Annotated in this window: 55 protein-coding genes and 2 pseudogenes (1 of these 57 cut by a window edge); 40 read left to right on the top strand and 17 right to left on the bottom strand. The window is 63.1% G+C overall.

The window, feature by feature from the left end:
* The 3 genes and pseudogenes from CFR79_RS05390 to aroB all read right to left on the bottom strand — a co-directional run.
* Positions 1 to 126 (bottom strand): annotated as a pseudogene (locus CFR79_RS05390) (OmpA family protein); the annotation flags it as partial.
* Between the two features lie 411 nt (positions 127 to 537).
* Entirely contained in the window at positions 538 to 1758 is a 1221-nt protein-coding gene (locus CFR79_RS05385) for an OmpA family protein (RefSeq protein WP_110547153.1), read from the bottom strand.
* Positions 1759 to 2033: 275 nt separating this feature from the next.
* Positions 2034 to 3767 carry a 3-dehydroquinate synthase gene (gene aroB / locus CFR79_RS05380; protein WP_102324837.1) on the bottom strand — a complete coding sequence of 578 codons (1734 nt, stop codon included), beginning with the start codon at positions 3765 to 3767 and terminating at the stop codon, positions 2034 to 2036.
* A gap of 135 nt (positions 3768 to 3902) precedes the next feature.
* Here aroB and CFR79_RS05375 point away from each other — a divergent pair, with 135 nt between their 5' ends.
* The 3 genes from CFR79_RS05375 (at position 3903) to CFR79_RS05365 (ending at position 6080) form a co-directional block, all read left to right on the top strand.
* The gene (locus CFR79_RS05375) at positions 3903 to 4112 is read left to right on the top strand and encodes a hypothetical protein (protein ID WP_102324609.1); all 210 of its coding nucleotides are present in this window, start codon (positions 3903 to 3905) and stop codon (positions 4110 to 4112) included.
* A gap of 12 nt (positions 4113 to 4124) precedes the next feature.
* Entirely contained in the window at positions 4125 to 5048 is a 924-nt protein-coding gene (locus CFR79_RS05370) for a tyrosine recombinase (RefSeq protein ID WP_110547152.1), read from the top strand.
* Between the two features lie 75 nt (positions 5049 to 5123).
* Entirely contained in the window at positions 5124 to 6080 is a 957-nt protein-coding gene (locus CFR79_RS05365; RefSeq protein ID WP_102324836.1) for an acetyl-CoA carboxylase carboxyltransferase subunit alpha, read from the top strand.
* A 57-nt stretch (positions 6081 to 6137) separates the two neighbouring features.
* Here the strand turns inward: CFR79_RS05365 and CFR79_RS05360 are convergent, their stop codons facing one another.
* On the bottom strand, positions 6138 to 6896 hold the full coding sequence (locus CFR79_RS05360; RefSeq protein ID WP_110547162.1) for a competence/damage-inducible protein A: 759 nt from the start codon (positions 6894 to 6896) through the stop codon (positions 6138 to 6140).
* Positions 6897 to 6977: 81 nt separating this feature from the next.
* Here CFR79_RS05360 and CFR79_RS05355 point away from each other — a divergent pair, with 81 nt between their 5' ends.
* Complete coding sequence (locus tag CFR79_RS05355; protein ID WP_110547151.1) at positions 6978 to 7910, top strand: SMP-30/gluconolactonase/LRE family protein; 933 nt, start codon at positions 6978 to 6980, stop codon at positions 7908 to 7910.
* A 3-nt stretch (positions 7911 to 7913) separates the two neighbouring features.
* Here the strand turns inward: CFR79_RS05355 and mutT are convergent, their stop codons facing one another.
* The 3 genes from mutT to CFR79_RS05340 all read right to left on the bottom strand — a co-directional run bounded on the left by mutT (position 7914) and on the right by CFR79_RS05340 (position 11146).
* The gene (gene mutT / locus CFR79_RS16325) at positions 7914 to 8924 is read right to left on the bottom strand and encodes an 8-oxo-dGTP diphosphatase MutT (RefSeq protein ID WP_110547161.1); all 1011 of its coding nucleotides are present in this window, start codon (positions 8922 to 8924) and stop codon (positions 7914 to 7916) included.
* Positions 8917 to 10017 carry an aromatic ring-hydroxylating oxygenase subunit alpha gene (locus CFR79_RS05345; protein WP_102324832.1) on the bottom strand — a complete coding sequence of 367 codons (1101 nt, stop codon included), beginning with the start codon at positions 10015 to 10017 and terminating at the stop codon, positions 8917 to 8919. The genes mutT and CFR79_RS05345 overlap by 8 nt, the downstream gene beginning before the upstream one ends.
* 256 nt (positions 10018 to 10273) lie before the next feature.
* Positions 10274 to 11146: an ATP-binding protein gene (locus CFR79_RS05340; RefSeq protein ID WP_102324607.1), complete on the bottom strand. Its 873-nt coding sequence runs from the start codon at positions 11144 to 11146 to the stop codon at positions 10274 to 10276.
* Between the two features lie 169 nt (positions 11147 to 11315).
* On the opposite strand from CFR79_RS05340, the gene yajC reads away from it, so the two are divergent.
* Positions 11316 to 11705 carry a preprotein translocase subunit YajC gene (gene yajC, locus CFR79_RS05335; protein ID WP_102324606.1) on the top strand — a complete coding sequence of 130 codons (390 nt, stop codon included), beginning with the start codon at positions 11316 to 11318 and terminating at the stop codon, positions 11703 to 11705.
* Between the two features lie 86 nt (positions 11706 to 11791).
* Positions 11792 to 13215, top strand: a pseudogene (locus CFR79_RS05330) (sugar porter family MFS transporter).
* Positions 13216 to 13302: 87 nt separating this feature from the next.
* On the opposite strand, the gene CFR79_RS05325 reads toward CFR79_RS05330, so the two are convergent.
* Positions 13303 to 13911: a superoxide dismutase gene (locus CFR79_RS05325; RefSeq protein WP_102324830.1), complete on the bottom strand. Its 609-nt coding sequence runs from the start codon at positions 13909 to 13911 to the stop codon at positions 13303 to 13305.
* Positions 13912 to 14040: 129 nt separating this feature from the next.
* Here CFR79_RS05325 and CFR79_RS05320 point away from each other — a divergent pair, with 129 nt between their 5' ends.
* Positions 14041 to 14898 (top strand): squalene/phytoene synthase family protein, encoded by an 858-nt coding sequence (locus CFR79_RS05320; protein ID WP_110547150.1) that lies wholly within the window; start codon positions 14041 to 14043, stop codon positions 14896 to 14898.
* Positions 14899 to 14942: 44 nt separating this feature from the next.
* On the opposite strand, the gene CFR79_RS05315 is transcribed toward CFR79_RS05320, so the two are convergent.
* Entirely contained in the window at positions 14943 to 15818 is an 876-nt protein-coding gene (locus tag CFR79_RS05315; RefSeq protein WP_110547149.1) for an NAD(P)-dependent oxidoreductase, read from the bottom strand.
* A gap of 192 nt (positions 15819 to 16010) precedes the next feature.
* Here CFR79_RS05315 and CFR79_RS05310 point away from each other — a divergent pair, with 192 nt between their 5' ends.
* Together CFR79_RS05310 and CFR79_RS05300 are read left to right on the top strand one after the other, a co-directional pair.
* Positions 16011 to 16964: a bifunctional enoyl-CoA hydratase/phosphate acetyltransferase gene (locus CFR79_RS05310; protein WP_102324603.1), complete on the top strand. Its 954-nt coding sequence runs from the start codon at positions 16011 to 16013 to the stop codon at positions 16962 to 16964.
* A 364-nt stretch (positions 16965 to 17328) separates the two neighbouring features.
* Positions 17329 to 18825 carry a malate:quinone oxidoreductase gene (locus CFR79_RS05300; RefSeq protein WP_102324602.1) on the top strand — a complete coding sequence of 499 codons (1497 nt, stop codon included), beginning with the start codon at positions 17329 to 17331 and terminating at the stop codon, positions 18823 to 18825.
* Positions 18826 to 18865: 40 nt separating this feature from the next.
* Here CFR79_RS05300 and CFR79_RS05295 read toward each other — a convergent pair whose 3' ends face one another.
* The gene (locus CFR79_RS05295; protein ID WP_102324601.1) at positions 18866 to 19474 is read right to left on the bottom strand and encodes a LabA-like NYN domain-containing protein; all 609 of its coding nucleotides are present in this window, start codon (positions 19472 to 19474) and stop codon (positions 18866 to 18868) included.
* A 194-nt stretch (positions 19475 to 19668) separates the two neighbouring features.
* Here CFR79_RS05295 and folK point away from each other — a divergent pair, with 194 nt between their 5' ends.
* The 20 genes from folK (at position 19669) to gloA (ending at position 38963) form a co-directional block, all read left to right on the top strand.
* Entirely contained in the window at positions 19669 to 20208 is a 540-nt protein-coding gene (gene folK, locus CFR79_RS05290) for a 2-amino-4-hydroxy-6-hydroxymethyldihydropteridine diphosphokinase (RefSeq protein ID WP_110547148.1), read from the top strand.
* Positions 20209 to 20289: 81 nt separating this feature from the next.
* Positions 20290 to 20682, top strand: coding sequence for a DNA-directed RNA polymerase subunit omega (rpoZ, locus tag CFR79_RS05285; RefSeq protein WP_102324599.1), 393 nt, complete (start codon positions 20290 to 20292; stop codon positions 20680 to 20682).
* A 60-nt stretch (positions 20683 to 20742) separates the two neighbouring features.
* Positions 20743 to 23028: a RelA/SpoT family protein gene (locus CFR79_RS05280; RefSeq protein WP_110547147.1), complete on the top strand. Its 2286-nt coding sequence runs from the start codon at positions 20743 to 20745 to the stop codon at positions 23026 to 23028.
* 3 nt (positions 23029 to 23031) lie between these two features.
* Entirely contained in the window at positions 23032 to 23445 is a 414-nt protein-coding gene (gene acpS, locus CFR79_RS05275; protein ID WP_102324597.1) for a holo-ACP synthase, read from the top strand.
* Between the two features lie 125 nt (positions 23446 to 23570).
* Positions 23571 to 24377 carry a signal peptidase I gene (gene lepB / locus CFR79_RS05270; RefSeq protein WP_102324596.1) on the top strand — a complete coding sequence of 269 codons (807 nt, stop codon included), beginning with the start codon at positions 23571 to 23573 and terminating at the stop codon, positions 24375 to 24377.
* 1 nt (position 24378) lies between these two features.
* Positions 24379 to 25152: a ribonuclease III gene (rnc, locus tag CFR79_RS05265; protein WP_102324595.1), complete on the top strand. Its 774-nt coding sequence runs from the start codon at positions 24379 to 24381 to the stop codon at positions 25150 to 25152.
* Positions 25152 to 26066 (top strand): GTPase Era, encoded by a 915-nt coding sequence (era, locus tag CFR79_RS05260; protein ID WP_102324594.1) that lies wholly within the window; start codon positions 25152 to 25154, stop codon positions 26064 to 26066. The genes rnc and era overlap by 1 nt, the downstream gene beginning before the upstream one ends.
* Positions 26067 to 26183: 117 nt before the next feature.
* Positions 26184 to 26924: a UMP kinase gene (gene pyrH / locus CFR79_RS05255; RefSeq protein WP_102324593.1), complete on the top strand. Its 741-nt coding sequence runs from the start codon at positions 26184 to 26186 to the stop codon at positions 26922 to 26924.
* A 69-nt stretch (positions 26925 to 26993) separates the two neighbouring features.
* Positions 26994 to 27560 (top strand): ribosome recycling factor, encoded by a 567-nt coding sequence (gene frr / locus CFR79_RS05250; protein ID WP_102324592.1) that lies wholly within the window; start codon positions 26994 to 26996, stop codon positions 27558 to 27560.
* Between the two features lie 128 nt (positions 27561 to 27688).
* Positions 27689 to 28369, top strand: coding sequence for a polyprenyl diphosphate synthase (gene uppS / locus CFR79_RS05245; protein ID WP_243705376.1), 681 nt, complete (start codon positions 27689 to 27691; stop codon positions 28367 to 28369).
* Positions 28332 to 29201: a phosphatidate cytidylyltransferase gene (locus tag CFR79_RS05240; RefSeq protein ID WP_181417361.1), complete on the top strand. Its 870-nt coding sequence runs from the start codon at positions 28332 to 28334 to the stop codon at positions 29199 to 29201. Before uppS ends, CFR79_RS05240 begins: the two co-directional genes overlap by 38 nt.
* A gap of 56 nt (positions 29202 to 29257) precedes the next feature.
* On the top strand, positions 29258 to 30415 hold the full coding sequence (gene dxr / locus CFR79_RS05235; RefSeq protein ID WP_110547145.1) for a 1-deoxy-D-xylulose-5-phosphate reductoisomerase: 1158 nt from the start codon (positions 29258 to 29260) through the stop codon (positions 30413 to 30415).
* Positions 30416 to 30463: 48 nt separating this feature from the next.
* The gene (gene rseP / locus CFR79_RS05230; RefSeq protein ID WP_110547144.1) at positions 30464 to 31573 is read left to right on the top strand and encodes an RIP metalloprotease RseP; all 1110 of its coding nucleotides are present in this window, start codon (positions 30464 to 30466) and stop codon (positions 31571 to 31573) included.
* 192 nt (positions 31574 to 31765) lie between these two features.
* Positions 31766 to 34180 carry an outer membrane protein assembly factor BamA gene (gene bamA / locus CFR79_RS05225; protein WP_102324828.1) on the top strand — a complete coding sequence of 805 codons (2415 nt, stop codon included), beginning with the start codon at positions 31766 to 31768 and terminating at the stop codon, positions 34178 to 34180.
* Positions 34181 to 34187: 7 nt separating this feature from the next.
* On the top strand, positions 34188 to 35045 hold the full coding sequence (locus CFR79_RS05220) for an OmpH family outer membrane protein (protein ID WP_102324829.1): 858 nt from the start codon (positions 34188 to 34190) through the stop codon (positions 35043 to 35045).
* A gap of 10 nt (positions 35046 to 35055) precedes the next feature.
* Positions 35056 to 36138 carry a UDP-3-O-(3-hydroxymyristoyl)glucosamine N-acyltransferase gene (lpxD, locus tag CFR79_RS05215; protein WP_110547143.1) on the top strand — a complete coding sequence of 361 codons (1083 nt, stop codon included), beginning with the start codon at positions 35056 to 35058 and terminating at the stop codon, positions 36136 to 36138.
* A 94-nt stretch (positions 36139 to 36232) separates the two neighbouring features.
* Positions 36233 to 36718: a 3-hydroxyacyl-ACP dehydratase FabZ gene (gene fabZ, locus CFR79_RS05210; RefSeq protein WP_102324827.1), complete on the top strand. Its 486-nt coding sequence runs from the start codon at positions 36233 to 36235 to the stop codon at positions 36716 to 36718.
* 130 nt (positions 36719 to 36848) lie between these two features.
* The gene (gene lpxA, locus CFR79_RS05205; RefSeq protein WP_102324586.1) at positions 36849 to 37700 is read left to right on the top strand and encodes an acyl-ACP--UDP-N-acetylglucosamine O-acyltransferase; all 852 of its coding nucleotides are present in this window, start codon (positions 36849 to 36851) and stop codon (positions 37698 to 37700) included.
* Complete coding sequence (locus CFR79_RS05200) at positions 37690 to 38559, top strand: LpxI family protein (protein WP_110547142.1); 870 nt, start codon at positions 37690 to 37692, stop codon at positions 38557 to 38559. Before lpxA ends, CFR79_RS05200 begins: the two co-directional genes overlap by 11 nt.
* A 14-nt stretch (positions 38560 to 38573) precedes the next feature.
* A complete protein-coding gene (gene gloA / locus CFR79_RS05195) occupies positions 38574 to 38963 on the top strand; it encodes a lactoylglutathione lyase (protein ID WP_102324584.1) in 390 nt (129 codons plus the stop codon).
* A gap of 23 nt (positions 38964 to 38986) precedes the next feature.
* Here gloA and CFR79_RS05190 read toward each other — a convergent pair whose 3' ends face one another.
* On the bottom strand, positions 38987 to 39214 hold the full coding sequence (locus CFR79_RS05190) for a hypothetical protein (protein ID WP_110547141.1): 228 nt from the start codon (positions 39212 to 39214) through the stop codon (positions 38987 to 38989).
* Positions 39215 to 39368: 154 nt separating this feature from the next.
* Between CFR79_RS05190 and rpmH the strand changes: the two genes are divergently transcribed.
* From rpmH to CFR79_RS05145, 9 genes are all read left to right on the top strand, one after another.
* A complete protein-coding gene (gene rpmH / locus CFR79_RS05185; RefSeq protein ID WP_007399178.1) occupies positions 39369 to 39503 on the top strand; it encodes a 50S ribosomal protein L34 in 135 nt (44 codons plus the stop codon).
* Positions 39504 to 39578: 75 nt separating this feature from the next.
* Positions 39579 to 39929, top strand: a complete 351-nt coding sequence (rnpA, locus tag CFR79_RS05180) for a ribonuclease P protein component (RefSeq protein WP_102324583.1) — start codon at positions 39579 to 39581, stop codon at positions 39927 to 39929.
* The gene (yidD, locus tag CFR79_RS05175; protein WP_110547140.1) at positions 39926 to 40222 is read left to right on the top strand and encodes a membrane protein insertion efficiency factor YidD; all 297 of its coding nucleotides are present in this window, start codon (positions 39926 to 39928) and stop codon (positions 40220 to 40222) included. The genes rnpA and yidD overlap by 4 nt, the downstream gene beginning before the upstream one ends.
* Entirely contained in the window at positions 40222 to 41973 is a 1752-nt protein-coding gene (yidC, locus tag CFR79_RS05170; RefSeq protein ID WP_110547139.1) for a membrane protein insertase YidC, read from the top strand. Before yidD ends, yidC begins: the two co-directional genes overlap by 1 nt.
* 14 nt (positions 41974 to 41987) lie before the next feature.
* Complete coding sequence (yihA, locus tag CFR79_RS05165; protein WP_110547138.1) at positions 41988 to 42665, top strand: ribosome biogenesis GTP-binding protein YihA/YsxC; 678 nt, start codon at positions 41988 to 41990, stop codon at positions 42663 to 42665.
* A 69-nt stretch (positions 42666 to 42734) separates the two neighbouring features.
* A complete protein-coding gene (argB, locus tag CFR79_RS05160; protein ID WP_102324579.1) occupies positions 42735 to 43640 on the top strand; it encodes an acetylglutamate kinase in 906 nt (301 codons plus the stop codon).
* Between the two features lie 132 nt (positions 43641 to 43772).
* Entirely contained in the window at positions 43773 to 44621 is an 849-nt protein-coding gene (gene dapD / locus CFR79_RS05155; protein WP_110547137.1) for a 2,3,4,5-tetrahydropyridine-2,6-dicarboxylate N-succinyltransferase, read from the top strand.
* A gap of 20 nt (positions 44622 to 44641) precedes the next feature.
* On the top strand, positions 44642 to 45796 hold the full coding sequence (gene dapE, locus CFR79_RS05150) for a succinyl-diaminopimelate desuccinylase (protein ID WP_110547160.1): 1155 nt from the start codon (positions 44642 to 44644) through the stop codon (positions 45794 to 45796).
* Positions 45796 to 46437 carry a hypothetical protein gene (locus tag CFR79_RS05145; protein ID WP_174234072.1) on the top strand — a complete coding sequence of 214 codons (642 nt, stop codon included), beginning with the start codon at positions 45796 to 45798 and terminating at the stop codon, positions 46435 to 46437. Before dapE ends, CFR79_RS05145 begins: the two co-directional genes overlap by 1 nt.
* A 534-nt stretch (positions 46438 to 46971) precedes the next feature.
* On the opposite strand, the gene truA is transcribed toward CFR79_RS05145, so the two are convergent.
* From truA to def, 3 genes are all read right to left on the bottom strand, one after another.
* Entirely contained in the window at positions 46972 to 47793 is an 822-nt protein-coding gene (truA, locus tag CFR79_RS05140) for a tRNA pseudouridine(38-40) synthase TruA (RefSeq protein ID WP_110547136.1), read from the bottom strand.
* Complete coding sequence (gene fmt, locus CFR79_RS05135; protein ID WP_110547135.1) at positions 47786 to 48721, bottom strand: methionyl-tRNA formyltransferase; 936 nt, start codon at positions 48719 to 48721, stop codon at positions 47786 to 47788. Before fmt ends, truA begins: the two co-directional genes overlap by 8 nt.
* Positions 48722 to 48809: 88 nt before the next feature.
* Positions 48810 to 49352 carry a peptide deformylase gene (gene def / locus CFR79_RS05130; RefSeq protein ID WP_102324573.1) on the bottom strand — a complete coding sequence of 181 codons (543 nt, stop codon included), beginning with the start codon at positions 49350 to 49352 and terminating at the stop codon, positions 48810 to 48812.
* 229 nt (positions 49353 to 49581) lie between these two features.
* Here def and CFR79_RS05125 point away from each other — a divergent pair, with 229 nt between their 5' ends.
* The gene (locus CFR79_RS05125) at positions 49582 to 50055 is read left to right on the top strand and encodes an Hsp20 family protein (protein ID WP_102324572.1); all 474 of its coding nucleotides are present in this window, start codon (positions 49582 to 49584) and stop codon (positions 50053 to 50055) included.
* 82 nt (positions 50056 to 50137) lie between these two features.
* Positions 50138 to 50401, top strand: coding sequence for a DUF1150 family protein (locus CFR79_RS05120; protein ID WP_102324571.1), 264 nt, complete (start codon positions 50138 to 50140; stop codon positions 50399 to 50401).
* A 130-nt stretch (positions 50402 to 50531) separates the two neighbouring features.
* Here the strand turns inward: CFR79_RS05120 and hpf are convergent, their stop codons facing one another.
* The 3 genes from hpf to CFR79_RS05105 all read right to left on the bottom strand — a co-directional run.
* Entirely contained in the window at positions 50532 to 51158 is a 627-nt protein-coding gene (hpf, locus tag CFR79_RS05115) for a ribosome hibernation-promoting factor, HPF/YfiA family (protein WP_110547134.1), read from the bottom strand.
* 277 nt (positions 51159 to 51435) lie between these two features.
* On the bottom strand, positions 51436 to 52212 hold the full coding sequence (gene lptB / locus CFR79_RS05110; protein ID WP_102324569.1) for an LPS export ABC transporter ATP-binding protein: 777 nt from the start codon (positions 52210 to 52212) through the stop codon (positions 51436 to 51438).
* Positions 52209 to 52953, bottom strand: the 3' portion of a protein-coding gene (locus CFR79_RS05105; protein ID WP_110547133.1) for a hypothetical protein. Its footprint extends 569 nt past the window's final position; the window shows 745 of its 1314 coding nt (coding positions 570–1314); its start codon lies beyond the right edge, outside the window; the stop codon is at positions 52209 to 52211. The genes lptB and CFR79_RS05105 overlap by 4 nt, the downstream gene beginning before the upstream one ends.

Here is a 52953-nt window from a genome sequence, read left to right as displayed (position 1 = left end):
CTGGGTCTGGGTCAGGTTGTAGCCACCGCCGATATCGACATACGGGCCGGTGATGGTCGTGGCCTTGGCTGCGAACGGTGTCGCTGCCAGCAGGCTGGTTGCCAGTAACGCTGCGCGAAGACGCATGTTTAAGTCCTTAAAGTCTATTGTTGCAGGGCGGGCCCTGTTCTTGTGGTCCGGGCAATGGTTTTGCCCCGATACAGGGCAGCCTGAGATTACCCGCAAGCTATGATGCGGGGCTTAGCGTGTCTGAAGCGGCTTGAGAATGGGCTAAATGGTGCAAGCCGGACGGGTGTGACCAAAAAAACACATATGTCACGGGTATCTTTGGTGATGCCAATCAAAAGACGTGAGTTTATAAGGGTTTTTCCGATATTGCCGATAGATCTCCTTATTTTGCATAGGTCATTATTATAAACGGAAGACCTCTGCTTTCTTCCGTTTCAGGCCCGGACGATTCGACAGGAAAGGGGGAATGCCGGTGCATTCCCCCTCTGCCTGATCAGGAATATCGTTTGCAGGCCGTTTCGGTTCCGATCAGTGCAGGATGATCTCGACACGACGGTTCTGGGGCTCACGGGTATCTGGACCTGTGGGCACCAGCGGGTGTGCTTCGCCGTAGCCATGGATGTCGATGGCATTGGCGGGCACGCCGTCACGGATCAGTTCCGCCTTCACGCTGTCAGCGCGACGCAGGGACAGACCCATGTTGTACTTCTCACCACGCGGGCCGGGATGGGCCGCGGAGTTGTCGGTGTAGCCGTTGACTTCGATGCGGGTGGTCTGGATGTGGGTGGAAGCCTGAGCGGCCTCTGCCACGATCTCACGCGCACGACCGGTCAGGGCGGAGCCGTCCCAGTCGAAGAATACCAGATAGGTGCGGGCTGCTGTCGGCGCGGGCGGCACGACGGCGGGGGTCGGCGGGGGTGGTGGCGGCGCAGTGTTGAAGGCGTAGCGGACGCCCACGATGAACTGGTGGTTGAAGCGCTGGTCATAACGGAGTCGGGTGCTGTCATGACCCAGCGGGCCGGAATAGGACTGCTGTATGAAGCCGTTATCGAAGGATTCGACCTGTCCGATCATGCGGTATTCGGTGGTCATCTGCAGCCCGGCAACTCCGGGGATGTCATAGGCGGCGCCCACGATACCCTGATAGGCGAAGCTGCCATTGGTGCCATGCTGGCTGATGGCGGTCTGCAGTGCGGTGGTGCTGTTCACGTTTTCCCACAGATAACCGGCACCGACACCGACGAAGGGGGTAACGGGCACGTCAATGTTGAACAGACGCTTGAGGTCAATGTCATACAGCACGTTGACGAAGCCGCCATAGGACCGGTCGCTGCCATTGGTCCTGCCATGCATGGGGTGCCCTTTCGGGTCGCCCGTGGTGGCGCTGATGCTGCTCAGGTCCGACCAGTTATAGACCCCTTCCACCTCGGCCCGCAGGCCATTGCCGAAGCCCCAGCCGAAGGCGGCGAAACCGGTCCATCCGGCACCATGGCGCACCTGTTCGCGTTCATGCAGGCCGGGGTCGATCCCTTTGTCAAAATCGCGGACGATGGCGGGCGACGCTCCGTTAAGGTAGGTGTTGTTTATGGCGTCACGCCGCTCCACATCGTAATTATGGACATGCTGGGTCTGGGTCAGGCTGTAGCCGCCCCCGATATCGACATAGGGACCCGTAATGGTCGTGGCCATGGCGGCAGCCGCCGGGGCCGCGATTATGGGAGTCGCCAGTAAAGCCGCGCGAAGACTCATGTTCCCATCCTTGAAGCTTGATCAGGCGGCTTCGTGTTGGTGGAAAATGGGGGCATGTTCCACATCGGCCTGATACAGGTTGACACAATCGGCCTTCGGGCCGTTATCGCTGTGCCGATGGGTCTGTGCGGGAAAGGGGAACTGGTCCTGTCCGCACAGGGGCCATGGCCCGATCGTTGTGCGGTGCAAGGATTGAAATAAGGTAAATGCCCCTTCCCGCTGTCAGGGGAAGGGGTAACGCGTTGTAAAAAAGTCACATGGCGGTGATGGGCGGATCAGGGTGTGCAGCCATCAGCGCGCAGGACCTCGATCACGGCGTCATCGGGTACGTCACGGCAGGTGAAGGCCCGGCCAATGCCGCGCACCAGAACAAAGGACAGGCGTCCGTCGCGCATTTTCTTGTCGCGCTGCATGTTGCGCACAAGTTGCGTGGCGGAGAAATTGCGCCCCGTATCGCTGATCCGCGCAGGCATGGACAGGCGTTCAAGGTGGGATGTCACGCGGTCCAGATCCGCCGCCGCGCAGTAGCCCAGCCGGACCGACAGCATGAAGGCCAGCCGCAGCCCGATGGATACGGCTTCCCCATGCAGCAGGCTGCCATTGTAGCCCATTTCCGCTTCCAGCGCGTGGCCGAAGGTATGGCCAAGATTGAGCAGCGCGCGGCCATCGGCCTTGCGCTCCTCGCGTTCATCATCGCTTACCACCCGTGCCTTGAACGCGCAGGCCATGCCGATGGCTTCGGCCTGGGCCGCAGGATCGCCCGACAGCACGCCCGCGCCATGGCGTTCGCACCAGTCGAACAGTCCCGCATCGCCCAGTAGCCCGGACTTGACGATTTCAGCATAGCCCGCGCGCAGTTCGCGCACCGGCAGGGTGGCAAGGGTGGATGTATCGGCCAGCACCGCGATGGGCTGGTGGAAGGCCCCCAGCAGGTTTTTGCCAAACGGCGTATTGATGCCGGTCTTGCCGCCAACCGACGAATCCACCTGCGAAAGCAGCGTGGTCGGGATCTGCACGAAAGGCAGGCCGCGCAGCGTGGTCGCGGCACAGAAACCCGCCAGATCGCCCACAACGCCGCCGCCCAGTGCGACGACCGTGGTGCCACGCTCCACATGCGCTTCCAGCAGGGCGTTGGTCACGCGCTCATACATGCTGATGGTTTTTGATCCCTCACCGGGGGGGATGGTGATGACCTCGGCGCGGATGCCGGTTTCCTCCAGCCCTTCCAGCAGACGGGGCAGGTGCAGGGGGGAAACGGTTTCGTCCGTCAGGATCATGACGCGCTTCTGCGGCAGAACCGGGGCCAGCAGCGCGCCTGCGCGGCGGATCACGTCCGGGCCGATCATGACATCGTAGCTGGCCCGTTCCAGCCGCACGGGCACGCGCAGGGGCTGCTGGTTGTGTTTCAGGGCCTGTATGACGCGCTCGGCGCTATGTTCCACGTTGTCGTCTCCACAATCCACGATGATGTCAGCCTCCGCATAGACGGGATGGCGTATGCGCATGAGATCTGCCAGCACCGCATGGGGCGGTGCGGCGTTGAGCAGCGGCCGGTGCGTACGTTCCGCCACGCGCTGCACCAGAACCGGTAGCGGGCAGCGCAGCCAGACGGAAACGGCATGCTCGCGTATACCTGCACGCGTCCGTGCGTCCATGAATGCCCCGCCCCCTGTCGCCAGCACCACCGGCGGTCCCGACAGCAGGCGGCGCAGGACAAGCCTTTCGCCCCGGCGGAATTCCGGTTCGCCATATCTGTGGAACAGGTCGGCAATGGTGCAGCCGGCGGCGCGTTCGATTTCCTCATCCGAATCGACAAAGGGCATGCCCAGCCGCGCGGACAGGATGCGCCCGATGGTCGTCTTGCCCGCCCCCATCAGCCCCACCAGCACGATGGTACGTCCGCTGCCTTCGCGCCACGGGGTGGTGGGACCAACGGCATTGAGGTCGAGGGGGATGGTGAGGGATGGGTCCTCCGGACTGGGCCGGTCGGGGGGAATCGGGCGTGACATGAACGGCAACCTAACATACAGCAGGACGGAACCGGTAGAGTCCGCGGTCAGGGGCGGCCCCGCATGGGGCGGGTGGGCGCTCCGCCAGCCCCGGCAGCGGAACACCGGCATCTGCAGGATATGGGAAGCGGTTGGATGGTCCGTATTTTTATTGCCGTGATCGGCGTCGTTGCGGTGTGCGGCGTGGGGGCATTTGTCTCGCTGGGTGCGTTTCCGCCCGCGCTGGTGGCGCATGACGTGCACAAGGATATCCCGATGGCGGCGGCCCCCGCCCCGGCTCCGATCGCCGCCCCGATGGGCGTGGCAAGCGCCCTGCCGGTCGCCCCGCTGGCCCCCGCGCACTAGGCTGCGGGCGATATGGGCATGGACGCCGTCGATGCCTTTCTGGAAATGCTGGCGGCTGAACGTGGCGCCGCGCTGAATACCATCCGCGCCTATGCCCGCGATCTGGCGGATATGGGGCGTGAACTGGCTGCGCGCGGGCTTACGCCGCTGGATGCGGGGGAAGGCGACCTGCGGGAATATCTGTCCGGTCTGGCCGGGCAGGGGCTGGCCCCGCGCACGCAGGCGCGCAGGCTGTCATGCCTGAAGCAGTATTTCCTGTTCCTTGCACGTGAGGGACTGCGACCGGACAACCCCGCCGCCCTGCTGGAGGCGCCCAGGCTGGATGCGCCGCTGCCGCGCTTCCTGTCGGAAGGGGAAGTCACGACCCTGCTTGCGGCGTGTGAACCGGATGCGGATGCAACGCCTGCGCGAAGGCGGCGGCGGCTTATGGCGCGTGCGGCGCTGGAAATGCTGTATGCGTCGGGCCTGCGCATATCCGAACTGCTGTCCCTGCCGCGCCGTGCGCTACAGGCCGCGCCGGGTATGATACTGGTGCGCGGCAAAGGGGGGCGGGAACGGATGGTGCCCCTGTCCGCGCGTGCGCGTGCGGCGGCGCATGCGCTCATGGACATCGATTCCGCGCGTGGAAGTCCCTTCCTGTTTCCCGGCAGGGGAAAAAGCCAACCCATGACCCGGCAGGGATTCGACCGCATCCTGCATGACGTTGCCCTGCGCGCGGGACTGGACCCGCAGCGGCTTTCGCCCCATGTACTGCGCCATTCCTTCGCCACCCATCTGCTGGCCCATGGCGCGGACCTGCGTGCGTTGCAGGTGCTGCTGGGGCATGCGGATATCGCGACGACCCAGATCTATACCCATGTCATGCTTGACCGGCTGCGCGATGCGGTGGCGGCGCATCACCCGCTGTCGGAAACCATGGCGGCGGATACGGAATAGGTAAAAATGCACGGCAGGGAAAATTCCCTGCGTGAAAATGTTTGGCTGGCGTGCAGGCTGTGCTATCGGCAGCGCATGCGCCAGTTTCTAGATTTCGAAAAGTCGGTCGCCGAGCTTGAGAACAAGATCGACGAGCTTCGCAGGATGTCCGGTCCGGACGGGATCAACATTGCGGAAGAGATCACCCGGTTGAGCGAGAAAGCCGACCGGCAGTTGCGTGCCGCCTATGCCAAGCTGACCCCGGGCCAGAAGGTGCAGGTCGCGCGGCATGCCCAGCGGCCGCATACGGTCGATTACATCAGCACGCTGATTACCGAATTTTCGCCGCTGGCCGGTGATCGCCTGTTTGGCGAGGACAAGGCCATCATCGGCGGTATCGGGCGTTTCCGTAACCAGCCGGTCGTGGTGATCGGGACCGAGCGCGGCGCGGAAATCGAAACGCGGCTGAAGCATAATTTCGGCATGGCCCGACCGGAAGGCTACCGCAAGGCGCAGCGCCTGATGAAACTGGCGGGACGATTCGGCCTGCCGGTCCTGACCTTTATCGACACGTCCGGCGCATGGCCGGGTATCGATGCCGAAGCACGCGGCCAGGCGGAAGCCATCGCCCGCTCCATCGAAACCTGCCTGACCGTGCCCGTGCCGGTCATTGCCACCGTCATCGGTGAGGGCGGATCTGGCGGCGCCGTGGCGCTGGGTGCGGGCGACCGCGTGATGATGCTGGAACACGCGATCTATTCCGTCATCTCCCCCGAAGCGTGTGCATCCATTCTGTGGCGTGATCCCAAGCAGGCCGCCACTGCCGCCGATGCGCTCCGGCTTACGGCGCAGGACCTGCTTCAGCTCCGTCTGATCGACCGGATCATTCCCGAACCCCTGGGTGGCGCGCAGCGTGAACCGCAGGTTGCGATTCGCGCCGTGGGTGACGCCATCGCAGCCGAGCTGCCCGCGTTGCTGGCGAAAGATCCCGCGCTGCTCAAGGCGCAGCGACGGGAAAAATTCCTTGCCATGGGGCGTGAGGCCGTAGCCTGATTGTCGGCTCCGTGCCAGCAGCCTGCCTTGGGGCAGGTTACTGGCACGGTCCTGATTTCAGCTTTTGGCCGGTTCGCCTTCATACGGCTCGAAGCCAAGTCGTGCGATCATGTCGCGCACGGCAGTGGCGGCGGACGATACGGCCTGCGCATCCGTTCCCTTGCACAGCAGGCACACCCCGCGCTGGGTTTCATCCAGACGGTAGGGATAAGACCCGATATCAATGGTGGGGTAGTGATTCTGGATCGCTTCAAGCGGGGCGGCCAGTGCGCCTTCATACAGTCCTGTCGCATGCCATGCCCGTGACGTGACCGGCGTGCCGTGGGGCAGGGTGGGCAGCACTTCTTCAAACATGGCGCGCATGATGCGGGGCACACCCGCCATGACATGCACGTTTCCCATGCTGAAGCCCGGAGCGACCGATACGGAATTGCGGATTGGTACCGCCCCCTGCGGCATCGTGGCCATACGCTGACGGGCGGCGTTGAATTCACCGGGTGCGAAATGGGCTTCCAGCAGGCGGAAGGTTTCTGCGTGGTGAACCCATGGCACGCCGAACGATTCCGCGACGCAGGCGGAGGTGATATCGTCATGCGTCGGCCCGATGCCGCCGGTGGTGAACACATTATCGTAAGCAGCACGGGCTTCGGTCACGGTGCGCACGATGACCGCGCGGATGTCCGGTATGATGCGGACTTCGCTCAGGGTAATCCCGGTTTCGGACAGGCGGCGTGCAATATACTGCACGTTCACGTCCTGTGTCCGGCCGGACAGGATCTCGTTGCCTATGACCAGCAGGCAGGCGGTGGGGTTCATGAAGCACATTCCACTATATTGCGGGCAGGAGCATTTTCTCCCCATCCTATAACGACAGGCCGCCAACCGGAAGGAGAAGCCATGGACACGGCAGCAATGCTACAACCACGTTGCGTATGGGACATTCAGGCGCAACTGGGGGAAGGGCCGGTATGGTCCGCGCGTGAACAGGCGCTGTATTTCGTCGATATCGTGGGCCACGCCATCCATCGTTTTCATCCCGCCACAGGGGCACGGTCATCATGGCCCACGCCGAAACGGCCCGGTTTCGTGGTGCCGGTCAGTGACGGGACGCTGATGTGCGGGCTGAAAGATGGCCTGTACCGTTTCGACCCGGCATCCGGCGATTTTCGGTGCGAGGTCGCGGTGGAACCGGGCCTGCCGGGCAACCGGATCAATGATGGCTGTGTGGATTCCATGGGGCGGCTGTGGTTCGGCACCATGGATGATGGCGAAAGCACGCCCACGGGTGCGCTGTATTCCGTAACCCGCAAGCCCGATGGGCTGTGTGTCCAGCGACATGACGAGGGGTATATCGTCACCAACGGGCCTGCCATCTCTCCCGATGGCACGAAGCTGTATCACAACCATTCCCCTGCCGGGATCATCTATGTCTTTGATCTGGCGGCAGACGGGGAACTGACCAACCGGCGCGTCTTTGCCCGTCTGGCGGATGGCTATCCCGATGGCGTGGTGGTCGACAGCGCGGGTGTCCTGTGGGTCGGGGTATGGAACGGGGGGCGGATCGAACGCTTTCAGCCGGACGGCATGCGGCTCGAACCCATCACCGTTCCGGCGCAGAACGTGACGAAAGTGGCTTTTGGCGGGCCTGACCTGCGGACCGTGTACATCACCACCGCGCGTAAGAACACGCCAGACGGGCGTCTGGCAACCCTGCCGCAGGCGGGTGGCCTGTTCAGCATGGCGGTGGAGGTGGCGGGTCAGGTGCCCACCATGTTCCCGGCCACCGAAATGGCCGAGATGGCAGCGCTGCCAGATATTACGAAGGGCTAGAAGCTACAGCAGGTCCTGCAGCAGCGGGACCAGCGGGCGGTCGGCATCGGGCATGGGGTAATCACGCAGCCCGGTGGCCGGCACCCATTCCAGTTTCTGCCCTTCGCGGGGGGTGGGTGTATTTTTCCAGCGGTGGCAGACATAGACGGGCATGAGAAGATGGAAATGCCCGTAATCGTGGGAAATGAACGTGAACGGGGCAAGGCAGGAGCGGGCGACATCCAGCCCCAGTTCCTCATCCAGTTCGCGTATCAGCGCCTCTTCCGGTGTTTCGCCCGCCTCGACCTTTCCACCGGGGAATTCCCACAGGCCAGCCATGGATTTGCCTTCCGGCCTGCGGGCCAGCAGGACACGCGCATCCGAATCGACCAGTGCGACAGCCGCCACCAGCACGATCTTGCGGCCACCATCCGGTGCGGTTTCCGCCGCCCCGTTTTCGCCTTCACCGGCAAAGTCGGCATGACGCGCTTCAAACAGGCGGACGGGATATTCCCCCCCGCGTGAGACGAATTCCTGTGATCCCGTCCCGTTTTCACGAAAGCCGATGCGGTGCAGGACCGCGACCGAAGCATGGTTGTCATGGGCGACCGATGCCGTAAGGCGGTCCACCGGCAGATTGGCCAGCGCCCAGCGGGCAAGCCGTCCCGCCGCCGTGCTGGCAACCTTGCGGTTCCAGTGCGCGCGCCCGACCCAGTAGCCCAGCGTGCAGGACCGGTCGGCTGGATTGATGCGCAGCCCGATGCAGCCGATCAGCGCATCAGGCTGGTCCGACTGCGGGCAGGTGATGGCGAAGTGATAGGCTTCGCCACGCCGGGCCTGCTCGATGGTGGCGGCGATCCATTCCTCGGTCATGGAAAGGGCGTAGGGGAACGGAACGCGGCTGAGCATCCGCACCACGCTCCAGTCATTGATCAGCCTGTGCATGGTCCCGGCATCGGACATGCGGACTTCACGCAGCCTGTATTCACCGGCCTCCAGCACGGGGCCGGTTCCCTGTCCATTGCGTTCAGGCATGCGGCTGGGGCGCACCTGTGGCGATCGGCGCAGGCGTATCCTGATCCGCGGGCAGCCCGCATTCCGCCAGAAGCGAACGCAGGTTGCAGATGACGGGGAAGATTTCCTGATTCCGGTCGCCGCCCTGTTCGTTCCACGCGGCCTGTTCCAGTTCCACGATTTCCCGGTCTTCGCGGAAGATCCGTTCGGTGAACGCGGTCAGGAACGGCCATGCCAGATCCAGAACGCCCGGAATGCCCGGCCGCTTGATGGACAGCAGCCCGAACACCCGGTTGGTCAGTTCGGCTTCATCCTGCGGCACATAGGCGATCCACAGATCCATGACCGGGGCATTGTCGCCAGTCTGGATATGAAGGGTCTGGTAGGGATAGACCGTGCGGATGGTCATGACATCGCGGAAGGCGAATTTCTCGCTGTTGTCGCGCTTCTGGCCAAAGATCAGCGCTTCCCCCAGCGGCTGCTTGCCGCCGGTGCGTGCGAAGCTGTAGCGGGCTTCCACCAGTCCCGGTCCGCGTTCCTGCCCCAGGAAGCGCGGCTTCATCTGGCCCATCTGCTTCATGTGCATGAACTGATGGTTCATATCCATCAGGTTTTCATGCATGAAGCTGTAGTGGCAGTTCACAAGCTGGCCGAAACGGCGGGTCTTGTAGGCCGGGTTCGCAACTTCCGCCAGCCGGGGCAGGGGTGTTGTATCCGCCTTGGCCGCATCGCCCGGAAAGACGAAGATCAGCCCATCCATTTCCCGCACGGGATAGGTACGCACCCCGTTGGGCAGCTTGCCCTTGCCAAGGTAGGGCACGTCGATGCAGCGGCCCGAACGGCCATAGGCCCATCCGTGGTAGCAGCACTGTACGGAGTCACCCTTGACCTGTCCCTTGCTGAGCGGGACCTGCCGGTGGGCGCACCGGTCTTCCAGCGCGAAAACACTGCCCCCTTCGCGGGGACGTACGAGGGCTATGGGCTGCCCCGCATAGCGGGTGCCGATGGTCTTGCCCGGTTTCAGTTCCCGTGACCAGGCAACGGGATACCAGAAATCGGGGTTGGCACGGATTCGGCGCAGGTCCCGCCCGTTGACCGGGGCGGTGGACTGCATGCTGTCAGGCGGTGACGACTGATCCATTGTCTCTCTTGACTGTTAACGGGGCATGGCAGCCGGATGTGCCATGGGGCGGGATGCCGATTGCAAGGGGGCACTTGTTCCCAACCGTATCCTGCCACCACGGCGATATTAAGGATGTTTTTTACGGGCAGGGCAAATGGTTCAGTCTTTTAATTATTTTGTAATCTATCGCCGTGGTTTTCCCCGCCTGCCCGATGCTGTCGCAACGGGGGCGGGGTGGATGGTGTAATTACAGGCCGGGGGCGAGTTCGGCGCTCAGATCCTCGATGAACTGGAATGCGACGCGGCCCGACCGCCCGCCCCGCGCCAGCGACCACGCATTGGCCCGCCGGGTCAGTTCTTCATCGCCGATCGGCAGCTTCCGTTCCCTGGCGTAGCCCCGGACCATGTCCATGAACGTATCCTGCGCACAGTTATGGAAACCGATCCACAGGCCAAAGCGGTCTGACAGCGATACTTTTTCCTCCGTCGCTTCGGAGGTGTTGATCGCCGTCGAGCTTTCGTTCTCGATCATCTCGCGCGGCATGAGGTGACGGCGGTTGGATGTGGCGTAGAACAGCACATTTTCCGGCCGCCCCGCGATGCCGCCATCCAGAACGGATTTCAGGGCCTTGTAGTCCGCGTCTTCGCGTTCGAACGACAGGTCATCGCAGAATACGATGAACCGGCGCGGACTGGACCGCAGCAGGGCCAGCAGTTCGGGCAGGGTGGCCAGATCCTCGCGCTGGATTTCCACCAGCACCAGCCGCCCCCTGCCGGGGCTTGCGGGTCTGCCGTCCACCATGTTGGCCTGCGCGTGCGCTGCCTTGACCAGCGAGGATTTACCCATCCCCCGCGCCCCCCACAGCATGGCGTTATTGGCCGGAAGCCCGCGTGCGAAGTGCAGCGTGTTGTCCAGTATCATCTGGCGCTGCCGTGCGATGCCCTGCAGCAGTTCCATCTCGACATGCGCGACATGGGGCACGGGGGTCAGCCGTCCCAGCGAGGGATGCCAGATGAAGGCATCCGCCCCGTCCAGCCCGGCAAGGGAGGGGGCAGGCGGCGAAAGCCGTTCAAGGGCCGCGGCAATACGTTCAAGCAGGGGCAGGGTGTTGCTGTCCATCGTCGATCCTGATTCAGCATGGCGAATACGGTGGGCATGCCACCGGGTGATCCGGAGCGCGTTGGCCAGTTGCGGCAGGCGAACGCCTTGACGGGAAACAGGCGAAAACTATGGTCCGCATGACAAACCTGCAACCCGTTCAGTTTCCCCTTGTGCCGGAAAGATAGCAATGCCTTCCATTTTCAACGATTTCCTGACCACGCCCGCCCATGCCCAGTCCGCCGGTGGCGGTTTCCTGAGTGCTGATGGCCTTATGGCGATGCTGCCCTACGTGGCCATGTTCGCCATTTTCTATTTTCTGCTGATCCGCCCGCAGCAGCTCAAGCAGAAGCAGTTGCGCAACAGCCTTGCCGCCATGCGTCGTGGTGACCGCGTGCTGACCGGGGGCGGCATCATTGGCGTGGTGCAGAAGGTGCAGGCGGAGTCGAACGAGGTCGAGATCGAAATCGCGGCGGGCGTGCGTGTGATGGTGCTGCGTGACACCATAAGCTCGGTCATCACAAGCTCCGCCACCCCGGCCAATGACAGTGCGCCGGAAAAGACCGCAAAAGACGCCTGATCCCACCTTTTCGCCCCTTCCTGGCCGATTGGGGGCGAACTTCCACTGCGTTGTGCCGTTCTTTACTGAAAGCAGATGGAGGCATAATGCACAGGCAGTCCGGCATCGCGCAGACTGGCCCCGCCGTCCGGACCGGGTCAGCGATACGTGGGCGGGCGGGACTGGCCGCCGGGCTTGCAGCCCTGTCCGGCATCCTGTTCGGGCTGGATACGGGGGTCATGTCCGGCGCACTGGATCTGGTGGCGCAGGAATTCATCCTGTCGGATTTCCAGCGCGAATCGGTTGTCGCCATCATGCTGCTGGGTGCTGCGTTTGGCGTGATCGGCGCTGCGTGGCTGTCCTACGTATGGGGTCGCAAGCGCACGCTGGTCCTGACTGCCGGGCTGTTCATATTCGGCCCGCTGTTATGCGCTGAAGCCGAGACCTTCCGCGCACTGCTGATCGCCCGGCTGCTGCTGGGCATGGCTACCGGGGCGACCACCTTCGTCACCCCCCTCTACATCGCTGAAATCGCAGATTCAGGCCGCCGGGGTGCGATGATACTGGGCTACCAGCTCATGATCTCGCTCGGGCTGCTGTCCGCTTTCGTGTCCGACGGGCTGTTTTCCTATTTCGGGGGATGGCGGTGGATGCTGGGCATCGTGGGCTTTCCGGGCCTTGTGTTCATGATGGGCGTGCTGTTCCTGCCGCCCAGCCCGCGCTGGCTTTTGGCGCAGGGACGCGAACGGGATGCGCGCCGTGTGCTGATCGAACTGCGGGGCCTGCCCCGGCTGGTCACGGCGGAACGCAATGCGATCATGGCGCGGCTGGGAACGCGCGGGGACGGCATTACCAGTTTCATCAACAACCCCAACTGCCGGCGCGGGCTGTGGCTCGCCGTGGCGTTACAGGTGGCGCAGCAGTTCTCCGGCATCAACGCGGTCCTGTATTATGCCCCCATATCATCGGGCTGGCGGGGTATGGGCACGATGTGCAGGTGTGGGGGCCGGTCGGGGTTGGGATCATCAATTTCCTGTCCACCTCCATCGCCATGACATGTGTGGACCGGGTGGGACGCAGGCCCATGCTGATCTGCGGCTTCGCGCTCATGGCGGTGGCCATGGCGGGACAGGCCATCATGTTCGCGGGCGGCGAACCCCCGACGGAGGGCATGCGGCTGCTGATGGGGGCGTTCATGCTTCTGTTCGTGGCGGCGTTCGCTTTTTCCGCCGGTCCGCTGGCATGGCTGCTCTGTGCCGAAATCCTGCCGCTGCGGGGGCGGGAGTTCGGCATGGCGTGTTCCACCTGCGCCAACTGGATCGCCAACCTGCTGGTCAGCGCCACGTTCCTCAGCGGTCTGGAAATCTTCGGCACGAACCGGGTGCTGTGGGGTTATGCAACGCTTAACGCGCTGTTCATGGTGATGGTCATCCGTCATGTGCCCGAAACACGGGGCATGACGCTGGAACAGATCGAGACCGAACTCATGCGCGGCACGCCGCTGCGTACGCTGGGGCGGGACACGCGATAAGACGGCAGGGAATGAAGATTTCAGGACGCGGATACAGAAAACCCGGCGCAAGGCCGGGTTTTCCACATCGTGCCTGATGGATGGGGATCAGGCGGACTGGAGCTGCGCTTCGGCGAACTCGTAGTTGGCCAGCTTGTCCAGGTAGTTGACGATGTAGTCGGGGCGACGGTTGCGGAAGTCGAGGTAGTAGGAGTGTTCCCACACATCCAGACCCAGCAGCACCTTGCCCTGGCCTTCGGCCAGCGGGTTGGAGCCATTGGCGGTCTTCGTCACCTTCAGCTTGCCGTCGGAAGCCAGCACCAGCCATGCCCAGCCCGAGCCGAACTGCGATGCGGCGGCTGCCTTGAAGTCAGCCTTGAACTTTTCGATGCTGCCGAAATCCTCGACCAGCTTCCTGGACAGGGAATCGGGAATCGCCCCACCAGCCGGTGACAGGTTGTGCCAGAACAGGATGTGGTTCCAATGCTGTCCCGCATTGTTGAACACCGGCGCCAGGTCAGGCTTGCCCTTGACCGTCAGGATGATTTCCTCGAGCGACTTGCCCTGAAGTTCCGGCTTGGATTCGACAAAGCCGTTCAGGGCCGTCACATAGGCCTGATGATGCTTGTCATGATGCAGTTCCAGCGTTTCCTGGCACATGCCACGGTTGGCCAGCGCATTGTAGGCGAAGGGAAGGGACGGCAATTCAAAAGCCATGAACATTCTCCTGGGAAGTGCAAGGGGCGGCCTGCGACCGCCATACCAAGATTGCTATGGGGGCGGAGCGGGTGCGTCAAGTGACGGTCCTATGACCATGCCCCTCCGTTCCCTCGTGGGGCAAACGCCATGACCGGCCAGATGGATGCACCCCAATCCGGGGAAGTGGCCTTTTCCACCATGCAGGCCGCGCGTCAGGTCGACCCGGACCGTTTCTTCTGTTCGCTGTTCCTGCCCCCTGCCGCCCGTATCGCAGCCCTGACGCTGATTACCTTCAACCATGAATGTATCCGGGCGGTGGGTACATCGGCTTCATGGTCGGTCGCCGGTCCCATGGCGGGGCTGATCCGCCTGCAATGGTGGCGTGACGTGCTGGAAAGCGGCAACGCGCAGCGCCATGACACGGCACGCGCCGTCCTTGACCTGCTGGCGCGTGGGGCCGTGCGGCGTGAAACGCTGGATGGCATCATTACAGCACGGGAATGTGAACTCGATGGCCTGCCGGACAGGCCGACATGGCAGGCCAGCATGCTGGACGGCGCGGGCGGCGTGCAGGTCGCCATGGCCGAAGCCGCTGGCGTGACCGATGCGGAACAACTGGCGCGCATCCGGCTGATGGGCGGGATTTATGGCGTGGGCGCGCTGGTGCGCTACCTGCCTGTCGTGCTGCACGGCGGGCGCTGCCCCCTGCCGGATGATATGCTGGCCGAAACCGGCCTGACCCGTGATGGCCTGCGCACCGGGCAGGCGACAGCCACCCAGATCGCCACCCTGCGCGATGGACTGCGCCAGCAGGGGCGGGACTGGCTGGCGATGGTGCGCGGCGAGGGCGCGCGCCTGCCGCGTGCCGCCATGTCGGCTGGACTGCCTGCCATACTGGGCCTGCGCGACATGCGTCCCCATGCCATTCGGGGCGAAGGCACGCAGCCGCGCGGTCTGGGTGACAGGCTGGCCGTCATGCGCGCCCTGCTGCGCCGCCGAATATAGGAACCCACGCCTGAGTATTTTCCCGGCAGGCATGGGGCAGGCGGTCAGGGCGTGTTGGTCACCAGGCTTTCCATGACAGCGAACAGGGCGGAATAATCCTCGTTCGGGTGGCGACGGCGGGTGAGTGACAGGCTCTGCGTTGCGGCGGCCATCGCTGGCAGCGGGGCGGTCTGCCGGGCCGCATCGGTCATGAGCAGGCGCATGTCCTTCTGCATGAGGCGCGTGGGGAACTGCGGGCTGAAATCCCCTTCCTTCGCAGCTTTCAGCTTGCGCTTGTGGTGGGGGGAGATGACCGGCACCGCATCCAGCGCATCGAACAGCATGCTCCGGTCAAGTCCTGCGGCCAGACCATAGGTCACCCCCTCCGCCACGACGGCGAGTGTCGCGCCCATGATGCCGTTGATGACCAGTTTCAGCTTCGACCCGCTGCCCGCCGGGCCGGCATGGATGGTCAGGCGGCCTATGGCATCGAAAACCGGCTGCGCGCGCGCGATTTCGTCCGCCGTGCCACCTGCGAGGATGACGAGATTGCCCGATTCCGCTTCCGGCGTGCTGCCCGCCACCGGGGCGTCGATGACGGCGATGTTGCGCGTCGCACATTCCTGCGCCAGCGCGACGGAGGTTTCCGGTGCGACCGTGCTGGTATTGATCAGCAGGCCACCGGCCTTCAGCCCGGCCAGTGCGCCATCGGGGCCGTGCAGGGCGCTGGCAAGTGCTTCATCATCAGGCACGCAGGCGATCAGGATATCGGCTTCCTGCGCCAGTGCGCGCGGCGTGGGCACAAAGCGCGTGCTGCCGTCTCCGCCCTTGCCCGACGGGGTATAGGCGGCGATCCGGTATCCTGCCTTCACCAGATTTGCGCCCATGCGGGAGGCCATGGCGCCGAATCCGACAAAACCGATCAGGGGAGCGGTGGACATGCGTGTTCTCCTTGGTTTGAATGCACACGGTCCGGTTGTGGGGGACCTGCGCCAGAGTGACGCCCAGCATGCATGAGGTCACGCAGGGATGTCACGCGGGGCAGGGGCCTCGCATAAAGATGATGGCAGGGAAGGCCGGGGGGCTGTGGCATCAGGACCAACGGCCAGTCCGTAACCGGAAAAAGAATAGAGATGATGCGGTCCCTGCGTTTTTTTGACGATCTTGCCCAGACCATAGCCAGCCATCCCCCCATGCAACTGGGCGTGGTCTATCCATGCAGCGTGCCGGCGTTGCAGGCCGCGGCTGGCATCGCGGCGCGTGGTCTGGCCGTGCCGACGCTGATCGGTCCGGCGGCGTTGATCCGCCAGATGGCCGCAACCTCCGGGATCGACCTGACCGCGTGCCATATTGCCGATGTCGCAACGCCGGAGGACGCAGCCCGCCATGGCGTGCAGATGGCCCATGGGGGCAAGGTGGCGGCCCTGATGAAAGGCTCGCTCCACTCCCGCATCTTCCTGCATGAACTCGGCCATCACGAAGGGGGGCTGCGCACCACCCGCCGCATGAGCCATGTGTATGTAATCGACGCCCCGCAGGCCCCGCGCGTGCTGCTGGTTACGGATGGGGCGGTGAACATCGCCCCCGAAATCGATATGCGGCGTGATATCGTCCAGAACAGCATCGACCTTGCCCGCATGCTGGGGCTGGACCAGCCGAAGGTCGCGCTGCTCTCGGCAGTGGAAATGGTCAACCCGGCGCTGCCTTCTACGCTGGACGCGGCGATCCTGTGCAAGATGGCCGAACGCGGGCAGATCACCGGCGGCATCCTTGACGGGCCGCTGGCCTTCGATAACGCCATCAGTCCCGAAGCCGCCGCATGCAAGGGCGTGGTGTCCCCCGTGGCGGGGCTTGCGGATATTCTGGTCGCCCCGGATCTGGAGGCAGGCAATATCCTGGCCAAGCAGATGACATTCATCGGGCAGGCACAGGCCGCAGGCATCGTGATGGGCATGCGTGTGCCCGTCATCCTGACCAGCCGGGCCGACCCGGTACCCGTGCGCATGCTGTCGTGTCTGGTGGCCGCCGTCATGATCCGCCACGGCTATGGCGGGAATCCGGTGGCCAGCATGGATCAATGCGGATGACGCTGCGATGTGATGTGTGTAAGGAGGGGCGGCCCGCTCGCGCGATAGTGTCCATGGGGCCGGGGCCTGCCTTCAGGGCGGCAGGCGCGGTTGCGCGTCCCTGCGTCCGCCGTGGGGCGATGCGATGGACCGGGTTCCTCGCGCAGAGATGATGCCCCGCCTCGTCCCACATGGTGGCAAGGAAAGGGCTGACAGAAATGACGACGGCGACACTCCGGCCGGTATGGGCACCCCATGCGCGCCACCGCCGCCGTCAGACATGAACGTATGAAACAGGCCGGGTTCCCCGCGCCGCCGGGTGGCTGCCCGGTCCAGCCGATGAACAGCCACGCAGCGGGTTTCCGATGCCGATCCGGAGAAAGCCATGACCTCGAATCCCTCATCCTCCGCTTCCACCTATGATGTGGTCCTGATTGGCGGCGGGATCATGAGTGCAACACTGGGCGCGCTGCTGCGGCAGCTTGAGCCCAACCTGTCCATTGCCCTGTTCGGACGGCTCGATGATGTGGCGCTGGAAAGTTCCAATGCGTGGAACAACGCGGGCACGGGTCATTCCGCCCTGTGCGAACTGAACTACACGCCGCTCCGCCCGGACGGGAATGTGGATATTTCCAAGGCGGTCGCGGTCAACGAAGCCTTCCAGATCTCGCGTCAGTTCTGGTCCTATCTTGTGGAAACGGGACAGATCGCCTCCCCGCGCGATTTCCTCAACCCCATCGCGCATATGAGCTTCGTCTGGGGGCCGGAAAACGTGGATTTCCTGCGCAGGCGGCATGCGGCGTTGCAGGATCATCCGTTATTCGAAGGCATGTCCTTCTCGACCGATGAGGCGCAGCTTGCCCAGTGGATGCCGCTGGTCATGCAGGACCGCGCGCCGGGCCAGCCGCTTGCCGCCACATGGCACCCGGCGGGAACGGACGTGAATTTCGGTGCGCTGACACGCCGCCTGATCCAGCTTCTGCAGGGCAAGCCCGGCTTTGAACTCAACCTCGCCCATGAAGTCGAGGACCTGAAGCCCGCAGGCAACAATGAATGGGATGTATCGGTCCGCGCCATGCATGGTGGGGCGGAGCGCAAGGTGCGCGCGAAGTTCGTGTTCATTGGTGCGGGTGGTGGCGCGCTGCCGCTTCTGCAGAAAAGTGGCATACCCGAAGCGCACGGCATTGGCGGTTTCCCGGTCAGCGGGCAGTTCCTGCGCTGCACCAATCCCGATGTCGTCGCCCGCCATCATGCCAAGGTGTACGGCAAGGCGTCGGTTGGTGCGCCCCCGATGTCGGTGCCGCATCTCGATACCCGCGTGATCGATGGACAGCGCGGGCTGCTGTTCGGGCCGTATGCCGGGTTCTCGACCAAGTTCCTGAAGTCGGGATCGTGGCTGGATCTGCCGCGCTCGATTCGCATGGACAATATCGGGGCCATGATGGCGGTCGCCCGCGACAACATGGCGCTGACAAAATACCTGATCCAGCAGGTTCTCCAGTCCAATGAGGACCGGATGAAGGCGCTGCGTGATTTCGTCCCCACCGCCCGCAAGGAAGACTGGGAACTGATTACCGCGGGCCAGCGCGTGCAGGTCATCAAGAAAGATGCGACACGCGGCGGCGTGCTTCAGTTCGGGACGGAGGTCGTGACCGGTGCCGGCGGGTCCGTGGCGGCCCTGCTGGGGGCATCCCCCGGCGCATCCACGGCGGCCCCCATCATGCTGACGGTGCTGCAGCGCTGCTTCGCCAGCCGCATGCCGCAGTGGGATGCCCGCCTGCGTGAGATCGTGCCGTCCTTCGGCACGCGACTGGGGCAGGATGCGCAGATGTGCGCGCAGGTGCGTGAGCGCACCCGTAAGGTATTGCAGTTACAGGGCTGAAGGCAGGTTCCCCGCCCGGCTGTCCGGGCGGGGATGGCCGTTATTCGTCGTCGTTTTCGCTCATCTGGTCCGCCGGGTGGCGAACGGGCGGCGCAGGCGCGCGCTGGGGCCGGTTTTCAATCTGGCGACGCATGAAATGGGTGGCGATATCCGCCAGTTCGATGAACTGGTCGGCCTGACGGCGCAGTTCGTCACCAATCAGCGGCGGCGTGGTCTTGATCGATCCGACCACGGTGGCCCGCACGCCCTGACGCTGCACGGCTTCCAGCACGCGGCGGAAATCGGAATCCCCGCTGAACAGCACCGCATGGTCGATATGCGGGGCCATTTCCATCATGTCCACCGTCAGTTCGACATCCATGTTGCCGCGCACCCGGCGGCGGCCGTTATGGTCGATGAATTCCCGCGCGTTCTTGGTCACCAGCGTATAGCCGTTATAGACCAGCCAGTCCGTCAGGGGCTTCAGCGGAGAATATTCTTCGGTGTCCAGTACGGCGGAATAGTAATAGGCGCGCAGGACGTTTGATTTCGAGCGGAAAAACTGCAGCAGCTTGCGATAGTCGACTTCAAATCCAAGGTTGCGGGATGCGGAATACAGGCTGGTGCCATCTATGAAGAGGCAGAGCCGATCCTGTGGTTGAAAAAACATTTACGGTCAGTCCCTGAAACAAGAAAGTGGAGATGTCGCGGTCACGTTAAATTTCGTTATGGGTATGTATTCGGGCATCGAAGTGAAAGTTGTCGGACATAATGATTCATGGTGTATGAAGCCGGTTGCCTTCCAGAAGTTTCCTGTGGGGGGAATTACTAACCGACCGTGAACGCCCGGAATACAGTTTTCATATGACAATGCTGCAACCTCCTGCTTCCCTTACGGATATCGTGATTGCGGTGGGCGCGAACCTGCCGCGCGAAAGTGGTGAAACTGCGGCTGCCACCTGCCTGTGGGCGGTGGACGAACTGGGGCGCATTCCCGGCCTGTCGGTCGTGGCGGTGTCGCGCTGGTATGAAAGCGCGCCCGTGCCACCATCGGGCCAGCCACCTTATGTTAATGGCATCGTGCGGCTGTCGGGCCGGATCGATCCTGCTGGCCTGCTGGCCCGTCTGCATGAAATCGAGGCCCGCGCCGGGCGCAGGCGTACGGTGGTCAATGCCGCCCGGCCGCTTGATCTTGATATCATTTCCATGGGCGATCTGGTGCGCGCCAGTCCTGACCCCGTTATACCACACCCGCGCGCGACGCAGCGGGCCTTCGTCGTGCTGCCGCTGCGCGATGTCATGCCCGACTGGCGCGATCCGGTTACGGGGCAGGGGCTTGACGCCTTCCTGCCCGGCGTGGCGGATCAGGACATCGCCGTGATGAAGGCCACGCCCGCCGACTGAATGCTTGCATCAGGACAGGGGTGGGGCTAGTAAGGTAAATTCTGATCCACGTAACCAATTAATAACCGGAGTTCAGGCCTGATGGCACGCGTCACTGTCGAGGACTGCGTTGAGCGGGTTCCCAATCGTTTTGAACTGGTGCTGCTGGCTGCCCAGCGTGCGCGCGCCCTGTCCCGGGGCGAGGAAATGACGGTTGACCGCGATAACGACAAGAACCCCGTCGTCGCCCTGCGCGAAATTGCTGACCAGACCGTCGGTCTGGACCAGATCCGCAGCGACCTCGTCCGCTCCCTGGCCCGCGCGCCCGAGCCGGAGCCTGCCGATGAGGAAGTGGTCGACCTGATCCCGACCGAACAGAACATCTTCGGCCTGCAGGATGTCTCGGCCGAGGAAGAGGCCCGCAATTCCGGCGGCATGACGGCTGAAGAACTTGAAGCCTCTGTCGAGGCGGCCCTGAGCGGACGGGGCCGGTAACATCTGGCGAAAGGGTGGAAGGTGACTGACCCGGTCAGATCGGAAACGACATCTTCTTCCATGCCTGTGCCTGCCACAGGTGGAGTGACCGAGGGTGCGGTGGCCCTGCCTGCCGTGCAGGGCGAAGGGGAGCGGGTCATCTCGTGCGAGGGGCTGATCCGCCGCATCCACGCTTATGACCCGTCGGCCGATGCGGACCTGATCCGGCGGGCCTTCGCGGTGGCGCAGGCCGCCCATGCCGGGCAGGCGCGCGACAACGGTGATCCCTACATCACCCACCCGCTGGCCGTCGCCAACATACTGGCGGGCTTCCACCTCGATACCGCATCCATCATTACAGCCCTGCTGCATGACACCATCGAGGATACGGGTGTCACCCAGCAGGAACTGCGCGACAAATTCGGCAATACGGTTGCCGAACTGGTTGATGGCGTCACCAAGCTGACGCGGCTGGAGCTTCAGTCCGACCGGACCAAGCAGGCCGAGAATTTCCGCAAGCTCGTGCTTGCGATGTCGCGCGATATCCGCGTGCTGCTGGTCAAGCTGGCGGACCGCCTGCACAACATGCGCACGCTGCATTACGTGCAGCGTCTGGACCGCAGGCAGCGCATCGCGCGCGAAACCATGGAAATCTACGCCCCCCTTGCCGGTCGTATCGGCATGGACAAGGTGAAGGGCGAACTCCAGAACCTGTCTTTCGCGGCACTTGAGCCGGAAGCGATGGCGACCATCCGCGCCCGCCTCAATTACCTGCGCGGGCAGGGTGCTGACGTTATCGAGGAAATCCGCCGCGAACTTCTGGCCCTGTGCGCCGATGCCGGGGTGGAAGGCGTGGATGTGACCGGGCGCGAAAAGACGCCCTATTCCATCTGGGAAAAGATGCAGCGGCGCAATGTCGCGTTCGAGCAGCTTTCCGACATCATGGCGTTCCGCATCATCGTTCCATCGCGGGAAGCCTGCTATATCGCGCTTGGGGCGGTGCATGGCGCCTATCCGGTCATTGCCGGGCGCTTCAAGGACTATATTTCCACCCCCAAGGCCAATGGTTACCAGAGCCTGCATACCGGGGTGACGCTGCGCCATCCGCGCAACCAGAAGATCGAGGTGCAGATCCGCACGGCGGAAATGCACGACGTGGCCGAAAACGGCGTGGCCTCGCACTGGCTGTACAAACAGTTGCCCGATGCGGGCGCCAATGGCGCGGCCAGGGGTGTCGTGTCCGGGCTGCGCTGGGTGCAGGACCTGCTGGACATTCTGGAAGATTCGGCAGCCCCCGACGAGTTCCTCGAGAACACGAAGCTCGAACTCTATCAGGATCAGGTTTTCTGCTTTACCCCCAAGGGGCAGCTCATTCCCCTGCCGCGTGGGGCGACGCCGGTCGATTTCGCCTATGCCGTGCATAGCCAGGTTGGCGATGCGTGTGTGGGTGCGCGCATAAACGGGCGGCTCATGCCGCTGCGCCATGAACTGCAGAACGGCGATCAGGTCGAGATCATGACCGCGCGCGGCGGCACGCCTTCGCCGTCGTGGGAACGCTTTGTCGTTACCGGCAAGGCGCGGGCGCGTATCCGCCGTCATGTCGCCCTGCAGCAGCGTGAAGCCCATCTGGAAAGTGGCCGCGTAGCGCTGGCCAAGGCGTTCCGGCAGGAAGGGGTGGACGGATCGGAAAAGGTGCTGGACAGCCTGCTCAAGGACCTGCGCCTGCAGACCGTGGCCGACCTGTATGTGGCCGTGGGCAATGGCAACCAGTCCGCGCGGGAAGTGGTGCAGCTTGCCTATCCCGAACTGCGCCGCGCCCCGCGTGCGCCGCGTATGGTGCCGGGCCTGTCCATGCGTTCCTCCGCCGGGGCGTCCGGTGGTGCCGCAGGGCGGCGCAGACCGGCAGCGGGCATGGCGCTGGCGGGCGTGGGTGCGGGTATGGCGGTGCATTTCGCCGGATGCTGCCATCCGCTGCCCGGCGACCGGATCGTGGGGATCGTCTCGACCGGCAAGGGGATCACGGTGCATACGCTGGGGTGCCAGACGCTGGAAACCTTTGCCGCAACGCCTGAACGCTTCATGGACCTCGACTGGGATTACGACCTGATCGCCCGCAATGCGACCGGGCACCATACCGGGCGGCTGAGCGTGGTGACGGCCAATGAACCGGCCATGCTGGCGACACTGACCAATATCGCCACCAAGCATGAAGGCATCATGGCCAACCTGCGTATCGTCAACCGTCAGCTTGAATTCATGGAAATCCTTGCTGATATCGAAGTGCGCGACCTGCGGCACCTGACCGCCATCATGGTGGGGCTGCGTTCCGCCAAGGGCGTGGTTCAGGTTGAACGGGCAAGGGGTTAGGTCATGCTGATCGGCATAGGCTCCGACCTGTGCGATGTCAGGCGGATCGAGACGGTACTGGCGCGTCATGATGGCAGGTTCCTGAAACGGGTCTTCACGGACCGGGAACAGGCAGCGGCGGAGCGCAGGCAGGGAACCGCCCGACTGGGTACCTATGCCAAGCGCTGGGCGGCGAAGGAAGCCTGTGCGAAGGCGCTGGGTACGGGGTTCGCGCAGGGCGTGTTCCATCACGACATGGGGGTCGAAAACCTGCCCGGTGGCCAGCCTGTCATGCGGCTGACCGGCGGTGCGCTGGCGCGGCTGGAAACGCTGCTGCCTGCCGGACATGCCGCGCGGATTTTCCTGACGATGACGGACGAGCATCCCTACGCCTTCGCGCAGGTCATGATCATGGCGGAAAAGGCCGCTGCGGACTGATCCCATTCCCTTCCGCAAGGGCAATGCTTGACACGGCGGGGGTGCGTGGGCTTGATCCGCACGTTATTCGTCCGGCGGTCCGTGCCCGGTCGATACCAGATCCGGATTAAAGAGCGCTTATGCCAATGGACGATAACAAGACATTTTCTTCCTCTCCCAAGGCCGGGACATCGCGCCGCGAGGGCGGTCTGCTTGAACTGCTGCGCACCATCGTCATTGCCGGGGTGCTGGCCATCAGTGTGCGTACCGTACTGTTCGAGCCGTTCAATATCCCCTCCGCCTCCATGATCCCGACGCTACAGGTGGGCGATTATGTGTGGGTGGCAAAATACAGCTACGGCTATTCCCGCTTTTCTCTGCCCGGTTCGCCAAACCTGTTCGAAGGCCGGATATTCAACAGCCTGCCCCATCGTGGTGACGTGGCCGTGTTCCGGTTCACCAAGGATACGTCCATTGATTACATCAAGCGCATTGTCGGCCTGCCCGGCGATGTGATCCAGATGCGTATGGGCAGGCTTTACCTCAACGGTCAGGAAGTCCCGCGTGAGCCGGAAGGCGAATATGTGGCGATCGATGAACACCGCACCCACATGGAGGGGGATCGCTACCGCGAGATCCTGCCCGGTAGTGGCGGCCATGGGCCGGTTGCGCATGACATCCTGAAACTGACGGATGAGGGCGGCAAGAACGACACGCCCGAATATGTCGTGCCGCCGGGCTATTTCTTCGCCATGGGCGACAACCGCGATGATAGCGCCGACAGCCGCTTCATGGGGGACGAGCCGCAGGATCTGGGCTTCGTGCCCATGGAAAATCTGGTCGGGCAGGCGAAATGGATATTCATGTCTGTCGATGGCGCGCATCCGTTCTGGCAGTTCTGGTACTGGCCTGCTGAAATCCGGTGGAACAGGCTGTTCATGGGGGTTCGCTGATATGCAGGCCGCAGGTGTGCCCGCAGCCGAAATCAAACGGCTGGAAGGGTGTCTTGGCTATCATTTCACCCGGCCCGAACTGTTGCTGCGCGCCCTGACGCACCGCTCCGCCGCGCATGAGCGCAATGGCGGCAGGCGCGCGCGTCAGGGCACGGCGCAGCGTGGGGCCGGGTCCAACGAGCGGCTGGAATTCATAGGCGACCGCGTGCTGGGCCTGCTTATGGCGGAATGGCTGCTCGAACGCTTTCCCGATGAGCAGGAAGGCGCGCTTGGCCCCCGGCACGCGCATCTGGTTTCGCGCACGGTGCTGGCCCGGATTGCGCAGGATATGGGGCTTCATTCCGCGCTGGACGTAGCCGAGCACGAGGCGCGTGCCGGGGTGCGCCAGACCGCCAATGTGCTGGCGGATGCGGTGGAAGCCATCCTTGGCGCCATTTATCTGGATGGCGGGCTGGACCCCGCGCGTGGCTTCGTGCGGCGGGTATGGAATGAATCCATCGTGGCGCAGGCCAGGCCGCCCAAGGACCCCAAGACCGCATTGCAGGAATGGGTGCTGGCGCGCGCGCTGCCTTTGCCGCAGTACCGCGTTGTATCATCGGATGGCCCATCGCATGCGCCGCGTTTCGTCATTGCGGTGGACGCACAGGGAAAAACCGGGCAGGGCGTAGCCGGAAGCAAGCGCGCGGCCGAAAGCGACGCCGCATCCGACCTGCTGCGCCAGCTTGGCGCGGACAGGCAGGCCAACGCCTCCACGCACCGTAAAGGGCACGAATAATGACTGGGCTGGATCAGGACAACACGACACGCTGCGGGTTCGTGGCCATTGTGGGGGCGCCCAACGCGGGCAAGTCCACATTGCTCAACCGCATGGCGGGGACCAAGCTGTCCATCGTCAGCCCCAAGGCGCAGACGACGCGCTTTCGGGTGCTGGGCATCCTCATGCGCCAGCAGACGCAGATGCTGCTGGTTGACACGCCGGGCATCTTCCAGCCGAAGCGCAAGCTCGACCGTGCCATGGTCGCTGCCGCGTGGACGGGTTCGGAAGATGCGGACATCACCATGCTGATCGTCGATGCGCGCGCGGGCATGACCGATGCGCTGCGTGCCATCGCCACCCGCCTTGCGGAACAGAAGCGCAGGCTGTGGCTGGTGCTGAACAAGACCGATCTGGTGCGGCGCGACGCGCTGCTGCCGCTGACGGCGGAACTGTCCGCCATCCTGCCGGTGGAGCATGTGTTCATGGTCAGCGCCCGCTCAGGCGAAGGGGTGGACGACCTTATGGACCGTCTGGCGACCGAACTGCCCCTCGGCCCCTATCTCTACCCCGAAGATGACCTGACCGACCTGCCTGACCGCCTGCTCGCGGCCGAACTGGTGCGTGAGCAGATATTCCTGCAGACGCATGAGGAAGTGCCGTATTCCGCCACTGCCGAGACCGAAGGGTTTGAAGAACGGCCCGATGGCTCGGTCCGCATCGATGTCACCATCTACGTGGCGCGGGCGTCGCACAAGGCGATCCTGATTGGCGAGCGCGGCAGCCGGATTCGCGCCATAGGCGAAAAGGCGCGGCGCGAACTGGGCCGCCTGCTGGGGCGCACATGCCATCTTTTCCTGAATGTGAAGGAACGCGCCGGATGGGATGAGGAGCGCGCCCGCCTGCGCGCCATCGGCCTGGATGACGCATCCTGAATCCTTAAAAGAGGGGCATCATCGGCTTGTGGGGGGGGGCTTCCCTCTATATGACAGGGCATGGCCGGGTGGCCTGCCCGTTCCTTGCCCTGTTTGCCTGATCTGTTCCGAGGACCAATGACCCAGCCCGTCAAACCCCACGTTCCCCCCTACAAGCGCGTCCTTCTGAAGGTATCGGGGGAGGCCCTGATGGGCAGCGGGTCGTACGGGGTCGATCCGGCGACGGTTGATGGCATCGCGGCAGATGTCGCAGCGGTCGCCAGCACGGGTATCGAGGTCTGTCTGGTCATTGGCGGCGGGAACATCTTTCGTGGCATGGCCGCAGCAGCCCGTGGCATGGACCGCGCCCAGGGCGATTACGCCGGGATGCTGGCCACCGTCATCAATGCGCTGCTCATGCAGAATTCGCTCGAACGCCACGGCGTGCCCACGCGCGTCATGACCGCCATCCACATGTCCTCCATTGCCGAACCCTATATCCGCCGCCGCGCGGTCAGGCACATGGAAAAGGGCCGCGTGGTCATTTTCGCCGCCGGCACCGGCAACCCGTTCTTCACGACCGATACGGGGGCTGCGCTGCGTGCGGCGGAAATGGAATGTGACGCCCTGTTCAAGGGTACGCAGGTTGACGGCGTCTATTCAGACGATCCGCGCAAGAACCCTGACGCGCAGCGTTATGATACCCTGACCTACCGTGACGTGCTGGCCAATGACCTCAATGTCATGGATGCGGCGGCCATCAGCCTTGCGCGTGAAAACCGGCTGCCTATCGTGGTATTCAACATTCACGAACCTGATGCCTTTTCCCGCGTCATGCGGGGCGAGGGACGTTTCACCACCATCGTGACGGCGGACTGAAGCAGGACCATCCCTGTTTGCGCATGGGCTGTCATGCCCGGTGGATAGAGAATTAGAAGGAGGGCCACAGTGTCTGTCGATCAGAAAACTTTGCTGGCGGATCTGACCCGCCGTATGGACGGCGCGATTGAAAGCCTGCGTCGTGATTTCGCGGGCCTGCGTTCTGGCCGTGCCAGTCCGGCGCTGCTGGAACCGGTGCGCGTTGAAGCCTATGGCGGCGAAGTGCCGCTGACGCAGGTCGGCTCCATCGCCGTGCCGGAAGCGCGCATGCTGACGGTGCAGGTATGGGATCGCACGCTGGTTGGCGCGGTTGAACGCGCCATCCGCGATGCCGGTCTGGGCCTGAACCCGGCGGCTGATGGCCAGACGGTGCGCGTGCCCATTCCCCAGCTTACGGAAGAACGCCGTAACGAACTGGCCCGCGCCGCCGGCAAATATGCTGAAAATGGCAAGATCGCCGTACGTGGCGTCCGTCGTGACGGCATGGACCAGAGCAAGAAGCTGGAAAAGAGCGGCGACATCAGCGAAGACGACGTGAAGGTCTGGTCGGATGCGATCCAGAAGCTGACCGATCAGTACGTCAAGCGTGTTGACGAACTGCTGAGTGAAAAAGAACGCGAGATCAAGCAGGTCTGATCGATTCGTGCGCGCAGCATCCGCCCCGTTTTTCCCCGTGCGTGACTGAGGAGGACGACCAGCTCTTGTCCGGGTCAGATCATCGTACGGCAGCCCCTGTGTGCCTGCCGGAGCATGTTGCCATCATCATGGATGGCAACGGGCGCTGGGCGAACATGCGGGGCCTGCCGCTGCTTGCGGGCCACCGCGCGGGCGGGGAAGCCGTGCAGCGCACGGTGCGCGCCGCCATCAGGCGGGGTGTGAAATGGGTCACGCTTTACGCCTTTTCATCGGAAAACTGGCGGCGCACGCCCGGTGAGGTCGCGGACCTGACGGGTCTGCTGCGTTATTACCTGCGGCACAAGGTGGCCGAACTGTCGCGCGAAGGCGTGCGGCTGCGGGTCATCGGCGATCTGTCGCGCTTTCCCGACGATGTCCAGAACGAAGCCCGGCTGGCTGAAAAGGTCACGGCGGGCAACGACACGCTGGTGCTGGTGCTGGCCCTGTCCTATGGCGGGCGGGCCGACATCGTGCAGGCTGCCGCCCGGATGGCGCAGGCGGTCGCACGCGGGGAGCTTGAAGCCAGTGCGATAGACGAGACGGTTTTTGCAACCGCCCTGCAGACGGCAGGCATGCCGGACCCGGATATGGTTGTACGGACCAGCGGGGAATGTCGCCTGTCCAACTTCCTGCTGTGGCAGTCGGCCTATGCCGAACTGGTTTTTCTCGAAACGCCCTGGCCGGATTTTGACGAAACGCATTTCGATACCGTGCTGGATATCTACTCACGGCGTGAAAGGCGATTCGGTGCCCGGCCAGTCTGCAAATAATGGTGCGTCCCCGACCGGGACTGCGTCGAAGAAATCCACCAACTGGAAAGACCTCCGCGCCCGCGTGATCTCGGCTGCCGTGCTGGTGCCGTTCGCGGGGCTGTGCGTGTGGGCGGGCGGACTGGTCTATGGCGGCCTGATCGTGCTGGCCATGGCGGGCATGGCGGTCGAATGGGCGCGGATGTTCGGCTATGGTCTGGACACGCGGCGCGGCCAGCTCAGTCTGGCATGGGCGGTGTGTATCGGAATTGCCGCGATCGCAGGGCACTGGGGCGGTGCGCTGCTGGTCATGCTGTCGGCCCTTGTGCTGGGTCCGGCGCTGGGGGCGGGGCAGATTGCCATTGGCTGTGCGGGGCTGTCCCTTCTGTGGCTGCGTTACATGAGCGAACCGGGGGCGGGTGTTGTCCTGTTCCTTGTCGCCTGCGTGGCGCTGAGCGACACGGGCGCGTACATGGCCGGGCGTATTTTTGGTGGCCCCAAGCTGGCCCCGCGCATCTCGCCCGCCAAGACATGGTCGGGGTCGGCTGGTGGCCTGCTCAGCGCCGTGCTGGGGGGCATGCTGATCGCGGGCCTCATGCCCGGTGCGCTGCCGGGTGCGGTATGGCGCGGTGCGGTATTCGGCGCGCTTGTCGCCATTGCGGCCCAGACCGGCGACCTTGCGGAAAGCGCGCTCAAGCGTGCGCGTGGCGTGAAGGATTCGGGCACGATCCTGCCGGGTCATGGCGGGCTGCTGGATCGTTTTGACGGCCTGCTGGTTGCGGCCCCCATGGCGGCCCTGCTGTCTTTGGGGGCAGTCGGTCGGGCGGCTTTCTGGTATGTGGGGCAGCGCTGAAGGCGCGGCCATGCCTGCGGGGCGGGCCATGAAAAGTTTTAGGGAATGACGCGATAATGAAGACAGTTTCCGTTCTGGGCAGTACGGGCAGCATCGGCTGTTCCACCGTTGACCTGCTGCTTCAGGCGCCGGGGCAGTTCCGTACCGGCGCGCTGGTGGGGGGGCGGAATGTCGCCCGTCTGGCCGAGCAGGCGCGGGCATTGGGCGCGCAGCGCGCGGTCATTGCGGACGAGAAGCTGCTGCCTGAACTGGAAACCCTGCTTGCGGGCAGTGGCGTTGAAACAGCCGGTGGCCGTGAAGCGGTAATCGAAGCGGCAGCCCTGCCGGTGGACTGGACCATGGCGGCCATTACCGGGGCGACCGGGCTGGAACCGACCCTTGCGGCGGTGCGCAACGGCCGGTCCGTGGCGCTGGCGAACAAGGAAGCGTTGGTCTGCGCGGGTGATGTCATGCTCCGCGCCGTAGCGGATGCGGGTGCGACCCTGCTGCCCGTCGATTCCGAACATAACGCCGTATTCCAGTCCATGGCTGACAAGCAGGCGGATGAAGTCGAACAGATCATCCTGACCGCATCGGGCGGTCCCTTCCGCCGTGCCAGTCTGGAGGAAATGGAAAAGGCCCCGCTTGAAGCCGCACTCAAGCATCCCACATGGACGATGGGCGCCAAGATCACCATTGATTCCGCCACCATGTTCAACAAGGGACTGGAACTGATCGAGGCCGCGCGCCTGTTCAACGTGACGGAAGACAGGCTGGGCGTGGTCGTGCATCCGCAGTCCGTGGTGCATGGCATGGTGCAGTATACCGATGGTTCCATCGTGGCGCAGCTTGGCTCGGCGGACATGCGTATCCCCATCGCCCACACGCTGGCATGGCCGCAACGCATGCCCACCAATTCGCCGCGTCTGGATCTGGCGACGCTGGCCCGCCTTGATTTCGAAGCCCCGGATGAAGTCCGCTTCCCCGCATTGCGCCTTGCGCGCGAATCCCTGCGGACCGGGGGGGCAATGCCCGCCATCCTGTCCGGGGCCAATGAAATTGCGGTTGAAGCCTTCCTGAAGCGCGAAATCGGTTTTCTGGATATTGCACGCATTGTCGAGGATGTGATGCAATCAATCGGCGCACAGCGGGCCGATACGCTGGAAGAAGTACTGCACTGGGATAGCGAAGCCCGTCGTGTAGCGCGCCTTCGCACGATTGCCCGCGCCGCCTGATGTGATTCTGGATGGTCTTTCGGGCCGTCGGGAGATAGCGTAGCGATCATGCATGATCTGATCCGGACTGTTCTGGCCTTCTCCCTCGTCCTGGGGGTTCTGGTTTTCATTCACGAACTTGGTCACTACCTCGCCGCCCGCTGGCGGGGGGTGCATGTCGAGGTCTTCTCGATCGGGTTTGGCCGTCCGCTCCTGCGCTGGCATGACAGCGTGGGCACGGAATGGCGGCTGTGTCCCGTGCCTCTGGGCGGCTACGTCCGCCCCCATGGATTCGAGGGACCGGAAGACGCGACCGAAGAGCAGAAAGCCGCATGGCAGCCGGGTCGCACGTTTCATGACAAGCCGGTCCTGTCGCGTGCCATCGTGATCGTGGCGGGGCCTGTCTTCAATTTCATCCTCGCCATCGTCCTGTTTACCGGGCTGTTCGCCATGTCCGGTCAGCCGCATATCCTCAATCAGGTCGCGCAGGTGCTGCCGGGCAGTCCGGCCGCGACCGCGGGGGTGGAAAAGGGCGATGTCATCGTGCGTGTCGGCACCCATGCCGTGCATGACGTGACCGACCTGCAATCCTTCGTCGGTGGCCAGCCCGATGTCGATACGACGCTTACGGTCCATCGGGGGGATGCAGACCAGACGCTGCCGGTTCATATCGGCAGCGTGGGGGATAAGGGGGAAGCCCGTCACGGGCAGATCGGCGTGTCTTTCGCAGCCGAGATCGGCAGGCCGCAGTCCCTGCCCATGGCCTTCGTCTCCGCCGTGAAGGAGACATGGCATGTCTCTGTCCAGACGCTGGACGGCCTGTGGCAGATGATTACGGGCCAGCACAGCACCAAGGATCTAGGTGGTCCGCTGCGTATCGCCCAGATGTCGGGGCAGGTCGCGCAGTACGGATTTTCCAGCCTTGTCTCGTTCATGGCGCTGCTGTCGATCAACCTCGGGCTGATCAACCTGTTTCCCGTGCCGATTCTCGATGGGGGACGGCTGGTATTTTATATCTGCGAGGCCATACTGGGGCGGCCGGTTTCACGCCGTGTGCAGGAAATCAGTTTTCAGGCCGGTTTCGCACTTATTGCCGGGCTGTTCCTGTTCTCAACATTTAACGATCTGTCACATTTCGGGCTGTTTCAGTGGCTCGCCTCACGTGCCGGACAGGGCTAAGGTACGCTGAGTGATACAAGTGCTTGCACATTGTGACGGATATCGGATAGGTCCGCCACGAAAGCTGATACATGACAGGAAGGGAGCCGGCCCTCCATCCGGTCTTAATGCATGGCTGATCCGCATGCCGAGTGGTGAGGAATAGCGATTTTGTCGAGTAAACGTTCAGCGCTGCTTGCGTCTGTCTGCGTTGTGCCGCTGTTCGGGACGGCCAGTGCATACGCACAGGAAGAAGCGGCACAGAACACACCATTCGGTGGGGAAATGGCGCCGGGCGATGCGGAGCAGCAGGGGCCACAGGTCGAAGCGATCAAGCCGCCGCCGCTGGAAGACCCGATCGAGGCGGTGGACATCAAGGGCAACAGCCGGATCGAGACCAGCACCATCCTGTCCTACATGGTTGTCCAGCCCGGCGACCGTTTCAATCAGGATCTGCTCGACCGTTCGCTCAAGACCCTGTACGCCACTGGCCTGTTCCATGATGTAACCCTCAAGCGCGTGGGTAACGTGCTTGAGGTGCATGTGGTCGAGAACCCGATCGTCAACCGTATCGTGTTCGAGGGAAACCACGCGGCCAAGGACGATGACCTGACCAAGGTCATCTCGCTGCGTCCGCGCGCGGTCTATTCGCCCCAGGGCATTTCGGCCGACCGGAAGAAGATCCTGGGCGTCTATGCGGAAAAGGCGCGTTACGCCGCGACGGTTACGCCGCAGATCATTCGCCTTGCGCATAACCGCGTGGACGTGATCTTTCATATCAATGAAGCGCAGAAGACGCTGATCAAGAAGGTCACCTTCGTCGGCAACCACGCTTTCAGCAGCGCGGCGCTGGCCGGTGTCGTCTCCTCCAAGGAGACGGCGTGGTACCGCTTCTTTGCCTCAAGCGATCAGTACAGCCCCGAGCGTATCAAATACGATGCGGAACTGCTGCACCGCTTTTACCTGAAGAACGGCTTCGTCGATTTCCAGATCAAGAACGCCACGGGCGAACTGTCGCCGGACCGCAAGTCCTTCTACATCACCTATACGATGGAAGAAGGCCCGCGTTACCGCCTGAACAAGATGGATGTCCGTTCATCCCTGCGGCACGTAACCGCGGAGTCCATGCGCAAATACATCTCGCTGTTCCATAATCAGTGGTACGATGGCAGCGCGATCCAGCACAACGCGACCGACATGCAGGAAATGCTGCAGGGCAAGGGCTATCCCTTCGCCATGGTCCACCCGGAAATCGCCCGTAACCCGGAAAAGCATACGGTCAACCTGCTGTTTGACATCAGCGAAGGCCCCCGGATGTATGTCGAGCGCATCGACATCAACGGCAACACGATCACCGAGGACAAGGTGATCCGTCGCCAGTTGCCGATGGCCGAAGGCGACCCGTACACCCCGCTTGACCGCAAATACTCCAAGATGATCCTTGAAGATCTCGGCTTCTTCAAGACCGTCTCGATCGACCAGACCCCCGGTTCTGCGCCAGACAAGGTCAACATCTCGGCCGATGTGGTGGAGAAGCCAACGGGTGAGTTCTCGCTCGGTGGCGGGTATTCGACCGATGCGGGCGTGCTGGGTAACCTTGGCCTCAAGCAGCACAACCTGCTGGGCACAGGTATCGATGCGGGCTTCACCGGCACGGCGGCGTATTACGAGGAACAGGCCGACATCTCGCTGACGGACCCGTATTTCCTGAACCGCAACCTTGTGGCGGGCATCGACCTGTTCGGTATCCAGAACCGCTACATGACCTACCAGAGCTATTCCGAAGCGCGTATCGGCATGACCCTGCGTATGGGTTATTCCTATAACAACCACCTGTCGCAGTCGTGGAGCTATACGCTTACCGATCGTGATATCGGCGATACGTGGTCGGATTCGTCATATTACGTGCAGGACCAGAACGGCTGGTCGCTGCTGTCGCAGCTCAGCACCACGCTGACCTACGATACACGTGACCGCAGGCAGCAGCCGCATAAGGGCTTCGTGATCCGCGTGGGCGGTGACTTCGCCGGTATCGGTGGCAATGAGCGCTACCTGCGTGGCAAGGTGGATGCCGCCTACTATATTCCGCTGGACAGCATCATGGGCAATCATGAATGGACGGTCAGTTTCCGTGGTGGCGCGGGCGACATCATGAACTGGGGCGGCGGTCGCAGCGATATCATCGATAACTTCTATCTGGGCGGTAACTCACTGCGTGGGTTCATGGATGGTGGTGTCGGGCCGCGAAGCTACGCCATCCCGGCGCGTGACGGTAACCCCATGCATTCACAGCAGGACTTCCTTGGTGGCCGGTTCATGTATACTGCGTCCGCCCAGGTGGACTTTCCCATTCCCTTTGCATCGGCCATGGGGATAAAAGGACGTTATTTCGTGGATATGGGTGGACTGGACGGGCTGCGCGTCCGCCGCCGCTATACATCCATGAAGGACTGGCCCAAATATACGCCGGTCTATGACGATACGCTTACGCCCGTGGTATCCACCGGTGTAGGTGTGGCGTGGAAAAGTCCGTTCGGTCTTGTGAACATCGATCTGGGTGTGCCGCTGCATAAAGGCACGAACGACAGGACCCAGTTGCTCCGCTTTGGTTTCGGCCAACAATTCTGAGGTGATAATGTTGCGTAAATCCGGCATCCGTCTGCTTGCCGCAACCGCTCTGCTCGGGTGGGGATATCAGGCCATTTCGGGCGCGCATGCCCAGGCCGCCAACGGGAATGCGGGCTGGTTCGTGCCCAAGACGGCCCAGCCCGCAGCCCATGCCCCCCAGCATGAAGCGGCGCCGTCCCCGGTTCAGTTGCCAGCCTCCGCCGCCGATAGCGAGGAAGCGCAGTCGCAGAATCCGCCCATCCTGCCGCAGCCGCCCGTGCCCAAGGCGCCGGATGTCGCCAAGAGCGCCCCGCCGCCAGCACCCATTATCGGCGTGATCAGCGTGCCCGAAGTCATGCGTCTGTCCTCTGCCGCGCAGCAGGCGGAGCGCGTTCTGGGCGCACGGCGTGATGACCTTGCCCGCGATGCGCAGAAGGAACAGGCTGGCTGGCGTGACGAGCAGCAGAAGCTGCAGGGTCAGGCGCGGACCATGTCGTCCACCCAGATCCAGGCAAGCGAGCGCCAGTTGCAGGAACGCGTTCTGGCGGCGCAGAAGGACTTCCGCAATCGCAACCGCGTGATTCAGGAAGCGGCACAGGTTTCGCTGGGTCAGATCGAGCGTGAACTGATCCAGATCATCCGGCAGGTCGCGGCCAGCCATGGCATGAACCTTGTGCTGCACCGTGAACAGGTGGCCCTGAGTCAGGAAAGCCTTGATATCACGCAGCAGGTTGCAAGCCAGCTCAATGGCGTGCTGCCCACCGTGTTCATCCCGGCTGCCGATGTCGATCCTGAAGTGCTGGCGAAGTCCGGCACCATGCCCACCACGGCGGATGCCGACAAGCCGGCTTCGGTCCCGACGCCCGCTGCCCCGGCAAAGCATTAAGGTCTGTTGCATGACCGTAATGCCGGATAACGTGCCGGGCGATCCGCGTTTTTTCATAACGCAGGGTCCCTTCGGGCTGGATGAACTGGCGCAGTGCAGCGGGGCTGAACTGCGCATGGCGGCGGATGGGGCCGGCGCCAGTCGTTTCACTGGTATCGCCCCCCTTCAGTCCGCCACGCGCGATCAGGTCAGCTTTCTCGATAACAGGCGCTATCTGCCCCTGCTGGAAGGCACACAGGCCGGGGCGGTGATCGTTGCCCCTGCCTTTGCCGACAAGGTGCCTGCCCATGCCGCCGTTCTGGTATCAAAGGCACCGTACCAGGCATGGGCCCGTGTCGCGTCCCGGTTCTACCCGCTTCCCCCGGTCAAGCCCGGAGTCCATCCGACAGCCGTAATCGGTGCGGGGTGCGAAATTGATCCGACAGCGGCCATCGGGCCGTTTACGGTGCTGGGTGAGCGGGTTCGTATTGGCGCGGGCGCGGATATCGGGTCGCATGTCAGCATCGGGGCGGGGGTGGAAATCGGTGCGCGCTGCCGTATTGGCGCGCATGTCGCCATTTCGCATGCGCTGCTGGGTGAACGCGTGACGCTGCTGCCTGGCGCACGGATTGGGCAGGACGGGTTTGGCTTCGCCGTAACGGCGGAAGGCTTCGAAACCGTGCCCCAGCTTGGTCGCGTCATACTGGAGGACGGGGTGGAGATCGGCGCCAATTCCACGGTCGATCGCGGCTCCATCCGCGATACCGTGATCGGCGCTGGCTCACGCCTCGACAATCTGGTGCAGATTGGCCATAATGCGCGGCTGGGACGGTGCTGTATCGTGGTGTCCCAGGCCGGTATTTCCGGTTCGACCGAACTGGGTGATTTCGTGACGGTTGCGGCGCAGGCCGGGCTGATCGGACATATCAAGATCGGTACCAAGGCCCGGATCGGCGCCCAGTGTGGCGTCATGTCCGATGTGGAGGCCGGAGCCGACGTGATCGGCAGTCCGGCCATGCCTTTTCGGGAGTTTTTCCGGAACGTGGCCTTTCTGCGCAGGATGGCCAGAAAAACGACGCAGGATGGAGGCGGCGAAAAGGCCACAAAGGCCTGATTGTCTGCCGCTGTCAGATATTCAACCGGCAGGAAGCCACTGTTTTCCCTCTGGTGGCAGGGTTCCTTCCTGACCGAACAAGTGGTTGGACGACGTGGATAAAGAAGTAGAGGCACAGCCCGCGGACGCAACACCTGCGACGCTGGAATCGATCGACATCATGCGGATAATGGAGGCGATCCCCCATCGCTATCCGTTCCTGCTGATCGACCGCATGGTTGATATCGTGATGGGGCAGTCGGCTGTCGGCATCAAGAATGTCACGGTTAACGAGCCGCATTTCCAGGGGCATTTCCCGGCGCGTCCCGTGATGCCCGGTGTCCTGATCATCGAGGCGATGGCCCAGACCGCCGCGACCCTCGTGGTGCTGACGCTGGGTGCCGCGTTTGAAGGCAAGCTGGTTTACTTCATGACGATCGATGGCGCGAAATTCCGCCGCCCCGTCGGCCCGGGCGACCAGCTTCGCATTCACGTCGAGAAAGAACGCAGCCGCGCCAATGTGTGGAAGTTCAAGGGTGTGGCGCGCGTCGATGGCGTATCCGTTGCCGAGGCGACGTTCAGCGCCATGATCATGGGGTAATTCCGCAGGAAACGGACGTACTGGCTTCCCCCCCGCGCGGGCGGGCCGGACGTCGCCCTGTGGGTTGTGCCCACAGGGACTTGCGGGAAGGGAGGCTATTCTGGCTGAAAGTTCACCTAACGGTGCCCAAATGGATGACCGACGTGGCAAGGCGCCTGAGATTCATCCGTCCTCTATTGTTTCCAGCCGTGCCCGGATTGGCACTGGCGTACGTATCGGCCCGTGGTGTTCGGTCGGTCCCGATGTCGTAATCGGGGATAACGTCGAACTTGTCTCCCATGTGGTGATCGATGGCCATACCACGCTGGGCGAGGGGGTTGTCTGCTACCCGTTCACGACCGTGGGCATGGCCCCGCAGGACCTGAAATATCGGGGTGAGCCAACGTCGTGCATCATCGGCGCGCGTACCACCATTCGTGAAAATGTAACGATCCATCGCGGCACGGCGACCGGCACGGGCATTACCCGCGTGGGGGCCGACTGTCTCATCATGGCCAATTCCCATGTGGCCCATGACTGTACGCTGGGGCGTGGCGTGATCATCGTGAACAACGTGGTCATGGGTGGCCATGTGACCATTGGCGACGATGCCCGGATCATGGGGGCCGCCGCCCTGCATCAGTTCGTGCGTATCGGCCATGCCGCCCTTGTCGGGGGCGTATGTGGTGTCGAGGCCGATGTGATCCCGTATGGCAGCGTGCTGGGCAATCGCGCCCGACTGGTGGGTCTGCACTGGATCTGGCTGCGCCGTAACGGCGTCCAGCCCGAGGAAGTGCGGCGCATGCGTCAGGCCTTCCGTGCCCTGTATCCCAAGGCCGCCCATGCCACCGGCGCGGTTTTTCAGGACCGGCTGGAGCATGTCAGGCAGAGCTATGCCGATGATGCGCGCGTGGTCGAGATCCTTGATTTCATCGCAGCCCCCAGCCATCGCGGCCTGGTACGTGTTCAGAGCGGGGACATGATCGAGAGCGATGGCGCCTGATATCGCCGCGTATCGGCGGGAGACGGCCTGCGTCGGCATTCTGGCCGGTGGTGGTCCCCTGCCGGGGCAGGTCGCCCAGGCGGTTGAGCAGGCAGGCGGCCGCGTCTTTATCGTCGGCTTTCAGGGCTTTGCCGATCCGGATGTGATCGGCCAGTGGCCACACCGCATGATCCGGCTTGCGGCCGCGGGGGAAATCCTGTCTGCGCTGCATGAACATGGCTGCCGTAACCTTGTGCTGATCGGGCCGGTGCGTCGGCCTTCCCTTATCAACCTGCGGCCTGATGCGACGGGCGCGCGCATTCTGGCGCGTATCGGCAAGGCCCTGTTTGCGGGCGATGACGGACTGCTGGGTGCCATCGTGCGCGTGCTGGGGGAGGAAGGCTTCACCATCCGGGGCGCGCATGAATATCTGTCCGGCTCCGTCGCGCGCCGTGGGGCGATGGGCGCAGTGACACCCGATGAAGCTGCCCGCGCCGATATCATGCTGGCCCGGAAAGTGATCCGGCGGCTGGGTGAACTGGATATCGGTCAGGGCTGCGTGGTGCAGGGCGGTCTCGTGCTGGCGGTGGAGGCACTGGAAGGCACGGATGGCATGCTCGAACGCGTGGCAGGTCTGCGGCAACCGGACCGCCCCGGTGGCGTTCTGGTCAAAATGGCCAAGCCGGGACAGGAACGCCGCGCTGACCTGCCCACAATAGGTCCGCGTACCCTTGCCGGTGTCATCGCGGCCGGATTGCGCGGTATCGCCATCGAGGCCGGGGCCACGCTGATTACCGATCCCGCCGCCTGCATCACCATGGCGAATGAAGCGGGGCTTTTCCTGACCGGTATCGGTGGCGGGGATGAAAAAATAACCTGAAGGGAGAACGTAAAATGGGAAGCTACCTGCATACGATGGTGCGCGTCCGCAACCTTGATGCAAGCCTTGCCTTTTACCGGCTGCTGGGCATGCACGAACTGCGGCGCAAGGACGTGCCGGAAGGGAAGTACACTCTCGTTTTCATTGGTTATGGCGATAATGCCGCCGGACAGGCTGAAATTGAACTGACCTATAACTGGGGTCAGGATGACGGTTACGATGTGGGCACCGGATTCGGTCATTTCGCCGTGGGCGTGCCCGATGTCGCGGCCCTTGTGGAAAAGGTGCGTGCCGGGGGTGGCAAGGTCACGCGTGAAGCCGGGCCGGTCAAGTTTGGCACGACCGTCATCGCGTTTGTGGAAGACCCGGACGGCTACAAGATCGAACTGATCGAAAAGAAATAGCCGTCTCCATCCCGCATTTCCCGTTACGGATGGCGCGATCCCAGCAGGCGGCGCATGGCGGCGAGTTCCGCCGTCGTGGCGTCGAGCGCGTCCAGAATGGCCTGTGCCGCCTTTCGTGTCCGTTCATCAGCACTCAGCGCCAGCGAATCCGCCTGCAGCATGGCCGGGGAAAGATGGCCCCGGATATCATGCAGGTGCTTGCGCAGCATTTCATTCAGGGCGGGTGCAGAGTCGCAGGCTGGGCTGGTCATGGAAAACATCCGGTTACGGGGGGGAAGGGGCGGTCAGCATTGACGTTGCCTGAAAGCGGCAGTATAAGGCGCCGCTCGGGCCTTCCGTATGATATGGGGCCTGCTGGAATTTATTCCGTAACCTGTCTGTCATTGTCAATCTGGGAGTGCCGTTGTGAAGCGCACGTATCAACCCTCGAAGCTGGTCCGCAAGCGTCGCCACGGCTTCCGTTCGCGTATGGAAACCGTTGGTGGCCGCAAGGTTGTTGCAAACCGTCGCAGCAAGGGCCGCAAGCGTCTTTCTGCCTGAGGCAGGTGACGTCTGCACGTTCCGGGCGCCTGTGCGTCCGGAACGCGAAATGTCTCTACAAAGGGGCGGCTGAAAGTGGCCGATAAGTCCACGCGTCTTAAAAAACGCGCCGAGTTCCTGCGGGTGGCGGCCAAAGGCCGCAAGGCACCCGTTCCGGGTCTGGTGCTGCAGGCGCTTGAACGCGGCGACACGGAAGCGGCCCGGTACGGTTTTACCGTTACCAAGAAAGTGGGTAATTCCGTTGTGCGCAACCGGGTCCGGCGACGCCTGCGGGAAGTCGTCCGGCTGCTGGATCGCGAACGTACGCTGCAAGGTGTCGATATCGTGGTTATCGGCCGGTCTGGCACGCGGGATCGGCGGTTTGATGCCCTTGTGGGCGATTACCGCAAGGCCCTGCGCAAGGCGGGGGTGAAGGAAGAATCGTGACTACGTCTTCCCTAAGCCCGCCTGCCCACATCCTGCGCGCGATCATTCGCGCATACCAACTGGTGATCCGGCCCATATGGGGCGCGCATTGCCGGTTTACCCCTTCATGCAGTCATTACGCACGTGACGCGATTGCCCGGCATGGGGCTGCGCGCGGTACGATGCTGGCCGTGTGGCGCATCCTGCGCTGCAACCCGTGGAACGCGGGCGGTCATGATCCGGTTCCCCATGGGGTCTGCGGATGTGGCATGCATGACTCCATGAAAAACAGTAAAAGTCTGGCGGGTCGCTGATGGATATCAAGCGTTTTATGGTGGCAACAGCACTGTCTGCCGTGGTGCTGGTCGGTTTCGAGTATTTCCTGCCACAGCAGAACCATAAGACGGTCGAGCAGCAGGCCCCCAATGCCACACCGGGCCTGCCGCCCGTCGCGGCTGGCGGCAATACGTCCGCCGCACCGCCGGTGGCTGACGCCAGCCAGCCCGATCCGCGCGTGGCGATCGACGCGGACCGCGTGCATGGTTCGCTCGACCTGCGTGGCGCACGCCTCGATGACCTCGTGCTCAAGAATTATCATGAGACCGTGAAAGCAGGCAGCCCGCTGGTCCGTGTGCTGGAGCCGCGCGATCAGGCGGAACCCAATCTGGTCGAGGTCGGCTGGGCCAATGTCAGTGGTGGCCATGTCAGCGTGCCTGATGCCAACACCGTCTGGACTGCCGACCACGATACGCTGACACAGGCCCAGCCAGTGACCCTGTCATGGGATAACGGTCAGGGACAGGTATTCCAGATCAATATCGCCATTGACCAGAATTACATGTTCGCGGTCACGCAGAAGGTGATCAACCATGGGGGGGAAGCCGTTTCCCTCTATCCCTTCTCGCGCGTGGAACGTGGCTACACCCCGGTCGAGACGGGTGGTTACCTTGTGCATGAAGGGCCGATTTCGGTCATTGATCACAAGCTGGACGAAAGCTCGTACAAGTCCCTGCGCAAGGGGGCCGTGCCGCCGGGTAACATCGCATGGACCAAGGCGGGGCAGGGCGGCTGGGCCGGCATTACCGACAAATACTGGCTGTCCGCCGTTATTCCGCAGCAGGATAGCGACGTGGCGGGCACCTATTCCTATCAGCCCACCGGCGGGGACAAGGGTGTCTATGACGTAGGCTTTACCGCGCGCACGCCACTGGTTGTGGCGGGTGGCGGGGAGGCGGTTTCCGCCAGCCATGTCTTTGCCGGTGCCAAGGAAGTGCCGCTGCTGGAAAAATATGAATCCAGCCTGCATATCCCCGATTTCTGGAAAGCGGTCGATTTTGGCTGGTTTGCGTTTCTGACGCGTCCGATCTTTACGGTGCTGGACTGGCTGAACACCATGCTGGGCAATTTCGGTCTTGCCCTTATGGCATTCACCCTGCTGGTCAAGGCGCTGTTCTTCCCGCTGGCGACCAAGCAGTTCCAGTCCATGGGCAAGATGCGTCAGCTTCAGCCCAAGATCAAAGCCCTGCGTGAGCGCTACAAGGACGACCAGATGGCGCTCAACCAGCAGATGATCGCCCTGTACAAGCAGGAAGGCGTGAACCCGGCCAGCGGCTGCCTGCCCATGCTGCTGCAGATCCCGGTTTTCTGGTGCCTGTATAAAGATCTGTACGTCACCATCGAAATGCGTCATGCGCCGTTCTTTGGCTGGATTCATGATCTGTCGGCATTTGACCCGACAAACCTGTTCACCCTGTTCGGCCTGATCCCGTGGGACCCCACCGTCATTTCGCCCATGCTCCAGCTTGGCCTGTGGCCGATTGCGTTCGGGCTGACGATGTTCATCCAGCAGCGGATCAATCCCGCCCCGGCGGCGGACCCCGCGCAGCAGAAGATGTTCCAGCTCATGCCGGTCATTTTCACCTTCTTCATGGCGCGTCAGCCTTCGGGACTGGTGATCTACTACTGCTGGAACAACCTGCTGACGATGGCGCAGCAGACGCTGATCCAGCGCCGCGTGAAGAACCGTTCTGACAGCAAGCCCAAACTCCCCGCCGGGAAGAAATAACCACAGGGATCGAGATGGTGGATTTTTCCTCCCCCCCGCTGACACCTGAAGAACTGGAACGCGACCGTGAAATCGGGCGCGTTCTGTTCGCCGGTGAGTTCAATTTTGTATTTGGCGCACAGAAGCTCGGCCAGCTGCCTGATCCGCTGCTGCCGGAAATCGCGTTTGCGGGCCGCTCCAACGTGGGCAAGTCCAGCCTGATCAACGCCCTGACCGGGCGTCGGGCGTTGGCGCGCGCCTCGTCCGAGCCGGGACGGACCAAGCAGCTCAATTTCTTTGAACTGGCCGACCGGCTTACGCTGGTCGACATGCCCGGTTACGGTTTTGCCAAGGCGGCGAAAGCGGTGAAGGAAGACTGGCAGGGCATGATGTTTTCCTACCTGCGCGGCAGGCCGACGCTGCGCCGTGTCGTGCTGCTGCTGGACAGCCGGGTGGAGGTCAAGGCCAGTGATCAGGAAATCATGAAGATGCTGGATCGCGCCGCCGTAACCTTTCAGGTGGTGCTGACCAAATGCGACGTGCCCAAACCCAATGCGCTGGCGGCCAAGCTGCGCGATGTGGGTGAAATCGTAAGGGCGCATGCCGCGGCTTTCCCCGATGTGCTGGCCACCAGCAGCGAAAGCGGGGAAGGGATCGAGATGCTGCGCGCGGAACTGGCCCGACTGGCCAATCCGGTGCAGGCCGCCAGATAGGGTCCATCCGCCCATGTTAACGGGCGGGGGCAGGGATATTCAGCAGTCAGGAGCGAAGGGACCGTTCGGATGACAGGAACAGAACCGGGCGACCGGGAAGCACAGGTACGGGCCGAGGTTCTGGCCAGGGCGCTGCCCTATCTGCGCCGCTATGCCGGTGACACGATCGTGGTGAAATATGGTGGCAGCGCGATGGTCGATACCTCGCTGTCCAGCGCGTTTGGCCATGACATCGCGCTGCTCAAGCAGGTCGGCATCAATCCCGTCGTGGTGCATGGTGGTGGTCCGCAGATCAGCGCCATGCTCAAGCGGCTGCAGATTGAATCGACCTTCATCGATGGACTGCGCGTAACCGATGCGGCCATGATCGACGTGATCGAAATGGTGCTGGGCGGCAAGGTGAACAAGCAGGTCGCCGGTCTCATCAACCGCGCGGGCGCGCTGGCCGTGGGTATTTCCGGGCTGGATGGTGGCCTGATTTCGGCCCGCAGGCTCCAGCGCCGCGCGCGCGTGGGCGGGGTGGAAACCGACCGCCTGCTTGATCTGGGTTTCGTGGGGGAACCTACCCGCATCGACCCGCGCGTGATCTATGCACTGTCCGGTTCGGGGCTGATCCCCGTTATCGCCCCCATCGGTGGCGGCGAGAATGGCGAGACGTATAACATCAATGCCGACACGGCTGCCGGTGCGATTGCAGGCGCGATCAATGCCAGCCGCCTGATCATGCTGACGGACGTGCCCGGCGTGCTTGATGGCGAAGGCAGGCTTATCCCGGAACTGACGGCGGAAGACGCGCGTAAGGGCATTGCCAGCGGCATGATTTCGGGTGGCATGATCCCCAAGGTCGAGACCTGCCTTGAAGCCGTGCGCGCGGGTGCGAAGGCGGCGGTCATTCTCGATGGCCGCGTGCAGCATTCCTGCCTGCTCGAACTGTTCACCGAAGCTGGCCCCGGAACCCTGATCCGCGGCGCATGACCGGGCGTGCGGGGTAATCCGGGGCGGTGCGTTGACATTGCCCCCGATCCTCCGCATGGTCCGCAGGCAAATTAACACAGGCCCCCGGCATGTCCCGCCGGGGAAACCAGCCCCAGACAGGATTTTGCAAATATGACCGATACATCCCTTCAGAGCCAGATCGAGGCCCTGTGGGAGCGTCGCGAGACGCTGTCCACCGCCACAACCGGGGCCGACCGCGACGCGGTGGAGGCCGCCCTGCTGGCGCTGGATTCCGGCAAGCTGCGCGTCGCCACGCCGGGCGCGGATGGCTGGACTGTCAATGAATGGCTGAAGAAGGCCGTGCTCCTGTCCTTCCGCCTGAATGACAACCGTCTGGTTGAAGGTGGCGGTGCGGGTGCGCCCAGCTATGACAAGGTGCCGCTGAAATTCGCAGGCTGGGATCAGGCGGCTTTCGCCGCGGCCGGTTTCCGTGCCGTGCCGGGTTCGATCGTGCGTCGTTCCGCCTTCATTGCCCCAGGCGTCGTGCTTATGCCCAGCTTCGTCAACGCCGGTGCGTATGTCGATAGCGGGACGATGGTCGATACCTGGGTTACGATCGGAAGCTGCGCGCAGATTGGCAAGAACTGCCACATCAGCGGCGGCGTCGGTATTGGTGGCGTGCTTGAGCCGCTGCAGGCCGCCCCGGTCATCATCGAGGACGGCTGCTTCATCGGTGCGCGTTCGGAAGTGGCCGAAGGCGTGGTGGTCGAACGCGGCAGCGTGCTGTCCATGGGCGTGTTCCTTGGCGCATCCACCAAGATCGTCGACCGCACCACGGGCGAAGTGTTCATGGGCCGCGTTCCGGCTTACTCGGTCGTCGTGCCCGGCACGTTGCCGCCGCGTCAGGCCACATCGGCTGATGGCAAGCCGCTGCCGTCGCTGGACTGCGCCGTGATCGTCAAGCGCGTGGACGAACGCACACGCTCCAAGACCTCGATCAACGACCTGCTGCGCGGCTGATCGCGATGGCGGATGACGGAATGGCCGGTATGGAACACGACCCCGGTGGTGTTGTCACCCTTGCGCGGGATCTGATCCGCTGTCCTTCCGTCACCCCTGATGATGGGTGTTGCATCAACACGCTGGCCGGTGTGCTGGAGCAGATCGGTTTCAGCGTGACCCTCCTCCCGTTCGGGGAGGGAGAGGCCCGCACGCCCAACCTGTTTGCCCGTCTGGGCACGGGCCATCCCCATCTGTGTTTTGCCGGGCATACCGATGTGGTGCCGGTAGGCAGCGCCCGGTGGCAGCATGATCCCTTCGGCGGGGAAATTCATGACGGCATCCTGTTCGGTCGGGGTGCATGCGACATGAAGGGGGGCATCGCCGCCTTTGTCGCAGCCGTACGGCTGTATCTGGACCAGACCCCGGATCAGCGTGGTTCCATCAGCCTGCTGATTACCGGAGACGAGGAAGGCCCCGCCACCAACGGTACCGTGCGCGTGCTGGAATGGATGGAAAAGCAGGGGCAGGTACCGGATTTCTGTCTTGTGGGCGAACCGACCAATCCCGCCGGGATGGGAGAGGTCATCAAGATCGGTCGCCGTGGCAGCCTGAATGCCCGCATTACCGTCAACGGCACGCAGGGCCATGTGGCCTACCCGCACCGCGCGGATAATCCCGTGCACCGCCTTCTGGCGCTGCTGGGGGAACTGACTGCGGCACCGCTGGATACGGGTAGCGAGTGGTTTGAACCCTCCAGCCTGCAGGTGACCAGCGTGGATGTGGGCAATACGGCCACAAATGTCATTCCGGCGCAGGCGCATGCCCGGCTGAACATCCGCTTTAACGACCTGCATACGGGTGCGGACCTGTCCGGCTGGCTGCGTACGGTTACGGCCCGGCATGCTCCCGGCGCCGGGGTCAGTATTTCCATCAGTGGGGAATCGTTCCTGACGCAGCCCGATGCGCCGGTCGAGGCCCTGCGTGCCGCAATCCGCGCCGAGACCGGTCAGGTACCCCGCCTTGATACGGGTGGCGGCACATCCGATGCGCGTTTTATCAGCCGTTACTGCCCCGTTGCGGAATTCGGGCTGGTGGGGGCGAGCATGCACAAGGTGGACGAGCATGTCAGTCTGGCTGACCTGAAGCAGTTGACGGCGATCTATGCCGGGTTTCTTGAAAAGGTAATGCACTAATGGCCGATCGCGGTTCCTCTCCCGACCCGACCGCATCCGGGTTAGGCGGTATCCTTAAGGGTATGCTGCTGCTGGGGCGTGGCCGTGCGGAAGGCATTGCCTATTTTGGCAATACGCGCGATTCCGTTCTGTCGGCCCTTGCCCCCCGTCTGGCGCTGTGGCTGGTGGGTGGTGGCCTGACCGTTGCCTACGCCCCGCAGCCGCTTAGTGGGGTCAAGGTGCTGTTCGCCCTGTGCCTGATCCTGATGCCCGCCGTGGTGACACATGCGCTGGCGCGGCACTGGAAACGCGAAGGGCTGTGGCTGCGCTACATCACGGCTGCATGGTGGACGGACTGGGTCACGCTGTTCGTGGGGCTTGTTGTTGCCCTGATCATGGCGCTGGCCTCGCCCAGACTGCTGGAAACCCAGACCGGTGAACTGGTCCTGAACGGGACGGAGTTCGTCTACAGTCTGTGGCTGACATGGTATGTTGCCCGCGTGGGCCTGCTGCTGCGGCGCGGGCAGGCGGTCCTGATGGTTCTGGCCATTCTGGGCAGCCTTGTCGCGCTGGGTGGCGTGACGGCGCTGTTTTCACCCGACCAGCGGGCGTGGCATGAATTCCTCTATCCCCTGCTCATGCAACAGGGCGGCGCGCACTGAACATGTGCCGCGATGGGGTGGCCCCGCGCGAAGTCCGAGGTCTCGTGTCGCTGCGTAAATCATGCCCGTTAAGGCACGTTCGGTCGGGCAGATAGACCGGAGAGATTGTTTGAAAAGAAATTCCTGATAAAAAACAGGAACAGTTTTCTGATGTCGCTTTTTTTCAAAAAGCTTCACCTGAAGCTTTCTTATGATCTCTGGACGGGCCGTTTCAAACAGCTTCTATGATGCGTCGGAAAGCGTGCTGAATACTTCCACGCGCAACATGTCCTGGGAGCAGGACGGAAACGAGCAGCCTGTTACAGTTCTGCTTCAGCCGGATCTGGCGCACGCAGTTGCCGGTAATCCGCCATCCTTTGGTCGAATGATGACAGACCTTATCCCATCAGAAACAGATCAGGACGATGCGTGTCGAATGCTTTCGGGCATTGGATGAAACACGAAACTCCGCACAGGCACCCGCTCAGAAGGCCACCAGTCAAGGCATGCTTCTGTCTGCTGTGTAACGGCAACGGCGGGAAAGGTCTGCCGGGCTTAGCGGATGAAGGGATCGTCTTCATAGCCCACCCCGGTCAGGCACAGGCCATCGGGTGGGGCCGTGGGGCCGGCGGCGCGGCGGTCACGGGCGGCGAGGGCCTGTTCGACACGTTCCACGTCCCACCGGCCTTCACCCACCAACTTCAGTGTCCCGGCCATGTTCCGTACCTGATGATGCAGGAAGGAGCGCGCATGGGTTTCGATTATGACGGCCTCTCCCTCGCGCCGGACCTCAAGCTGATCCAGCGTGCGGATGGGGCTTCTGGCCTGGCAGGCGGTGGCGCGGAATGATGTGAAATCATGGCGGCCCACCAGTACCCGGGCTGCCTGTTGCATGGCTTCAACATCCAGCGGTGACTTGACGTGCCAGACCCGTCCTTCATCCAGTGCCGGTCGGGCCGCGCGGTTGAGGATACGGTAGCGGTAGGAGCGCATCCGCGCCGAAAAACGGGCGTTCCACTGTGGCAGCACGGGGCGGGCCATCAGGACCACCACCGGATGGGGCTTCATGTAAAAATTCAGCCCGTCGCGCACCGTGGCGCTGGATAATGTCACATCGGCGGGGAAATCCAGATGCGCGACCTGACCGCTGGCATGCACGCCTGCATCAGTGCGGCCTGCGGTAATGCTGGGCACGGTACGGCCTGCGGTCAGCCTGTTGGCCGCTCCTTCCAGCAATCCCTGTATGGACAGCAGGGTTTCCGATGGCTGTCGCTGCCATCCCACGAAGCCCCGCCCGTCATATTCGATCAATACCGCCCACCGGCAGACCGAAGGGGGGGCTGCATCATCCGGGCGGGAAACAGGCGTATCAGGCATCGGACGGTTCCATGCCAAAGCGCGTCCCGCGGCGGATGGCCTGCCCACGCAGGAAGTCCGCGGCTTCCATCATGCCGCGTCCGGGGCGCTGCAGGCGGGTGATGCGCAGAGTCGTGCCCGAACCACAGGCAACAAGCAGGCTATCGTCAATGACCGTGCCGGGGACGGCCTGCGTCGTATCGGTTGTGATCGCCGTGGCCCCGATCTTGAATACCTGACCGTCCAGCGTGGTGAAGGTGCCGGGCCATGGGGTCAGGGCGCGGACCTGACGGTCGATATGGGACGCGGGGGCGGTCCAGTCTATGCGTCCGTCTTCCCGGCTCAGGCGCTGCACATAGGTAACGCCCGTATCGGGCTGCGGCGTACCTGCCTGGGGCATCTGGCGCAGGGTTTCGACAATCAGGCGCCCCCCCATTGCGGCCAGATCGTCATGCAGGCTGGTTGCGGTGGTGTGCGGGGTCAGGGCCACGCGGTCGCGCAGCAGCATGGCCCCGGTATCCAGTCCGGCATCCATCTGCATGATGGTCACGCCACTTTCGCTGTCACCCGCCAGGATCGCGGCCTGAATGGGGGCAGCCCCCCGCCAGCGTGGCAGCAGGCTGGCATGGATGTTCAGGCAGCCATGCCGGGGTGCGTCAAGCATGTCCTGCGGCAGGATCAGCCCGTATGCGGCGACAATCGCGGCATCCAGACGCAGGTCACGGAAATGGGCCAGTTCGTCCGTATTATTGCGCAGGCGCAGCGGCGTGCGTACCGCAATGCCCAGTTCTTCCGCCGCGCACTGCACGGGTGAGGGGCGCAGTTTCTTCCCCCGTCCCGCCGGGCGCGGGGGCTGGCTGTATACGGCTACGATTTCATGTCCGGCCTGATGCAGGGCGCGGAGCGCCGGCACCGCGAAGTCGGGCGTGCCCATGAAGGCCAGTCGCATGTCGTTTGGGTCCGTTCAGGCTGGCCGGAACCATGGGCGGCAGGCCGTGGTTCCGGCGGTGGTCCGCAGGGGCGTTCAGCGGGGCTGATCAGTTCTTCTGGCGCTGTTCCTTGGCCAGCCGACGCATGATCATGTTGCGCTTGAGCGTGGACAGATGATCAACGAACAGGATGCCTTCGAGATGGTCGATTTCATGCTGCAGGCAGGTCGCCAGCAGGCCGTCGGCCTCCAGTTCCTGCTGCCTGCCGTCCATGTCCTGATAACGCACGCGCACGGCTTCGGGGCGGACAACCTCGGCATACTGGTTGGGCAGCGACAGGCATCCTTCTTCCCGTGCGGCCATGCCGTCCGTTTCGGCAATGACTTCGGGGTTTATCAGCACGATCGGGTTGCGCTTCTCGTCCTTGTCCGCCACGTCCACGATGGCGAAGCGCATGCCCAGCCCCACCTGCGGGGCCGCAAGCCCGATACCGGGGGCCTGGTACATGGCGGAGAACATGCGGGGAATGGTGGTGCGCAGTTCGCTCATGTCCTCGGGCCGGACAAGGCGGGTTTTCTGGCGCAGGACCGCCTGGGGTGCGACCAGGATCGGCATGGGGGTCGCCTGAGCGATGACATCATGATCAATCATAGTTCGCCATTTAGCGTTTCCACACACGGGATGCCAGTGGGTGATGCAGCCAAAATGCCCGTAAACGGGGCATATGTACGGTTATGGGGGCGTACCCTTGCGTATGGCTATTATTCTACCATATCGTGAAGGGATGGAAGGCGGGCGCCGTTCCGGGTCCGTTTTTTCCGTTTCCTGTCTCGCTCAAGCAGAGGAGGCCGATTTGTCGGGAAGAGTTTTCGGGTCGCCCATGTTTCTGGGGTTTGACCATCTGGAGCAGATGCTCGAACGCGCATCCAAGAATGCGTCGGACGGGTATCCGCCCTATAATATAGAACAGGTCAGCCCAACGACCCTGCGCATCACACTGGCTGTCGCCGGGTTCGTGATGGAAGACCTGCACATAACACAGGAAGACAACCAGCTTGTCATTCGCGGGCGGCAGAGTGATGACGGTCAGGGCCGCATCTTCCTGCACCGTGGCATCGCGGCGCGCCAGTTCCAGAAGGCTTTCGTACTGGCCGAAGGAATCGAGGTCGGCGGCGCGTGGATGGATAATGGCCTGCTGCATATCGAACTGACCCGTCCCCAGCCCGAAGCCCGGATACGCAAGATCGAGATCTCGCGTGCGCCGGTGGCGCCGTCGCATGAACGTGTTCCGCCCGTGGTGGATGTGCCGCCCGCGCGCAAACAACGTGTCGTGAGGGTGATTGACGAGGAATGACAGCCTGCGCCGTAATGGAACGGCCCATGTTGCGATGCGAGGAAGAAGGGTGACATCCCTTCATGATGCAGGAGAGAACGTGATGAGAGTCACAACACAGAATGGCCGGGTCCTGCTGCATAACGAGGCGGAGACGCCGGTATGCGATCCCCACACGATCAGCACGGGTGAACTGCGTGGACTGGGCGTGGAATCGGTTGCCTATATCCGGGCAATTCAGGTGGATGGAGAAGATGCCTTTGCCATCCATGCCGCTGATGGCACGCCAATGGCGGTGACGGATGACCGGGAAACGGCGGTCAACGCCATCCTCCAGCACGAGATGATGCCGGTCCCGCTGCACTGATGGACTGACGGTAACCGTCAGCAGCCTTACATTTTTATGGCCCTGTCCCGCATGTCGGGACAGGGCCGGTTTGTATGGAAGGGTCACGATGCTGCCCGCCCGCACTGGCGCGCGGCGCGGGCAGGGCGGGTCAGCCGTCCTGCGGGCTGGCCGAAGGATCAAGCCAGCCGATGTTCCCGTCCGGCCGACGGTAGAGCACATTGACCGTATCGGTCGCGCTGTTGCGGAAAAGCTGGATCTGGCTGTCGGCAAGATCGAAGCGCATGACGGCTTCGCTGACGCTCAGCGTCACGATCTCGGCCGGGTGTTCGGCAATAATGGTGGCGTAGGGGCCGGTCGCGGGCAGGGACGCGTCTTCCTCCTCGGCGGGGGTTTCCTCATCCGTGGCGGCTGCTTCGGTCATGCCGGGGCGCAGGACATAGTCACGACCGATTTCCGGCATCTGCTGGCGGGTTTTGAGGTGACTGTGGTTGGTGGCCTTGCGGTGGTAGCGGCGCAGGCGGCGCGCAATGTGTTCCGCCGCGTCATCGAAGGCGGAATTGGCATCGGCGGCTTCGCCTTCACCGCGCAGGGTCAGGCCGCGCGTGGCATGAAGATTGATGTCACAGGTAAAAAACGAACGCGCACGGCTGAAGGTCACGCGTGCTTCCATGGCCTGTCCGAAATACTTTTCCGAAATACGGTCCAGATGGGCGCTTACCCGGTATTTCAGGGCATCGGACAGGTCGATCTGTTTTCCGGCAACACTGATGTGCATAAGGGGCAACTCCTTATAAAATCACAGCGCAGTCGCATGCGGGAGACGGAATACGTTCAGTCAGCTATTGTTTCAGTCAGGGTGACGATCCTGCTCCCGTAGGCGTGCATGATAGGGGTGGTTGCGTTGTACCTGTCGGGCACATGATCCCGAACGGGTACATTTGGGCACGGTTCCCCGCCTGCTGTCCATGCTTTCCCTGCATGAAAGACTACAGTTTTTTTACAGCCCGCCCCCTTGCGCGGGGGCGCAGAAATACAGGGTGGGGACCGCAGGCTTACAGCGTGAATTTTTCACCCAGATAGACACGGCGCACATCTTCGTTCGCCACGATCTCCTCTGGCCGCCCTTCGGTCAGGACCTGCCCGCTATGCATGATATAGGCCCGGTCGATCACTTCCAGCGTCTCACGCACGTTATGGTCGGTAATCAGCACGCCGATGCCACGGTCCTTCAGGTGGGCCACCAGATCACGGATTTCCCCCACCGCGATGGGGTCGATACCGGCCAGCGGTTCGTCAAGCAGGATATAATGCGGCTGGCTGGCCAGCGCGCGGGCGATTTCCAGCCGTCGCCGCTCCCCCCCCGACAGGGCGAGGGAGGGGGAATGACGCAGCCGTGTGATGCCGAACTCCCCCAGCAGGCCATCAAGCATCGTCTGGCGCCGGTCGGGGTCGGGTTCGACGATCTCAAGGGCGGCCATGATGTTCTGTTCGACATTAAGGCCACGGAAAATGCTCGATTCCTGCGGCAGGTAGCCAATGCCCATCCGCGCGCGGCGATACATGGGCAACTGCGTGATGTCCGCGCCATCCAGCGTGATGGTGCCCATGTCGGGACGCACCAGCCCCACGATCATGTAGAAGCTGGTGGTCTTGCCCGCGCCGTTCGGGCCAAGCAGGGCCACGGCCTCCCCACGCTGGACCTGTAGCGACACATCACGCACGACCTGCCGTTTCTTGTAGCTTTTGCCGATGCCGCTGGCGATCAGCCCGGCGGAGGGGGCAGGCGGTTCGGCGGTCTGGGGACCATCGGATGGCTGTGTCATGTTCATCTTGCTGATCCCTTGTCACCTTTTCCGGCCTGATTGGGTATGATCAGGCCACTGACGCGTGAGCCGGGGCTGTCGGTCAGGGTGGCGATATCGGTGTGCATGTTCACGATGGCCGCCGTACCACTGACCTGATTTTCCCCACGGGTGATATGCACGTCACCCACCAGCCGGGCAATGCCCGTATCGGGCACGTATACGCCCCGGTCGCCTGTCACGGTTTCCGTGCGGGTCCGGATCACGATGTGACCGAAAGCGTTCATATGGTCCATCGTGCCCGCGCCGGGGGCCGGTCTGTCATTGGCGGTGGCGGCTGTTCCGGCGGGCTGGGACGCATCGGGCGCGCCATTTGCATTCCCCGGCTGGCTACCGGTGTGATCACGGCCCGGATGGGTGCGCTGGTCCTTTGGCTTGTCATAGCCCACCAGTACGTCGGCGCGCATCTGGCGGCCATCATTCGTGGTCATGGTCGCGTTGCCGCGGGCGACGGACATATGTTCGCGCGAATGGTATTCCAGCACGTCCCGCGCCGTCAGGATATCCTGCGGGGATGTCATTTTCAGGTGCGCGCCCGTCATGACCAGAACGGCCTGGTCCATGTCATAGACCGCATGGTCGCCCCATGCCTGGTCATTGGTGTTGAAGGCATGGACATGACCGATGGCTTCCAGGCGATAGACCTCGCTCGCGCCGCCGCCATCGCCGCCATCGGACGGTGGGCCGCCTGCGCTTGCAGCACCTTTG

Origin of the sequence: Komagataeibacter saccharivorans, assembly GCF_003207825.1 — a bacterium.
Lineage (GTDB): Bacteria > Pseudomonadota > Alphaproteobacteria > Acetobacterales > Acetobacteraceae > Komagataeibacter > Komagataeibacter saccharivorans.
This window is presented reverse-complemented; position numbering and strand designations above follow the sequence as displayed.

Bases quoted from the DNA above. Each gene is read 5' to 3' on its own strand.
- CFR79_RS05385 (WP_110547153.1), bottom strand. From the start codon at position 1,758: ATGAGTCTTCGCGCGGCTTTACTGGCGACTCCCATAATCGCGGCCCCG.
- aroB (WP_102324837.1), bottom strand. From the start codon at position 3,767: ATGTCACGCCCGATTCCCCCCGACCGGCCCAGTCCGGAGGACCCATCC.
- CFR79_RS05375 (WP_102324609.1), top strand. From the start codon at position 3,903: ATGGTCCGTATTTTTATTGCCGTGATCGGCGTCGTTGCGGTGTGCGGC.
- CFR79_RS05370 (WP_110547152.1), top strand. From the start codon at position 4,125: ATGGGCATGGACGCCGTCGATGCCTTTCTGGAAATGCTGGCGGCTGAA.
- CFR79_RS05365 (WP_102324836.1), top strand. From the start codon at position 5,124: ATGCGCCAGTTTCTAGATTTCGAAAAGTCGGTCGCCGAGCTTGAGAAC.
- CFR79_RS05360 (WP_110547162.1), bottom strand. From the start codon at position 6,896: ATGAACCCCACCGCCTGCCTGCTGGTCATAGGCAACGAGATCCTGTCC.
- CFR79_RS05355 (WP_110547151.1), top strand. From the start codon at position 6,978: ATGGACACGGCAGCAATGCTACAACCACGTTGCGTATGGGACATTCAG.
- mutT (WP_110547161.1), bottom strand. From the start codon at position 8,924: ATGCCTGAACGCAATGGACAGGGAACCGGCCCCGTGCTGGAGGCCGGT.
- CFR79_RS05345 (WP_102324832.1), bottom strand. From the start codon at position 10,017: ATGCAGTCCACCGCCCCGGTCAACGGGCGGGACCTGCGCCGAATCCGT.
- CFR79_RS05340 (WP_102324607.1), bottom strand. From the start codon at position 11,146: ATGGACAGCAACACCCTGCCCCTGCTTGAACGTATTGCCGCGGCCCTT.
- yajC (WP_102324606.1), top strand. From the start codon at position 11,316: ATGCCTTCCATTTTCAACGATTTCCTGACCACGCCCGCCCATGCCCAG.
- CFR79_RS05325 (WP_102324830.1), bottom strand. From the start codon at position 13,911: ATGGCTTTTGAATTGCCGTCCCTTCCCTTCGCCTACAATGCGCTGGCC.
- CFR79_RS05320 (WP_110547150.1), top strand. From the start codon at position 14,041: ATGACCGGCCAGATGGATGCACCCCAATCCGGGGAAGTGGCCTTTTCC.
- CFR79_RS05315 (WP_110547149.1), bottom strand. From the start codon at position 15,818: ATGTCCACCGCTCCCCTGATCGGTTTTGTCGGATTCGGCGCCATGGCC.
- CFR79_RS05310 (WP_102324603.1), top strand. From the start codon at position 16,011: ATGATGCGGTCCCTGCGTTTTTTTGACGATCTTGCCCAGACCATAGCC.
- CFR79_RS05300 (WP_102324602.1), top strand. From the start codon at position 17,329: ATGACCTCGAATCCCTCATCCTCCGCTTCCACCTATGATGTGGTCCTG.
- CFR79_RS05295 (WP_102324601.1), bottom strand. From the start codon at position 19,474: ATGTTTTTTCAACCACAGGATCGGCTCTGCCTCTTCATAGATGGCACC.
- folK (WP_110547148.1), top strand. From the start codon at position 19,669: ATGACAATGCTGCAACCTCCTGCTTCCCTTACGGATATCGTGATTGCG.
- rpoZ (WP_102324599.1), top strand. From the start codon at position 20,290: ATGGCACGCGTCACTGTCGAGGACTGCGTTGAGCGGGTTCCCAATCGT.
- CFR79_RS05280 (WP_110547147.1), top strand. From the start codon at position 20,743: ATGCCTGTGCCTGCCACAGGTGGAGTGACCGAGGGTGCGGTGGCCCTG.
- acpS (WP_102324597.1), top strand. From the start codon at position 23,032: ATGCTGATCGGCATAGGCTCCGACCTGTGCGATGTCAGGCGGATCGAG.
- lepB (WP_102324596.1), top strand. From the start codon at position 23,571: ATGGACGATAACAAGACATTTTCTTCCTCTCCCAAGGCCGGGACATCG.
- rnc (WP_102324595.1), top strand. From the start codon at position 24,379: ATGCAGGCCGCAGGTGTGCCCGCAGCCGAAATCAAACGGCTGGAAGGG.
- era (WP_102324594.1), top strand. From the start codon at position 25,152: ATGACTGGGCTGGATCAGGACAACACGACACGCTGCGGGTTCGTGGCC.
- pyrH (WP_102324593.1), top strand. From the start codon at position 26,184: ATGACCCAGCCCGTCAAACCCCACGTTCCCCCCTACAAGCGCGTCCTT.
- uppS (WP_243705376.1), top strand. From the start codon at position 27,689: ATGGATGGCAACGGGCGCTGGGCGAACATGCGGGGCCTGCCGCTGCTT.
- dxr (WP_110547145.1), top strand. From the start codon at position 29,258: ATGAAGACAGTTTCCGTTCTGGGCAGTACGGGCAGCATCGGCTGTTCC.
- rseP (WP_110547144.1), top strand. From the start codon at position 30,464: ATGCATGATCTGATCCGGACTGTTCTGGCCTTCTCCCTCGTCCTGGGG.
- CFR79_RS05220 (WP_102324829.1), top strand. From the start codon at position 34,188: ATGTTGCGTAAATCCGGCATCCGTCTGCTTGCCGCAACCGCTCTGCTC.
- lpxD (WP_110547143.1), top strand. From the start codon at position 35,056: ATGACCGTAATGCCGGATAACGTGCCGGGCGATCCGCGTTTTTTCATA.
- lpxA (WP_102324586.1), top strand. From the start codon at position 36,849: ATGGATGACCGACGTGGCAAGGCGCCTGAGATTCATCCGTCCTCTATT.
- CFR79_RS05200 (WP_110547142.1), top strand. From the start codon at position 37,690: ATGGCGCCTGATATCGCCGCGTATCGGCGGGAGACGGCCTGCGTCGGC.
- gloA (WP_102324584.1), top strand. From the start codon at position 38,574: ATGGGAAGCTACCTGCATACGATGGTGCGCGTCCGCAACCTTGATGCA.
- CFR79_RS05190 (WP_110547141.1), bottom strand. From the start codon at position 39,214: ATGACCAGCCCAGCCTGCGACTCTGCACCCGCCCTGAATGAAATGCTG.
- yidC (WP_110547139.1), top strand. From the start codon at position 40,222: ATGGATATCAAGCGTTTTATGGTGGCAACAGCACTGTCTGCCGTGGTG.
- yihA (WP_110547138.1), top strand. From the start codon at position 41,988: ATGGTGGATTTTTCCTCCCCCCCGCTGACACCTGAAGAACTGGAACGC.
- argB (WP_102324579.1), top strand. From the start codon at position 42,735: ATGACAGGAACAGAACCGGGCGACCGGGAAGCACAGGTACGGGCCGAG.
- dapD (WP_110547137.1), top strand. From the start codon at position 43,773: ATGACCGATACATCCCTTCAGAGCCAGATCGAGGCCCTGTGGGAGCGT.
- dapE (WP_110547160.1), top strand. From the start codon at position 44,642: ATGGCCGGTATGGAACACGACCCCGGTGGTGTTGTCACCCTTGCGCGG.
- CFR79_RS05145 (WP_174234072.1), top strand. From the start codon at position 45,796: ATGGCCGATCGCGGTTCCTCTCCCGACCCGACCGCATCCGGGTTAGGC.
- truA (WP_110547136.1), bottom strand. From the start codon at position 47,793: ATGCCTGATACGCCTGTTTCCCGCCCGGATGATGCAGCCCCCCCTTCG.
- fmt (WP_110547135.1), bottom strand. From the start codon at position 48,721: ATGCGACTGGCCTTCATGGGCACGCCCGACTTCGCGGTGCCGGCGCTC.
- def (WP_102324573.1), bottom strand. From the start codon at position 49,352: ATGATTGATCATGATGTCATCGCTCAGGCGACCCCCATGCCGATCCTG.
- CFR79_RS05125 (WP_102324572.1), top strand. From the start codon at position 49,582: ATGTTTCTGGGGTTTGACCATCTGGAGCAGATGCTCGAACGCGCATCC.
- CFR79_RS05120 (WP_102324571.1), top strand. From the start codon at position 50,138: ATGAGAGTCACAACACAGAATGGCCGGGTCCTGCTGCATAACGAGGCG.
- hpf (WP_110547134.1), bottom strand. From the start codon at position 51,158: ATGCACATCAGTGTTGCCGGAAAACAGATCGACCTGTCCGATGCCCTG.
- lptB (WP_102324569.1), bottom strand. From the start codon at position 52,212: ATGAACATGACACAGCCATCCGATGGTCCCCAGACCGCCGAACCGCCT.